This is a genomic window from Bradyrhizobium sp. BR 10289, from assembly GCF_019455385.1.
GTDB lineage: Bacteria > Pseudomonadota > Alphaproteobacteria > Rhizobiales > Xanthobacteraceae > Bradyrhizobium.
Map to the genome: position 1 here is coordinate 230,364 of NZ_JACOFR010000007.1, position 56,516 is coordinate 286,879.

Sequence of the window (56,516 nt, forward strand, 5' to 3'; positions counted from 1 at the left end):
GCACTCCTGCGCAACGCCAGGGCCGATCACCTCGGAGAGGCCATAGATGTCCGTCGCATCCATGTCGAAGGCGTCCTCGATCTCCCCCCGCATCGCGTTGGTCCACGGCTCGGCGCCGAAAATGCCGACCTTGAGCGAGCATTGGCGCGGGTCAAGCTTCTGACGCTTGAACTCGTCGAGGATCGCCAGCATGTAGCTCGGCGTCACCGTGATGATATCGGGCCGAAAATCGTTGATGAGCTGCACCTGTCGTTCGGTCATGCCGCCCGAGATCGGCACCACGGTGCAGCCGAGCTTCTCGGCGCCATAGTGCACGCCGAGCCCGCCGGTGAAGAGACCGTAGCCATAGGCATTGTGGATGATCATGCCGGTGCGGCCGCCGGCGGCACGGATCGAGCGCGCCATCACCTCCGACCAGGTGTCGATGTCGCGCTGGGTGTAACCGACGACGATCGGCTTGCCCGTCGTGCCCGAGGAGGCATGCACGCGCACCAGCTTTTCGCGCGGCACGGCGAACATGTTGAACGGATAATTGTCGCGGAGATCCGTCTTCACCGTGAACGGAAACTTCGCGAGATCGGAGAGCTCGCGAAAGTCCGACGGGTGCACGCCGGCCGTGTCGAACGCCTTGCGATAATGCGCGACATTGTCGTAGGCGTGCTTCAGCGACCAGGCCAGCCGCTGCGTTTGCAGCGCCATGATCTCGTCGCGGGAGGCGCGCTCATGCGCGTCCATCTCGGCGCTATAGGCGTGGCCGCCTTCCTTGAGCCTCGTCAGAGCCATCCTGGTTTCCCCACATTGCTTCGTTCTTTTCTTTATTGGTTTTGTGCGGGCAGCCACGTGCCGGGAATGACACGCGAATGCCCGCGGAATTCCGCGATGACGGTGTCGCCGGCGGTGACGCGCACGTCGTAGATGCCGGAACGGCCCCCGCGCGTGATCTCGCGCGCCCTCGCGATCAGGCGATCGCCGAGCTTGCCCGGCTTGATGAAGGTGATCTGGCCCTGCGCGGCCACCACCCGCTCGTTGTGCGAGTTACAGGCGAACGCAAAGGCTGAATCGGCGAGCGTGAAGATGAAGCCGCCATGGGCGATGCGCTGGCCGTTGACCATATCCGGCCGCACATTCATCGCGAGCGTCGCAAAACCCGGGCCGATCTCGACGATCTCCATGCCAAGGCCTTTGGAGGCATCGTCCTCCGCCCACATGGCGTCGGCGCAGGCGCGGGCAACATCCTCAGGCGACAGGCCGGCTTTGACGTTCACGCGCTTCTCCCCGCTGTTTGCACGCAATGTTCTGCTGGTTGGACAACACTGTCAAACATGGTCGTAATCGACCACGACACGCTCGGAACATGGCTTGGCCTGGCAGGTCAGAACAAAGCCTGCCTTCAGCTCCCAGGGCTCCAGCGAATAGTTGATGTCCATCGGCGCCTCGCCCTCGACCAGTTTTGCCCGGCAGGTCGAGCACATGCCGCCCTTGCAGGCGAAGGGCAGATCGACGCCGGCGCGCAGCGCGGCATCGAGGATCGCTTCGTCCTCGGCGACCGGCACGTCGCGGCGCTTGCCGTCGATGATCAAGGATGCGATCGCCTTCGGCGGCGCATCGGGCGCGACGACCTTTTTCGGCCGCGGCTTGCCGCCGAATTCCGAGACGAAGCGCTCGACATGGATGCGTTCGTCCGCGATGCCGATGTCGCGGCAGGTCGCCTCGATGTCCTCGCTCATGCCCAGGGGGCCGCAGATGAAGACATGATCGACGCTTGACGCCGGCACCAGCGAGCGCAGCAGCACCCTCACCTTGTCGCCATCGAGCCGGCCATGCAGGATCGGGATGTCCTGCTCCTCGCCAGAGATGACGTGGAAGATCGAGAGGCGGTCGATGAAACGGTCCTTCAGCTCCTCGAGCGCTTCGCGGAACATGATGTTGTCGGTGGCGCGGTTGCCGTAGAACAGGAAGAAGCGGCTGTCCGGCTCGCGCGCCAGCACGCCCTTCACGATCGACAGGATCGGCGTAATGCCGGAGCCGGCGGCAAAGCCCACATGGATGCGACCGGCGTCGGCGGGCGCGACCAGTCCGAAGCGGCCGGTCGGCGTCATCACGTCGAGCTCGTCGCCGCGTTTCAGCTCCTCGGCTGCCCAACTTGAGAATGCGCCGCCGTCCACCTTTTTCACGGCGATGCGGATCTCGCCGTCGTCGGGGCCGGAGCAGATCGAATAGGAGCGGCGCACCTCCTCGCCATCGAGCGTCGTGCGCAGCGTGAGGTATTGGCCGGGCGTGAAGGTGTAGTCGCCGGCGAGCTCACCGGGAATGGCGAAGGTCATCGAGACGGCATCCGACGCCTCACGGCGGAGGTCGTTGACGGCCAGGCGATGGAAGCGTGGTGCGGCTGCGGACATGACGAAGACTCTAATGTTGGTTCACCGGCGTCATTGCCGCGTCTGTCAATGACACTTGAAATAGTCGAAAGGTTCGCGGCAGGCCTTGCAGCGCCAGAGCGCCTTGCAGGAGGTCGAGCCGAATTCGGACAGCAGCTCCGTCTTCTCGGAGCCGCAGTGCGGGCATGCGACGGCCTGCGCACCGAACAGCGCGCGGCGCGAGCTTGCGGCCTGCGGCGGTGCGATGCCGTAGCCTCGCAGCTTCTGCCGTCCCTCCTCACTCATCCAGTCGGTGGTCCAGGCCGGAGACAGCACCGTGCGAATCCTCGGACCACGGAAGCCGGCGCGCTCCAGAGCGATCTCGATTTCCAGCGCGATCATGTTCATCGCCGGGCAACCCGAATAGGTCGGAGTGATCGCGACCTCGACATGATCGCCGTCGACGACGACATCGCGCAGCACACCGAGATCGGCGATGGTCAGCACCGGAATTTCCGGATCGACCACGCTCGCAGCGGCGTCCCAGGCACGCCGGCGCAGCTCGCTGTCGCGCTCCAGCACCGTCACCATGTCTGCCCCGGAAATGTGCGCTGCATCGATTGCAGCTCGGACAGGAGATGGCCGAGATGTTCGCTGTGGCGGCCGGCGCGGCCGCCCTGCTGCATCCAGTCGGCCTGCGGCAGGTTCAGCGTTGCTTCACCGACCACATCAGACAGCGTCGTCAGCCAGCGCCCGCGCAAGGCGCCCGGATCGATGGCGATCCCTGCATGGATCAGGGCGCGCTCCCCGTCGTCGACAGCGAACATCTCGCCCGTAAACGCCCAGAGATGGTCAATCGCGGCCTGTGCCCGCTGATGGCTCTCGTCGGTGCCGTCGCCGAGCCTGATGATCCATTCCGAAGAATGCCGCAGATGATAGGCGCTTTCCTTCTCCGACTTCGCGGCAATGGCGGCGAGCGTTGTGTCGCGCGAGGTCACCATCGCGCGCCAATAGAGATCGGCAAAGGCGGAATAGAAGAACTGCCGCACCAAGGTCTGGGCGAAGTCGCCATTGGGCTGCTCGACCAGCAGCAGATTGCGGTACTGCCTGACATCGCGCAAATAGGCGAGCTTGTCTTCGTCGTTACCCCCGCCTTCGACCCTGGCGGCGTAGCTGTAGAGCTCACGCGCCTGACCGATCAGGTCGAGCGCGATGTTGGACAGCGCCATGTCCTCTTCCAGCATCGGCGCGTGTCCGCACCATTCCGACAGCCGGTGGCCGAGGATCAGCGCATCGTCGGCCCGGCGCAGCGCGTAGAGCACCAGCGGCGTTTCGGAGACCTGAATGTTGGCGGTCACCATCACATATGCCCCACTTCCTCGGGCACCTCATAAAACGTTGGATGCCGATAGATCTTCGATTCCGCCGGCTCGAACATCATGCCCTTCTCGGCGGGATCGCTCGCGGTGATCGCGGTCGACGGCACGACCCAAATGGAGAGGCCCTCGCCGCGGCGGGTGTAGATGTCGCGGGCGGCTTGCAAAGCCATCGTCGCATCGCTCGCATGCAGTGATCCCACATGCTTGTGCGCGAGGCCGTTGCGGCTGCGAATGAAGACTTCCCACAGCGGCGTGTTCGGCGTGGCCATATCGATCTCCCTATTCGGCGGCTTGTGCGGTCTGCCGATGCGCGCGCTTGGCGGCATAGGCGGCTGCCGCCTCTCGCACCCACGCGCCCTCCTCGTGCGCCTTGCGGCGCGCGGCCATGCGGTCGCGGTTGCACGGGCCGTTGCCGGCGAGCACCTGCTTGAACTCTCTCCAGTCGATCTCGCTGTAGCGCCAGTGCCCGTCGGCATCCTGGGTCATGCCGGGATCGGGAATGGTGAGGCCGAGATATTCCGCCTGCGGCACGGTAGCATCGACGAATTTCTGACGCAGCTCGTCATTGGAGAAGCGCTTGATCTTCCACTTCGTCGAGGTGTCGCTGTGCTGGCTGGTCGCATCGGGAGGGCCGAACATCATCAGCACCGGCCACCACCAGCGGTTCAGCGCATCCTGCGCCATCGCCTTCTGCTCGTCCGAGCCGCGGCAGAGCGTCAGCATGATCTCGTAGCCTTGCCGCTGATGGAACGACTCCTCCTTGCAGACGCGGATCATCGCGCGGGCATAGGGCCCATAGGAGCAGCGGCACAGCGGGATCTGGTTCATGATCGCCGCGCCGTCGACCAGCCAGCCGATGGTGCCAATGTCGGCCCATGTCAGCGTCGGATAGTTGAAGATCGAGGAGTATTTTGCCTTGCCCGCGAGCATGGCATCGACCAATTCCTCGCGCGAGGTGCCCAGTGTCTCGGCCGCAGCGTAAAGATAAAGCCCGTGGCCGCACTCGTCCTGCACCTTCGCCAGCAACGCGGCCTTGCGGCGCAAGGTCGGCGCGCGCGTGATCCAGTTGCCCTCGGGCAGCATACCGACGATTTCGGAATGGGCGTGCTGAGAGATCTGGCGGATCAGCGTCTTGCGATAGGCCGCCGGCATCCAGTCGTTCGGCTCGATGCGCTCCTCGGCATCGATGCGGGCCTGGAACTGGGCAGCCTTGGCTGCATCCTCAAGACCGCGCTCGTCGGTCTCGGCCGTGTTCAGCGCCTGGGTGTACATGCGCATCCTCCCGTTTTATGGGGAGGGAATATATAACATAAATTACGCCATGCAAGATATTTCTGTAACATAAAAAGGAGCCCAGCGCTTCTTCCCTTCTCCCCTTGTGGGAGAAGGTGCCTTGCCGAAGGCAAGGCGGATGAGGGCTTCTCTCCGCGTACCCCAACTGCTTATCGAACGCGCGGAGAGAAACCCCTCACCCGAGCGAGGCCGCATCTGCCGGCGGAGCTGCCCTCTCCCACAACGGGCGAGGGCGCAGTCATGCGCAGCTCGCGCGGCTTCAGCTGCCAAACCTCCGTTCGAGTAGTTTTTGCGCTGGCGGCAACGCTCCCCTCTCATTGATTCCGTGGCTATCAAGCCACTGTTCAGATGGAGCGAGCAGCGCGCGATAGATTTCGCCGCAGAGCTCGCGGGCCGCCTTGCCCGGCCATTCTGCCGGCAACAGGCTTTCGGGCAGCAATGGATCTCGCAGCACGACTCTGCGGTAGTAGTGGATGAGCAGGATACGCGCGGTGAAGGCGTCGGCCTCCGACAGGTCATTGCCGGGCGCGATCGCGGCGCGGAGCGGCTCGAAGGTCTTCATGAACTTTAGATAGGCATCTGCCGTGCGCTCCAGCGGCCAGCTTGCGCTGAGCAAGCGCCGCCCACTGTCGTCCTCGGCCGAGACCTCCAATCGTATCGCGCCCGCGGCCTCCTCCGGAACCGGCACGCCTGATGGCGCAACCCATACGCCCGGCAGCGGACTGCCGAAGCCGGCATTGCGCAACGCATCGCGCGAAACGTCGCGGTCCTCGCCGTTGCCGATCAGCAGCAGCTCAAAACGGCCGGTCCAATCAGACGGGGGCGGATCGTAGATGTGTCGCGTCGCCGCCTCGAACGTTTCACGGCCCTTCTCGGCAAGCCGGTAGAAACTGTTGCGGCCGACCTTTTCGCGGGTCAGCCAGCCATCGGCAGCGAGCCGAGACATGGCGGTGCGCACGACGCCGCCCTCGATATCGAGACCCCAGAAGAACGCCAGCAGCGTTCCGAGCCACACCGAGCCGCCGCGGGGCAAGATAGCATCGCCGAATATGGTGATGACAATGGAGCCAGTGCGCGACGGCTCACGCTTGAGCTGATCGATGATACGGGAGAGCGGATGCGCCATGCGGCATGGCATAGCGCGTTTGGTGCGGGTGCGACAATGGACGGGAGCGACGGTTTCTCTTCCCCTTCTCCCCGCTTGCGGGGAGAAGGTCGGGATGAGGGGGAGTCTCAGCGCATTCCGTGAGAGTGGGACTCGCGGAGAGTCCCCCTCACCCGGAATTTGCTATTCGCAAATTCCGGCCTCTCCCCGCGCGCGTGGAGAGGCGAAGAGATCACCTATTCGGATCGGGATAGGCGAGGCTGCGCCAGCCGCTGCGATCGAACGGCCGCCATTGGCCTTCCTTCTGCGCGAGGCGGTCGGCGACCGCATAGACGGCGGCGGGATGGTGACCCATGCCGCAATGGCTGCTCTCGATCTCGATGCTCTCGGTCTGCGCGCCCGTCTTCTCCATGCAGCCCTGCCAGGCGCAGACGCCGTCGGTGCGACTGAAGATCGCGGTGGTCGGCACCGGCGGCGGCGCGGCGAGATCGCCGCCGAACTGCGGATCGACCTCGTCGGACTTCCGTCCGCTCGCCCATTCATAGACGCGCCAGGCATTGGTCGAGCGGGGATCGCCGGCGAAGGGGCTGCCGAGCGTGATGACCTGGCGCACGCGCTCAGGTCTCATCTTGGCGAGTTGGCGCGCATAGAGGCCACCAAGGCTCCAGCCGACCAGGCTGATCTTGCGGCTGTGCCTGTCGCTGAGCTCCTCGACCAGATCGACCATTGCGTCCTGCACACCCGGACGGAGACCGTAATTGCGGCCCTGGCGCCAGCCACTCACTGCGTAGCCTTTGCTGGTCAGGAACGTGCGCAGCGCGCGCGTCGACGCGTCGGAGGCCACGAGGCCCGGCAGCACCAGCACCGGATGTCCGTCCCCGCGCGGCGCGAGGCTCAACAGCGGCAGCGCGCCGAGGAATGCGCCGAACTCGTGGATCGCGCGCCCTTCCAGAAACATCAGGGTACGGGACGGCGGGCGCAGCGTCTGGGCGGGTGCGGTCATCAATGCTTTCCTGAAAAGTGCGCGGCGATGCCGGCAATGGACGATGAATTCCAACACGCCGGCTTCGTGAACGTTCCGCAGCGCAACATGAATCAGCTGGGCGGCCGGTTCCCGACATTCAAGCGGGAGAGAGGCAAGGCCACAATAGGCCCGCGCGTTAATGCTAACGCCCGTGACGCAAAAGTCACAACAAGCGAAGCAGGGATTCTACGGAATAGAGCGCAAGTCCCGCGAGGCCGCCGATCAGCGAGCCGTTGAAACGGATGTATTGCAGGTCGCGCCCGATGTTGATTTCGATCAGCGAAATCAGCTGCGCCATGTCCCACGCCTTCACCTGGTCGGAGATGAAGGTCGAGACGCCGCTCTTCTGGTCCGCGACGAAGCTGCGCAGCACCGTCACCAGGCCCTTGTTGATCTCGCCGCGCAATTCGGCATCGGCGGCGAGCGCATCGCCGGCCGAAACGAACATGCCGGCAAGATGATGCTGCAGCACCAGCGTCTCGCCGCTGGCGCTGCGCTCGATGAACGAGCGCGTATTGGCCCAGACGGTGCGGGCGAGATCGGCAAGCTCGGGCCTTGCGAGCAGATCGCGCTTCAAACCGTCGATGCGGTCGATATAGCCCTGGTCGGTGCCGAGCCGGTCGACGAAGCTCAGCACCATGCGGTCGAACTCGCCGCGGAACGGATGCTTGGGATCGCTGCGCACCTCGTTGAAGAACGCGGTGGCGGAGGCCACGATCTTGTTCACCAGAAACTTGTCGGCCCGGTAGAGCTTTAGCAGCGTCGGCAATTCCGCGCGCACCTTCTCGCGGATCATCGCCATGGTCTCCTTCTGATTCAGCGTCTCGTGCATGATGCGCAGGAGATCGTCGAACAGGATCTGGTGCCGCCCCTCCGTGACGAAGCCGCGTAGCGTGCCGGCTGCGAGCGGCGCGAGGTCTATGGCCTGGATTTGCGAGGACATGCGGCGGATGATGAAGGTCATCAAGCCCGAGGTTTCGGTCGCCGAGACGGCCTCTGGCAGCAAACGCAATGCGAAGCGCGCGAGATCATCGCTGCGCTTGCGGTCACGCAGCCAATCGGCGACGAAGGAGCCGAAATCGATCTCGTTCAGCTTGGCCTCGACCGGGCCGGCCTCGAGGAAATGCACCTGGATGAATTCACCGAGCTTGTCGGCGATGCGGGCCTGGTTGCTCTGGATGATCGCGGTGTGCGGGATCGGCAGGCCGAGCGGCCGCTTGAACAATGCGACCACCGCATACCAGTCGGCGAGCCCGCCGATGGTCGCGGCTTCCGCGAAGGCGGCGACGAAGCCGAACACAGGATGCACCGGCAGCAGCCACTTTGCGACGACGAACAGTGCCAGCGTCGAGGCCAGCACCAGCGTCGCCAGCGCCTTGACGCGGCGCAGCTCGGCCGCGCGTTCGGCATCGCCGGGGCTGTCGAAGGAGAAGGTGACCGGTGGAGTCATGGCGGATACTTAGCGCGTCAATCTCCGCGTGTCCCGGACGCGGTGCAGCGTGCAACGATGCACCGCAGAGCCGGGACCCAGCAAGCGGGCAAGATGGGCCCCGGCTCAGCAGTGCACCACGCCGCAAGAGCGGCGCGCTGCACTGCATCCGGGGGAACGCAAGAGAGAACAACAAAAGGCCCGCCGAAGCGGGCCTCAAATTCAGTTTTGTCTCAGAGCACAGGATCAGGCGGTCTTGGTATAGACCTTGGCAAAGTTGTCCTGAGCGGACTTCGCACCGTTGGCGGCGAGCTTGCCGACATAGTCGGCGGTCGCCTTGGCGCGCGAGACGAACACTTCGCCGCGGGCGCGGAGCAGGCTCGACTGGATCTCGACGGCTTCGCTGATCGACTTCGCGGACGCGAGCTGGTCGATACCGGCGAAGAACGCCTGGGCGTCGTCATAGATCGCCTGCTGGATGTTGCGGCTGATCTTGCCGGCCTCGGTGACGGACTCGGTCACCGCGTTCTCGACGGCGGCGGTCACGCGCTCGGAGCCAGCGAACACCTCGGCGGCACGGTCCTTGGCGGTGTTGGCAGTCTTCTTGACGAATTCGCGGGCAGCCTCGGGAACTTCCAGGTTCTGGATGTTCTTGAAAGCGTCTTTGAAGCCCTCGAAAGCGGTGTTGGTTTCGGTGGTCATAGGGTTCTCTCCATCCTCATTGGTCTGAGCTATGGGCTCACCCCGTCCTCAATGGCCCGGGGCACGGTTTATATGGCATAGTCAATTGTGCGATGCAATATTCATATTGCACTGCGATATCACGAAATCGTGAACAGCCTGAATGGCAGGCAATCTGCTGCCTTCCTGGCCCGCGCCTACTGTGCATGGGGTTGAATTCGAGTTTTTAGTGCTGGACCGCGCCGGGTAGCCCATAGGCCTCCATCTGGGCCTGGACCTGCGCGATGTTGTGCCCGAGCACGACGATGTCGTGGGTCCTGCCCTCGACGTCCCTGACGTGGTCGCGGAGCAGCGCCTCGGCCTTGAAGCCGAGGCTCTCGAACAGCGCAATCGCCGCCTGCTGGTCCACCGTCATCTGCACCGAGAGCTTCTCCAGGCCGGCGCCGAGCGCGAGGGCAAAGGTCTCCTGCGACAGCGCCCGCCCGACCCCCTTTCCGCGCACGTCCTGCGACACCACCATCCGGATCTCGCCGACATGGGGCGACCAGGAGTGCGGATCGCGTACCAGCGTGCCGCAGCCGACGACCTTGCCGTCCCTGACCGCGAGCAGGCTCTGGATCGCGCCGCGCTCGATCTCCTTGACCCAGGCCGACAACACCTTCGCCTCGCTGATGTTACGCGGCAGGAACAGCAGGTCGTGAGTCGGTAGGCCCTTGCCGAAGGCCAGCACGGCGGCTTCGTCGGCGGGCGACATCAGGCGGATCTCGATATCGCCGGCGTCGGTCCTGACGTGACGCGGATAGGAACGCTGCTCGCTCATGTCGACCTCTTGCCCAGCCAGGAGTCCAGTTTCGGCCACAGCCGCTTCACCGCGTTGGCGCCGGCGACCAGCGAGACGTGACCGCCTTTCAGCATCACCTCTTCCTTGTCCTCGGAGCCAATCTTGGCGATCAGGTGCTTGGCGGCATCGTAAGGCACGATGTGATCGTGCTCGGCGACGGCATGCAGGATCGGCACCTTGATGTCTTCGAGCTTCGCCGAACGGCCGCCCACCGACATGGTGTCATTGAACAGCTTGTTGTCCCACATCAGGTCCTTGGTGATGGTGCGGAAATATTCGCCGGCGAGCGGCAGCGTATCGGTCGCCCAGCGGTCGAACATCCGGTACGATTTCACGAACTCGTCGTTCCAGATGTTCTCCCAGAGCTGGATCTGGCTCACCGTGCGCGAGGCCGGGCGCAGCATCTCGAACGAGGACAGGATCATCTCCGGCGGCACGTTACCGACGCTGTCGACGAGACGGTCGACGTCGAAATAGCGGCGGTCGGAGAAATTCGAGAACAGCTTCATCTCGCGGAAGTCGATCGGCGTGGTGAAGCAGATCAGGTTCTTCATCGGCCCGTCCTTGTGGATCGAGCCGTAAAGCAGCGACAGCACGCCGCCGAAGCAATAACCGATGACGGAGACGTCCTGCTCGCCGGAATCCTGCTGCACGCGGCGGACGCAATCCGGGATGAAATCGAGGACGTAGTCCTCCATCCGCAGGCTCTTCTCCTCCGGCCGCGGCGCGCTCCAGTCGAGCATGTAGACGTCGTAGCCACGCCTCAGCAGGAATTCGATGAAGCTCTGACCGGGCACGAGATCGAGAATGTAGCCGCGGTTGGTGGTCGCCATCACGATCAGCACCGGCACGCGGTAGATCTCGTCCGACATCGGCCGGTAGTGATAGAGGCTCATCGTGCCGCGCGAATGCAGCACGTCCTTCGGCGTCGAGCCGAGCCTGGGTCCGGAGGTCGAGAAATATTCGACGCCCTTGATGCTGCGCTGGATCGCGCGCTGCACCTCGGTCTGGATCCGCTCCGGAATGGATGCGAAATCAAGTTCCGCCGGTGCGTTCATGCTTGCCCTCCATTCTCGGAAGGCGGGCGCTTGGTCCGCGGCGGTCGCGGCGTTCCGTCAGAACCTTGCGGGATGCCGGAACTCGCCGCGATCTGACTCAGCATCGCCTTCATCTCGCCGATCTGGGCTTCGATCAACTGCAGCCGTTCCGCAAGGCCCGTGACCTGCTCCCGGCTCGGCAGGTTCATCGTGACCAGATATTTCTCCATGAGCTCGCCGAGCTGCTTCTGAGCACCTGCAGCAACTCCTCCCGCGCGGTTCATCGCCTGCGAAAATTCCGGCGACGACATGGCCTGGTTGGCGAAGGAGTTGAACCCCTTCTCCATGTCCCCAACCATCTTCTGCCACATCGCGACGGGATTGTTGATCTTGTCGGCCATCGGCGTCCTCCTGATCTGAGAGCTGCGATGCCCTTCTTTTTCGCCATACCACACCGTTGCAGGGGAGCGGTCAACCAGCAGGCTCGGTGCGGCGCACACGGCTTCTTTGCGGCGTAAAACCGTGCGATACAGCAGAGATCAGCAGGAGGGACCCGTGACCGCTCATCAGCCGCCCCAGACCGTCCGCGCCAACGGCATCGACATCTGCTACGAGATTTTCGGTAACGACAATGCCGAGCCGCTGCTGCTGATCATGGGGCTCGGGGCGCAGATGATCCATTGGGACGATGCGTTCTGCGAGCAGCTCGCCACGCACGGCTTTCGCGTGATCCGCTTCGACAATCGCGACATCGGCAAATCGAGCCATCTCACCGGCGGCAAGCGCCTGACGCCGCTCGAACTGCTGAAGCTGCGCTTCCTCAGGATTCCGGTGGCTGCTCCCTACAGGCTGATCGACATGGCCAAGGACACGATCGGGCTGATGGACGCGCTCGGCATCAAGTCCGCGCATCTGGTCGGCGCCTCCATGGGCGGCATGATCGCGCAGGAGGTGACGCTGTCGTTTCCCGATCGCGTGCGCTCGCTGACCTCGATCATGTCGACGACCGGCAATCCGCGCGTGCCGCCGCCGACCCGCGAGGCGGCTGCGATGCTGATGGCGCCGCCGCCCCGAACCAAGGAGGAGTTCATCGTCCGCTACGGCCAGACCTGGAAAGTGTTGCGCGCGGGGTCGTTCCCGGAAGAGGAGGCGCTCGACCCCGATCGTGCCGAGCGCGTGTTCGCGCGCGGACTCAATCCGGCCGGTGTCGGCCGGCAGCTGCGCGCCGTGCTCGCCTCCGGCAGCCGCAAGGAGCGACTGCATGCGGTCAAGACGCCGACGCTGGTGATCCACGGCACGATCGATCCGCTGGTGCGTCCTGAGGGAGGCAAGGATACCGCAGAGTCCATTCCGGGCGCAAAACTGCTGATGATCGAAGGCATGGGCCATGCGCTGCCGATGCGGTTCTGGCCGGACATCATCCGCGCCATCGACAAGCATGCGCATGGCGCGGCGGCGAAGGCGGCGTAGACGGTCTCCTCGCGGTGACCATGTGAGCTTCCGGTTACTCTCTTAACGCAGGCCGGCGCGAAAGCTATACCGGCCTCGTTCAATCGCAACACAGAGGCCATCGGCCTCTCGGAGCCCTCATGCATCTCATCGTCCGATCCGCCGCAATGATCGCGGCTTTCATTTTCATGCTCTCCTTGGCCAGCGGCGCCGCGATAGCCGGCAGCGCGCAGGAAGAAGCCAACCGCGCCGCCGTGCTCGCCTTCTACGAGAAGGGCCTCAACCAGAAGGACGCCGACGCCGCCCTCGCCTATGTCGGCAACCGCTATGTCCAGCACAATCCGAATGCGCCGGATGGTCCTGACGGCTTCCGGAAGTTCATCGGCTTCCTCCGCGAAAAATTTCCGAACTCGCACAGCGAGATCAAGCGCAGCTTCGTGGATGGCGATTTCGTGATCCTCCACGTTCACGCGGTTCGCGAGCCCGGAACGCGAGGCAATGCGATTGTCGATATCTTCAAGCTGGAGAACGGCAAGATCGTCGAGCATTGGGACGTCGTGCAGCCGATCCCGGACAACCCGGCGAACAACAACACGATGTTCTAGCCCTTCTTCGCGATCCAGATCACATGGCGCGCGCCGCCGCCTCGTCCGGTGGCGCGAACGTTGACCTCATTGACGTCGAAGCCGGCGCGCTTGAGACGCTTGGTGAAGGCCGGGTTGGGTCCCGATGACCAAACGGCGAGCACGCCGCCCGGCCGCAGCGCCGTCTTCGCCGCCTGCAGCCCGCCCGCACTGTAAAGCGCGTCATTGCCCTTCCGGGTCAGCCCTTCCGGCCCATTGTCGACGTCGAGCAGAATGGCATCGAAGGCCGAACCCTTGGCACGAATGACTTCGCCGACGTCGATCTCGCGGATGCTCACCTTGGCATCATCGAGGCTGTCGCCAAAAACCCCCGCCATCGGGCCGCGCGCCCAGCTCACCACTGCCGGCACCAGCTCGGAGACCACGATCTTCGCCTTGGGACCCAGAACCATGAGCGCCGCCCGCAAGGTAAAGCCCATGCCGAGGCCGCCGATGAGGACGACGGGCTTTGCGACCTGCTCAATCTGCTTCGCCGCAAGCGTCGCGAGCGCGGCTTCGGAACCCGACAGGCGGCTGTTCATCAGCTCGTTGGTGCCGAGCTTGATGGAAAACTCCTCGCCCCGCCGCATCAGGCGGAGCTCCTCGTCGGAGCCGGGGATTTTGGCGGTGTCGAGCTTTTCCCAGGGAATCATGGGAGTGCTTTAGCACGATCGGACGAACAATCACCCTCCCGCCCAGACATCCAGCACATAGCGGTTCTTCGTGCCCATCTCCTCGATCCAACGCGCGCTCGCGGCGGCATCGCTGCCGGTGTTCTCACGATGGATCGCAACCAGCGCCGCCTTCACGTCGGGCTCCATCCTGCTGCCGTCGCCGCAGACATAGATGATCGCGCCCTGCTCGATTAGCGGCCAGACCTTGTCCTTCTGCGCGGCGAGCACGTGCTGCACGTAGGTCTTCGGTCCATCCGCCCGCGAGAACGCGGTGAACAGCTCGGTGATGCCGCTCGCCGCCAGCGCCTTCAGCTCCTCCGCATAAAGGAAATCCTGGTCGGGATGGCGACAGCCGAAGAACAGCATGGACGGACCGAGAGTTGCCCCCTTTGCCTTGCGCGCGGCGCGCTCCTGGAGGAAGCCGCGGAACGGCGCTAGGCCCGTGCCGGGGCCGATCATGATGATCGGCACCGATGGATCATCGGGAAGCCGGAAGCCGGCCTTGGTCTCGCGCACAGTGGCGTGGATCGTATCGCCCGGACGGCGATTGGCGAGATAGTTCGAGCAGATGCCCTTGTAGGTACCGCGCCCGGAGGCGGCGGGACCTTCAACCACGCCGACCGTAACGCTGCAGCGCCCAGGATCGACCGACGGCGAGGATGAGATCGAGTAATAACGCGGCGCCAGCAGCGAGAGCATTTCCAGATAGACATGGAACGGCAGCTCGCAGGCGGGATGTTCGAGCAGCAGGTCGAACACCGATTTACGCTTCGCCAGAATCTCGTTGCGATAGCGCTCGAGCGTTTCGGCCTCCTCGCCGACGAATGCCAGCAATTTCGGCTTGGTGACCGGGCAGCGGGTGTACTCGGCCATGATCTGGATCTGCTTGCGCGTCGCGACCTGCTGCAATTCGACGAACTCGCTGAGCAGGCGGCCGACCGACACCACCTCGCCGACCGGCAATTGCGCACGGCGCCCCTCGGCGACCTGAAGCCTGATCTGGTCGGCGGGCAGGAAGCCGAAGCGGCGGGCAACCGAATCCACCAGAGTCGGGTCGTTGCGCGGGACGACGCTTAGATGATCGCCGACCCGGTAGCTGACATTGGCCGGCAGCCGCACCTCGATATGGCGCGTCGATCGCTCCGACGGATTGGCGCTACCCTTGTTCTGGAGCTCGTCGTTGGCCAGTACCTTCATCGCGACCGCGCCGCCCTGGGCGACGATGGTGTTGACAGCGGTCACCGCGACCGGCTCGATCGCATAGAGCGGATCGTCCTCTGCGGTACGCGTGAAATTCCAGTCGATGCCGAATTCCTTGGTCGCGACCTGGGCCGCTGCCGGGAACCACTTCTGGAACTGGCCATCGAGATCGCTGCGCGCATCGCCCTCGCCGCGCGGATAGACCGCGCGGGCGCCGTGCTTCGACAATTGTTCGTCGATGAAGCGCGGCACCGATTGGTAGGTCGCCGCCCAATCGCTGTTGCCACAGCCGAACACGGCATAGCGCACGCCGGCAAAGGCATTATCAGGCAAATCGCTGCCGAGCCATTTGACGAATTGCGACGCGTTGTCCGGCGGAGCGCCATTGTAGGAGGCGCAGATGATCAGCACGCCGCCCTCCTGCGGCAGCTTGCCGACATAATCGTCGAGCGCTCCGAGATGCACGGCAAAGCCGTTGATCTCGGCAAGGTCCGCCATGCGGGTCGCGAGCTCCTCGGCGGTGCCGAGATTGGAGCCGTAGAGCACCAGCATCGGCGTGTTGTGGCCGGGCCGCGTCGTCGGCTGACGCTGTGCCTTCGGCGTCGAGACCGCAGCGGCGATAGGCCCGCCATAGGCGCCGCGCTCGCGATCGGCGCGCGGACGTACCTTGATCTTGAAGCCTTCCGGCTTCATCGTCAGGGTTTCCTTCAGGTGCATCTGGTAACGCTGGTGGTCGATCAGCTTGAAGCGCTGCAGGACCATGCCGAGCGCGAGCGCGGCCTCATGCATGGCAAAGCCGCGCCCGATGCAGGCGCGCTGGCCATTACCGAACGGCTTCCACGCGTTGATCGGCCGTTTCGCTTCAGCCTCCTTGCTGAAATTCTCGGGATCGAAGGCATCCGGGTTCGGTCCCCACACTGAGGGATCGCGATGTAGTGCCGTCACCAGGATGGTGACGAACGTACCCTTCCTGAGCTTGTATTTGCCGCCGCCGATGGTCTCGTCCTGGAGCGGCGAGATGCCGTAGGCCGGTGCCGGCGGCCACAGCCGCAGCGCCTCCTTCAGGATCTGCGTGATATAGGTGAGCCGCGTCACCTGCTGATAGGTCGGCTTGGCGTTGACGTCGGGGCCGAAGACGCGATCGACCTCGTCATAGGCTTTCCTGAGAATTTCGGGGTGCTTCAGCAGCGCATAGATCGTGCATGACAACAGGCCGCTGGTTGTCTCGTGGCCCGCGATCAGGAAGGTGTTGATCTGATAGCGGATGTTGACGTCGTCGAGCTGCTCCCCGGTCGAGCGGTCGACGCCGGTCATCATCGCCGCCAGCATGTCCTTCTTGTCGTCGATCCCCTCCGCGCTCTTGCGGCGCTCGGCAATGATCTCGTCGACCATCTTGTTCATGAAGGCGACGTCTTCGGCCAGCGTCTTGCGGCGCTTCTGCATCCACAGCTGCTCGAACGGCAGGCCGCGCGTCATCATGATGGTTTCGAGCGAGCGCACCAGCGACTCGACGAAGGGATGGTAGTCGCGCCGGTAGAAGGAATTGAAGCGATAGTCGAAGCCGCACAGGCCGATCGTATCCAGCGTCAGCGCCGTCATGTCGTGGACGACGTCGATCTCGTCGTCGGCGTTGAGCCGCTCCCATTTCTGGACCAGCTGCTCGGCGATATCGACCATGCTGGGATGATAGGACTGCATCGCGCGATTGCCGAACGGCTGCAGCAGGATGTTGTGCGCCTTGCTCCAGTTCGGCTCCCTGGTGTCGGCCGTGAACAGGCCGTCGCCGCCGACCGCGCGCACGCGCCGCAGCGCCCCACGCACCGTCTTGTCGAAACGTTTTTCGTCGGAGAGCTCGTCGACGAGATCATGGCCGGAGACGACGACGATCGGCGAGCCCATCATGTCGAGCCAGAAGATCGGACCGAGCTCCTTGGCAAGCCGCGTCAGGTGCTGCACGGGGGCAGCGGAGTCCAGCGACAGCATGTTGCCGACGACCGGCTTGGTCGGCGGTTGCGGGATCGGGTCCAGTCGGTTCTTGCTTGACATTAAAAGTGCTTCCCCCTGCCTCAATATCCACTGTCGTCATTGCGAGGAGCGAAGCGACGAAGCAATCCGGACCGTCTCTGCGGGTACATTCCTGGATTGCTTCGCTTCGCTGGCAATGACGAATTAGCCAAACCGCCGTCTGCGCCATTCGATCAGCTTGGCGCTGACCTCTTCGGGCTTCTCCTGCTGCGTCCAATGGCCGCTGTCCTTCACCAGATATTTCTCGAGGTCAGCGACCAGCTTCTCCATGCCATCCGCCGCCGACGGCGGCAGCACGGCATCGTTCTCCGCCATGATCATCAGCGACGGCACGCCGATATGGTGGTCGAGCCCCTTCGACCGTTCCCAATTGCGGGTAAAGTTGCGATACCAGTTGATGCCGCCGGTGAAGCCGGTTGCGGTGAAGGTGTCAACGAACACTTTCTTCTCGTCGGCCGACAGGATCGGCGTGCGCGGATCGACCTTGGCGTCGTAGGCTGCGATCATCTGCGGGAATGCCAGGTTGGTCTTTGATGAGGCGCCCACGCCCGCGATTGGAGCTTCCTCCGGCTTCGCCGGCGGGCGCGCCAACGGCTTGCGCATGAAGGCGTCAAAAGTCTGCTCGACGCGGCTGCCAAAGATCCGGTCCGGCTCGCGCGCGGGATCCTGGAACTGGACGATGTACATCTGGTCGCCGAAGCGCTGGCGGAATAGCGCAATGGGATCGATCGGCATGCGATCCCAATGCGGAGTGTTGACGCCGACGACGCCGGCGACGCGCGAGGGATGCCGCAGCGGCATCTGCCAGACGACAAAGCCGCCCCAGTCGTGGCCGACGAAGATCGCCTTGTCTATCCTGAGGTGATCGAGCAGCCCGACGAGATCGCCGGTGAGATGCTCCATGTCATAGGCCTCGACCGGCTCGGGCCGGTCCGTTGCGCCATAGCCGCGCTGGTCCGGCGCGATCACGCGGATGCCCGCTTCGCTCAGCGCCTTGATCTGGTGACGCCAGGAGAAGGCCAGCTCTGGCCAGCCATGACAGAGCACCATGGGTGGAGCGTCGGTAATTGGACCCGCCTCGTAATAGCCCATGCGGATTCCGTTCGTCTGCGCGAACTTGAGCGGTGGCATTTCGATCATGATAAAATCCTACTCAGCGGCGCCCTTGATGTCCGCTGCTGGCGGCGCATAAGCCGCCTCCAGCGCGGCGAACTCCTCCGGCAGCATGTCGCACATCACCTGCACATGCGGGATGATGTTGGCGCCGACGATGAAGCCGAAATCGAGCTGGTCGCGATAGCTCTGCACGGTGATGTTGAGCGCCTGCCCATGGGTCGAGATCGACACCGGGAAGATGTGCAGCAGCTCGGCGCCGGCCGCATAGAGCGTCTGCCGCGGCCCCGGCACGTTGGACACCGTGATGTTGGCGGCCGGCGGCAGCACGTCCGACAAATTGGAGCGGCTGTAGAGCAGCGCCAGGATCTGCACCATGATCGGCGCGCCCAGCATCGAGATGTTGGAGACTTGCGGCATCAAGGCGCGCAGCGGATGCGACATCTCCTTGGACTTGGTCGATTGCGCGATGATGGCCTCCAGCCGCGCCTTGGGATCGTCGATATTGGTCGCGATCGCGCAGATCATGCCGAACACCTGGTTGTTGGCCTCGGTGTTGCCTTCCTCACGCAGCGAGATCGGTACCGCAGCGGTCAATGATTTCGCCGGCAGCGTGCCATATTGCTGGAGATAGCGGCGAACCACGCCGGAGGCGAGCGCCAGTACCACGTCGTTGAGCTTGCCGCCGGCAAGCTTGGCCAGCGCCTTCGCTCGCGACAGCGAGATCGAGACGCCGGCAAAGCTGCGCTCCGAAGAGATCGTCTTGTTCAGCATGGTCGGCGGCGACACCATGCTCGCAAGGCTCTCGCGCGATTTGGGATCGGAGACCTTGCCGAGCACCTCGGAGACGCTCTTGACCATGGTCGGAATGTTGCCGGCGAAGCGCACCGCGCTCTCGATCTGATACATCGCATTGTCGAACAGGATCGAGCCGATGTCGCTCTTACCGGTGCGCGGCAGTTGCAGGTTCTGGACGGCCTTGCCGGCATCGAGCGGCTGGCTGAACAGTTGCTGATACGAATCGAGCAGGTTCGCCGCGATGTCGCGCGGCTCCTGCCCGGGCTTGCTCCCTCCCGTCGGCGGATCGACCTGCCGGGGCACAGGCGAGATGTCGTAGATCATGTTGGTCAGTGCCGCGCCGGCGCCGCCGTCGATGGCCGCATGGTGCATCTTGGAATAGAGCCCGACCTCGTTGTCCTTCATGCCCTCGAACACGTAGAACTCCCAGAGCGGGCGGGCACGGTTCAACAGCTTGGCGTGCATCCAGCCGACGATGCGTTCGAGCGTGGCGCGGTCGCGCGGCGCCGGCAGGCTGGCGCGGAAGATGTGGCGGTCGATGTCGAACTGGTCGTCCTCGACCCAGGAGGGATGATCGATGTCGAGCGGCGCCTTCTCGAGGCGTGCTTTCAGGATCGGCGCGATGTGCAAGCGCGAGACGATCATCGCCTTGAAGTCTTCGAAGAAATCACCCTTGTAATCGTCGGGCAGGCGGAAGATCGCCATGCTGCCGACGTGCATCGGCATCTCAGGCGTCTCCAGATACAAAAACGATGCGTCCAGCGACGACAGCTTCTTACCGTCAGCCATAATTCCCTCCCGGATCGTAGGACGGGCGCCTTCAGGCGCTTCTCGTCAGGCCGATACTGCCCGCTCCGGCGGGGCATATGCAATGGCAAACGGGCCGGCCCGGTCAAATGGCCAGAACTCCCCTTCCGGTTGCGCCAGCCGGTCCGCCACGGCCCACAGCGCGGCGGGGTTGACGCCGAGCCCGATATGGCTCGCCAGGCGCACCTCGATATTCTCGGCGCGGTCGGAGGGACGAAGCAGACAGGTCCGCCAGTTCACCACGCCGTCGGCGCGTGAATAGATCGACGTCGTCGGCACCGGCAGATCGCCGGCGATCGCCTCGCGTGCTTCCGCAAAATCCTCGACCCGCTCGCCAGACAGCGCCTCGTAGAGCCGCGTGGCATTGGTCGCCCGAATGTCGTTGGCAAAAGGGCTGCCAAGCGTGACCACATACCGGACCATCTCGGGCGCCTGAAGCGCGAGATCGCGCGCATAGACGCCGCCGAGGCTCCAGCCAACCAGGCTGACCTTTCGTCCACTCGCGGCGTGGATCTCGGCGAGGCGAGCATGCAAGGCCTCCCGCATCCGCCCCAGACCGCCGAGATTGCGACCCATCCGCCAGGCCTGCGCCTCATAGCCAAGCTCGTTGAGATAGCGCCGCATCGGGGCCATCGAGAGATCACTGGCGAGAAAGCCCGGCAGCGCCAGCACCGGATGGCCGTCGCCCCTGGGCGCGCGCATCAGGAGCGGCGACAGCATCACGCTGGCGTTGAATTCCAGAAGTCCACGGGCTTCGGCGAGCAGCAAACCAAGGCCCGGCGGGCGCAGCCGGCCTGTCTCCTGCGGCCCGTCCGGCCCGGAGGGCATTATTTCTTCTTGTCGCTGCTGCGTGTTCCGCCGAGACCGGCCATGGTGACGAACATGTCTTGAAACCGCTCGGCGAGCTTCGGATCGAAGGTGAACCAGCTCTGGATCAGCGATTCCGGCGAGACCTTGTCGATATTGCTCAAGACCTGCTGCTGTAGCTTGTCCATGACGGCAATCTGCATCGGCGAGACATCCGGCAATCCGAAGAATTGGCGGGCCTCGAGGGGGGTACAGTCGATTTCGATATTAACTTTCATGTCCCCTCCAGATGAGATTCGAGCGGCATCACCCAGTATCGCCGCGACATGGTGCGCGACGCAAGCGACCTGAGATGGGAGCCGGACGCCGGCTTCCGCAATCGGCGGATATGGTCAATTGAATCGGCCTTTCGGCTTTTATTCCCCTGGCCGGTCGAAAGTCGAATATCGCCCGCTGACCTTTCGCCCCCAAATTGTCGGTCAGCATTGCTGCACAGCGGTGCAACTTGGCGCGTTCCTTGCTGGAATGGCGCTTGCACGGGTCGAGAACTCTGGGCAACATGGATCGATCGGCCCCACCGAACAATCAAAAATGACGGTGCGGGCGAGTGGAGAGGGTCAAGAATGTCAGTCGGACGAAGTCTGTTTGCGGCGACGCTCGCCGGTATGCTTGCGTTGGCGGTCTCGCCGGCGTCGAGCCAGACGCTGCGCTATGCCAACCAGGGTGAGCTGAAATCGCTCGACCCCTACACATTGAACGAGTCCACCACCAGTGCGCATCTCGGCCATGTCTATGAAGGCCTGGTCGCCCGCGACAAGGACCTGAAGATCATCCCGGCGCTCGCCGAAAGCTGGGAGACGCCGGAGCCGACGCGCTGGCGCTTTCACCTGCGCAAGGGCGTGAAATTCCACAACGGGGACCCCTTCACCGCCGATGACGTGGTGTTCTCGGCCGAGCGCGTGCGCGCCAAGGGTTCGAATTTCCAGAGTCGCGTTCCCGCCGATGCCAAGGTCATCAAGGTCGACGATTACACCGTCGATTTCGTCCTGACCTCGCCCAATCCCATCCTGACGGCGCTGTGGGCGACCTGGTACATCATGGACAAAAAATGGGCAGAGGCGAACGATGCGGTGGCACCGACGCCGGCCGCCGCCACGACCCCGAGCTACGCCTCGCTCCATGAAAACGGCACCGGAGCCTTCACCATCGAGAGCCACCAGCCGGGCGTGAAGACCGTCTACAAGCCCAATCCGAACTGGTGGCGCAAGCCGGAACATAATCTGAAGGAGATCATCTTCACGCCGATTGCAAACCCGGCCACGCGCGTCGCGGCACTGCTGTCGGGCGAGGTCGACGTGATCGAGCCGGTTCCGGTCCAGGACATCGAACGCGTCAAAGCGAGCCCCAACGCCACTGTGCTGACGGGACCCGAGCTGCGCACCCTCTTCGTCGGCATGGACCAGGCGCGCGACGAGCTCCTTTACTCCAACATCAAGGGCAAGAACCCCTTCAAGGACGTGCGCGTCCGCGAGGCCGTCTACCGGGCGATCGACGTCGATCTGATCAAGAATCGCGTCATGCGCGGGCTCTCCACGCCGTCCACGTTGATGGTCGCACCAGAGATCTTTTCCGCGAAGGACTTGACCCGGCCGAAGTTCGACCCCGACGCCGCCAAGAAGCTTCTGGCCGACGCCGGCTATGCGGAAGGTTTCGAGGTGACGATGGACTGCCCGAACGATCGCTACGTCAATGACGCCGCGATCTGCCAGGCGATCGTCGGCATGCTCGCCCGCATCAACATCAAGGTCGACCTGCTGGCGCAGCCCAAGGCCCAGTATTTCGCCAAGGTGCTCAAGCCTGGCGGCTACAAGACCTCGCTGTACATGCTGGGCTGGACCCCGGATACGCTCGACTCCCAGAACGTGCTGCACGACATCATGGGCTGCCGGGACGATCCCAAGGATCCCAACCGGGGCGAGGCCAATCTCGCCGGCTATTGCAACAAGCAGTTCGACGAGCTCGCCGACAAGGTTCTGGTGGAATCGGATGCGGCCAAGCGCGATCAGCTGATCAAGCAGGCTTTCGAGCTTTCGATGAAGGATTGGGCCTACATTCCGCTGCACCAGCAGGCGATCGCCTGGGGCGTGTCGAAGAAGGTGAAGCTGACCCAGCGTGCCGACAACATGGTCATGCTCTACTGGGCGACCAAGCAGGAAGAGTAGGTGTCGACAAGTTGTGAAGTCCCGGAAGCTCTGGCTTCCGGGACTTGCTGTTTCGGGCTAACGCGATGATGCGTGCTGCTGAAGAGATGTGAAAGGAACAGATGCTCGCTTTCACACTGCGCCGGGCCATTCAGGCCATCGGCGTCATGATTGCCGTCGGAATCATCGCGTTCTCGATGTTCCGCTTTGCCGGCGATCCCGTGAACCAGATGGTGGGAATGGATACGTCGGGCGCCGAGCGCGCCGCGATCCGCAAGTCGCTCGGCCTCGACGATCCCGTGATCGTGCAGTTCGGCCGCTATATCGGCAACGCCGCGCAATTTAAGTTCGGCGTGTCCTATCAGTTCCGCCTGCCGGTCACCAACCTCCTGATTGAGCGGATGCCGGCGACGCTGGAGCTTGCGATCTGCGCCACCATCTTCGCCATGGTCAGCGGCATCCTGATGGGGGTCTATTCGGCGCTGCGTCGTGACAGCTGGCTCGCGCATGTCTTCCAGGCCGTCTCGCTGATCGGCATCTCGCTGCCGACCTTCCTGATCGGCGTTCTCATGATCTACCTGTTCTCGGTGACGCTCGGCTGGCTGCCCTCGTTCGGCCGAGGCGATGTCGTGCATATCGGCTGGTGGACGACGGGTCTCCTGACGCTGACGGGCCTAAAGGCGCTGATCATGCCCTCGATCACGCTCGGACTGTTCCAGATGACGCTGATCATGCGGCTGGTGCGCGCCGAGATGCTGGAGGTCATGCGCACCGACTATATCCGCTTCGCCCGCGCCCGCGGGCTGACCACGCGGGCGATCCATTTCGGTCACGCGCTGCGCAACACGCTGGTTCCCGTGATCACCGTCGCGGGCCTGCAATTTGGCTCGGTCATTGCATTCGCGATCATCACCGAGACCGTGTTCCAGTGGCCGGGCATGGGGCTCCTGTTCGTGCAGGCCGTTCAGAACGTCGATATCCCGATCATGGCGGCCTACCTGATGATGGTCTCCCTGATCTTCGTCACCATCAATCTCGTGGTTGATATCCTCTACACCATCGTCGATCCGCGGCTGCGCTCGACGGTCAGCCAGGCGCATTGAGATGAGCGAGGCCGTCGTTCCCCATCCGACCGAGAAGCGCCCTGCGGCGGCGCCTGGCTGGTTCAGGCGCGCACTGGACAGCGATTTGTTCTATTCGTTCCGCCGCTCGAAGATCACCATGATCGCGGCGGGGGTGACGCTGCTGTTCTTCCTGGTCGCGATTTTCGCCTCGGCGCTGTCGGTGCAAAATCCGTTCGATCCCGCACAGCTCCAGCTGATGAACTCCCGCATCTCGCCGCTCTGGACCGCCGACGGACAGAGCCCGTTCCTGCTCGGTACTGACGAGCAGGGCCGCGACGTGCTGTCCGCGATCCTCTACGGCCTGCGCATCTCGCTGCTCGTCGGCGTGCTTGGCGTGGTGTTGTCCGGCGCGATCGGCATCCTGCTCGGGCTGACGGCCGGTTATTTCGGCGGCGCCGTCGACGGGCTGATCATGCGTATCGCCGACGTGCAGCTTTCGTTTCCGGCCATCCTGATTGCGCTCCTGATCAACGGCATCGCCAAGTCGGTCTTCGGCAACAAGCTCGACGAGATGAGCATGCTGGCGGTCCTGGTGTTCGCGATCGGCCTGAGCTTCTGGGTGCAATACGCGCGCACGGTGCGCGGCTCGGTGCTGGTCGAGAAAAACAAGGACTATGTCGCAGCCGCGCAATTGATCGGTCTGCCGGCTCCCGTGATCATGCTGCGGCACGTGCTGCCGAACACCACGGGGCCGGTCCTCGTGATCGCCACCATCAACCTCGCGCTCGCCATCATCACCGAGGCCACGCTGTCGTTTCTCGGCTCGGGGATGCCCGAGACCATGCCGTCGCTGGGCACGCTGATCCGCATCGGCAACGGCTACCTCTTCGCCGGCGAATGGTGGATCGTCGCCTTCCCCGGCCTCGCGCTCGCCGCGCTGATCTTGTCGATCAACCTGCTCGGCGACTGGCTGCGCGACGCGCTCAACCCGAAACTCCGATGAGTGTGCGTCGCCCATGACCGAACCCGTTCTCTCCGTGCGCAACCTTCAGGTGGAGTTCGCCGCCCGCCGCGGCACGTTGCGCGCCATCGACGGCGTCTCCTTCGACATCGCCAAGGGCGAAGTGCTGGGCGTGGTCGGCGAATCCGGTGCTGGCAAATCCGTCACGGGCCTTGCGGTGATCGGACTTATTGATCCGCCAGGTCGTATTGCCGGCGGCGAGATCCGTCTCGCCGGCCTGCGGATCGACAATCTGCCGCCGGAGGAGATGCGCCGCGTCCGCGGCAAACGCATCGGCATGATTTTTCAGGATCCCCTCACCTCGCTCAATCCGCTGTACAAGGTCGGCGACCAGATCGTGGAGACGATCCGGACTCACCTGAACCTGTCCGAGAGCGCCGCCCGCCGCCGGGCCATCGACCTGCTCGCCGAGGTCGGCATTCCCGCGCCTGAGAAGCGCATCGACGGCTATCCGCATGAATTCTCCGGCGGCATGCGCCAGCGCGTGGTGATTGCGCTCGCGATCTGCGCCGAGCCGGAACTGATCATCGCGGACGAGCCGACCACCGCGCTCGACGTCTCCGTGCAGGCGCAGATCATCTCGCTGATCAAGCGCCTCGGCCGCGATCACGGCACCGCCGTGATGCTGGTGACCCACGACATGGGCGTGATCGCCGAGACCTCGGACCGCGTTGCGGTGATGTATGCCGGCCGTGTCGCCGAGATCGGCCCGGTCCAGGATGTCGTCAAGAACCCGCTGCATCCCTACGCCAAGGGCCTGATGGGCGCGATCCCGACGCTGGCCGGCGAGGACAAGCGCCTGGTGCAGATCCCCGGCTCCATGCCGCGGCTGTCGGCGATCCCGCGCGGCTGCTCGTTCAATCCGCGCTGCGCCTCCGCCTTCGATCGCTGCCGGGTCGACCGGCCCGAGCCGCTGTCGCGCGGCACGCAGTCCGTGGCCTGTCATCTCTATGACACCGCGCCCGCGGAAACCGCGGCATGAGCACGCCCTTCGTCCAAGCCACAAATCTGCGCCGCGTCTTCGACGTCTCAAAGCCCTGGCTCAACCGCGTGCTCGAGGGCGGGCAGCTCGAATTTCTCAAGGCCGTCGACGGCGTCACTTTCGACATCAAGAAGGGTGAGACCTTTGCGCTGGTCGGCGAGTCCGGATCGGGCAAGACCACGGTGGCGCGGATGGTGGTCGGCCTGCTGCCGCCGAGCTCCGGCGACGTGCTGATCGACGGAATCCCGATGGCCGATCCGCGGCAGGCGCTGGCGCGTCGAAAGTTGCGCCGTCGCATCCAGATGATCTTCCAGGATCCCTATGCGAGCCTCAATCCGCGCTTCCGGGTCGATGCCATCATCTCCGAGCCGATCCGCGCGTTCGACCTGATCCAGGGTGAACGCGACATCCAGGCGCGCGTCGGCGAGTTGCTCAGCCTCGTCGGCCTGCATCCCGACGACCGGCTGAAATTTCCGCACGAATTCTCCGGCGGCCAGCGCCAGCGCATTGCGATCGCCCGGGCGCTCGCCTCCGATGCCGAGTTCATCGTCTGCGACGAGCCGACCTCGGCGCTGGACGTCTCCGTGCAGGCCCAGATCCTGAACCTGATGCGCGACCTCCAGGACAAGTTCGGCCTGACCTACATGTTCATCAGCCACAACCTCGCCGTGGTCCGTCACATGGCGAGCCGTGTTGGCGTGATGTATCTCGGCCGCATCGTCGAGATCGCGGAAGGCAAGGAACTGTTCGCCCGCCCGCGCATGCCCTACACCAAGATGCTGCTCGGCGCTGTGCCGGATCTCGCCATGAGCGGCCGCCAGCGCATCCCGGTGAAGGGCGAGATCCCGAACCCGATCAACCCGCCCTCCGGCTGCGCCTTCAATCCGCGCTGTCCGCTGGCGTTCGATCTGTGCCGCAAGGAAACCCCGGAACTGATCGACGGGGTGGCCTGCCATGCGGTGAACACCGCGCCGGTCCCGGCCTAACGCGCGCGTGCCATGCGGTCTGTGCATTTGGCATCCCAGCGCCTGATGTGATCAATTGCGCGCGCCGGAAATAAGGTAGCGAACTCCAATGGCCAGCAACGTCAATCCCGATCCCTTCACCACGCGCCCCGAAATCGAGGGCACGTTCGGCGTCGTCACCTCGACGCACTGGATCGCGACTGCGGTCGGCATGGCCATTCTCGAAAAGGGCGGCAACGCCTTCGATGCCGGCGTCGCCACCGCCTTCACGCTTCAGGTCGTCGAACCGCATCTGAACGGCCCCGGCGGCGACGTGCCCATCATCGTCCATGACGTCAAACGCGGCCGCACCGAAGTGATCTGCGGCCAGGGCCCGGCCCCGGCCCGCGCCACCATTGCGCATTACAAAAGCGAAGGCCTCGACATGGTGCCCGGCACCGGCCTGCTCGCGGCGTGCGTCCCCGGCACCTTCGAATCCTGGATGATGCTGCTGCGTGACTACGGCACGATGCGCGTGCGCGATGTGCTGGAGCCCGCGATCTCCTACGCTCGCGACGGGTATCCACTGGTCGAGCGTGCCTGTGCGACGATCCAGACCGTCGAGCAATTGTTCCGCAAGCACTGGCCGACCTCGGCCGCGGTGTACTTGCCGAACGGCGAGGTGCCGAAGCCCGGCACGATCTTCACCAACAAGACGCTGGCCGCAACCTACACCCGCATTCTCAACGAGGCCGAGGGCGGCGGCGGTGGCCGCGACGCCGAGATCGGGCGTGCGCGCAAGGCATGGTCACAAGGCTTCGTCGCGGAAGCGATCGACAAGTTCTGCCGGACGCAGGAGGTGATGGACGTCAGCGGTTCGCCCCATCGCGGCGTGCTCTCGGCCGACGACATGGCGCGCTGGCAGCCGACCGTCGAAGCGCCGCTCACCTACGACTATGGCCGCTACACCGTCTGCAAGGCCGGCGTCTGGAGCCAGGGCCCGGTGACGCTGCAACAGCTCGCGCTGCTGAAGGGCTTTGCGCTCGACGGGCTCGACCCGACCGGACCTGAATTCATCCATCTCCAGATCGAATGCGCAAAGCTCGCCTTCGCCGACCGCGAAAAGTTCTACGGCGATCCGAAATTCAGCGAGATCCCGATCGGAACGCTGCTGTCGGATGCCTATAACGACGAGCGCCGCAAGCTCGTTACCGACAAGGCCTCGCTCGATCTCCGGCCCGGCACGGTCGAGGGTCTTGGCGGTGTGGTCAAGCTGCGCCGCGCCGAGGGACAGCGCGAGGCGGTTGGCGCGCTCGGCGCCGGTGAGCCCACCGTGGGGCGCTTCGGCGAGGTGCGTGGCGACACCGTGCATTTCGACATCATCGACAAGGCCGGCAACATGGTGTCCTCGACACCATCAGGCGGCTGGCTGCAATCTTCGCCGATCATTCCAGAGCTCGGTTTCTGTCTCGGCAGCCGCGCCCAGATGTTCGATCTGGAGGCGAACCAGCCGAGTTCGCTCGCGCCGGGCAAGCGGCCGCGCACGACGTTGTCGCCGAGCATGGCACTGCGCGACGGCGAACCCTACCTCGCCTGGGGCTCGCCCGGCGGCGACCAGCAGGACCAGTGGATCACCCAATTCTTCCTGCGCCACGTTCATTGCAATCTCAACCTCCAGGAATCGATCGACGCGCCGGCCTGGCATTCCGAGCATTTCCCGATCTCGTTCTGGCCCCGCACGGCACGCCCCGGCGTGCTCGTGGTCGAAAACCGCGTGCCGAAAGCAACGATCGAGAACCTGCGCGAGCGCGGCCACATCGTCGAGGTCGGCCCCGACTGGTCCGAAGGCCGCCTCACCGCGGCCTCGCGCGTCGGCGTGCGTCGGCGCGCCGCCGCCAATCCGCGCGGCATGCAGGGCTACGCCGCGGGACGCTAAAGGCAGCACATGACCTGGTCGATCATCGCGAAAGACCCCGCCACCGGCCAGTTCGGCATCGCGGTCGCGACCCGATTCTTCGCCGTCGGCGCGCGCGTGCCCTACATTGCGGCCGGCGTCGGCGCGATCGCCACCCAGGCCTTCGTCAATCCCTATTACGGCATCGACGGCGTCAAGCTTCTGCGTGAGGGCCTGAACGTCCACGACGTCCTCGCCACCCTGCTCGCGACCGACGACGGCCGCGAGAGCCGCCAGATCCACATCATGGACGCCAGCGGCGCGATCGCCGCGCATACCGGCCGCGATTGTGTCGACTGGTGCGGGCACGTTGCCGGCAGCGGCTTCTCGATCGCCGGCAATATGCTGGCTGGCCCTGACGTGCTCAACGAAACGGCGAAGACCTACATCGCCAATGACAGCCTGCCCTTCCCGCGCCGGCTGCTTGCCGCGATGCGCGCGGGCGAAGCCGCCGGTGGCGACAAGCGCGGCAAGCAGTCGGCCGCGCTGCTGATTCACGGCGAGGAGGAATGGCCCGCGCTGGACATTCGCGCCGACGACCATCCCGATCCGCTCGGCGAGCTCGAACGGCTTGAGCGCGTCAGCCAGGAGCTCTGGGTCCACTTCCGCCCGTCCATGCCGACGCGGCAGAACCCGGCCGGCAACACCGACCGCAGCGTCATCGAAGCGACCATCAAAGCTGCGCAGGCGAGGCAGGCATGAGCGCAAGTCCTCTCATCGAGATCAAGGACCTGCGCATCCGCTTTCACGGCGACGACGGCCGTATCACCCACGCGGTCGACAGCGTCGATCTTAGCGTCGCCCATGGCGCCACCCTCGGCCTCGTCGGCGAATCCGGCTGCGGCAAGAGCGTGACGTCGCTGGCGATCATGGGCCTGCTGCCGAAGCAGAGCGCGGAGATCACAGGCGCGATCCGCTTCGACGGTTTCGACCTGCTGCATACGCCCGACCAGACGCTGCGCGACCTCCGCGGCAACCGGCTGGCGATGATCTTTCAAGAGCCGATGACCTCGCTCAATCCGAGCTTCACCATCGGCGACCAGATCATCGAGACGATCCTGCGCCACCGTGGCGGCTCGCGTAAGAGCGCGCGTCAGCGGGCGATCGAGCTCTTGCGCCGCGTCCACATCCCCTCGCCCGAGCGGCGCATCGATGAATATCCTCACAAGCTCTCCGGCGGCCAGCGCCAGCGCGTCATGATCGCGATGGCGCTCGCCTGCGACCCCCGCCTGCTCATCGCCGACGAGCCGACCACTGCGCTCGACGTCACCCTGCAGGCGCAGATTTTGGAGCTGATGCGCGAGCTGAAGGCCGCAAGCGGCGCCGCCATCATCCTGATCACCCACGATCTCGGCGTCGTCGCCGAAGTCTGCGACGAGGTCGCGGTGATGTATGCCGGCGAGATCGTCGAGCGCGCGCCGGTCGACGAATTGTTCGCAAGCCCCCAGCATCCCTACACCGTCGGCCTGCTCGGCTCGATCCCGCGCCTCGATCATCGCGCCGAGCAGCTCGCGACCATCGAAGGCATGGTGCCGAACATGGCGCAGCCGCCCGCCGGCTGCCGCTTCGCCGCGCGCTGCCCCTTCGTGCTGGAGACCTGCACCAAGGCGCCGCCGCCACTGATCGAGATCAGCCCCGGCCACCTCTCGCGCTGCCTCCGCGCGCCGCTCGAACTGCTGGTGTCGTGATGGCACTCCTCGAAGTCAAAGGCCTGGTCAAGCACTTCGTCGCCGAGCGATCGCTGTTCGGCCGGGCGCTCGCGCATGTCAAAGCGGTCGACGGCGTGTCGTTCTCGCTCGATGCCGGCAAGACGCTGGCCCTCGTCGGCGAGTCCGGCTGCGGCAAATCCACCGTCAGCCGACTCGTGCTGCGGCTGATCGAACCGGACGCAGGTACTGTCCGTTTCGAGGGCCGCGACCTGCTCTCGCTCGATACCGAGGCGCTGCGAAAATTTCGACGCGAGGCGCAGATCATCTTTCAGGATCCTTACGCCTCGCTCAATCCGCGCATGACGGTCGGCCAGATCCTGACCGAGCCGCTGGCGCTGCACGATCTCGTCCCGCCGGCGGAGCGGCGCGAACGCGTCGCGGAGATCCTGCGGCTGGTCGGATTGGAGCCGCGGCTGGAGCGGCGCTATCCGCACGAATTCTCCGGGGGCCAGCGCCAGCGCATCGCCATTGCCCGCGCGCTCGCGGTCGAGCCGAAGCTGATCATCTGCGACGAGCCGGTGTCGGCGCTCGACGTCTCGATCCGCTCGCAGATCCTCAACCTGCTGCGCGAGCTGCAGGATCGGCTTGGCCTCGCCTACATCTTCGTCTCGCACGACCTCGCGGTGGTCAAGCACATCGCCGACCATGTCGCGGTGATGAATCTCGGCCAGATCGTCGAGGCGGCCGAAGCGGATGCGCTATTTGCAGCCCCGCGCCATCCCTATAGCCGCGCGCTGCTGTCCGCGATCCCCGTGCCTAAACCGCGGGCAAAGCGCAGCCGGATTGTGCTGCAGGGCGAGATCCCCAGCGCACTCAATCCGCCTGCAGGATGCCGCTTCCACACCCGCTGCCCCTACGTGATCGACCGCTGCCGCAGCGAAATGCCACAGCTGGTCGCCGATGGCATCGGACATGCAACGGCCTGCCACCGAACGTCGGAACTGCCGTCCTCCGCGGCGATCGTCCCGTCCGACGGCGGCTTCTCGCCGGTCCTTGAAAAATTGGTCGCAGCCTTCAGCGGCGGCCCGGAAGCAGTCCGCGCTGGCGGGGTTAGTTCATTGGGAACGGACCCGGCCTAGCCGCAAAACAGAGGTTGAGAGCGATGAGTTTCATGCGTTTGACAATCCTGGCGTCGGCCCTGCTGACGTCGCTCGCGGGCATGGCCCCAACCCAAGTCCAGGCTCAGACGACGCTGCGCATCGGCATCGCCGAAGACCCCGATATCCTCGATCCCAGCATTGGCCGCACCTATGTCGGCCGCATCGTGTTCTCCGCCTTCTGCGATAAGCTGTTCGACATCGACGAGAAGCTCAACATCGTGCCGCAGCTCGCACTGTCCTACGAGACGGCGCCCGACGGCAAGGCGATGACGATCAAGCTCCGCCCCAACGTCAAATTCCACGACGGCGAGCCGCTGGATGCGGAAGCCGCCAAGTTCTCGATCGAACGTCACATGACGCTGCCGACCTCGTTCCGGAAATCGGAACTCGCCAGCGTCGACCATGTCGAAGTCGTCGATCCCCTCACCATCAAGCTGGTGCTGAAGACACCCTATTCGCCGCTGATCGCCCAGCTCACCGACCGCTCCGGCATGATGGTGTCGCCGAAGGCGGCCAAGGAAGCCGGCGACAAGTTCGGGCTGCATCCGGTCTGCGCCGGCCCGTACAAATTCGTCGAGCGCGTCCAGCAGGACCGCATGGTGTTCGAGAAGTTTGCCGACTACTGGAACAAGGACAACGTCCATATCGACCGCGTCATATTCCAGCCGATCATCGACTCGACCGTGCGGCTCGCAAACCTGAAGTCCGGTGCACTCGACCTGATCGAGCGCGTGCTCGCCACCGACATCAAGGACGTCCGCTCCGATCCCAAGCTGGTGCTCTCGACCGCCCCCGAGCTCGGCTATCAGGGTCTGACCATCAACATCGCCAACGACAAGGCCAAGGGCCCGCTGAGCCAGTCGGCCAAGGTGCGCAAGGCGCTCGATCTGTCGATCGACCGCGAGGCCATCAACCAGGTCGTGTTCAACGGCGAGTTCACGCCCGGCAATCAATGGGTCAGCCCGACGCACCCCTATTACCAGAAGTCTTTCCCGGTTCAGGGCCGCGACATCGCCAAGGCCAAGGCGCTGCTCAAGGAGGCCGGCGTCACCCTGCCCGTGACCGTCGACTACATGGTGCCCAAGGGCACCGAGTACGAGGCCGTCGCCCAGGTCATCCAGTCCATGGCCGCAGAGGCCGGTTTCGACATCAAGATTCGCGCCGTCGAATTCGCGACCACCTTCAAGCAGGCGCAGGCCGGCGAATTCCAGGTGTTCCAGATCAACTGGAGCGGCCGCATCGACCCCGACGGCAATTCCTACGTCTTCATGCGCTCGAAGGCGCCGCAGAACGATGGCGGCTATTCGAATCCGGAAGCCGACAGGCTGATGGAGGAGGCCCGGTCGATCTCCGGCTTTGACGAGCGCAAGGCGACCTACGAGAAGCTGACGAAAATCCTGCTCGACGACCTGCCGATCATCTACATCTATCACCGCACGCTGCTGATCGCGCACACCAAGAAGCTCGATGGCTACCGCCAGATGCCTGACGGCCTCGTGCGCGTGGTCGGGCTGAAGTTCAAGTGAGCGCGGCAGCACCCGCAAAGCGATCGGCACCATGCTGAACTTCCTCGCCCGCCGCATCGCGCAGATCGTGCCGACACTGTTCTTCGTGTCGCTGCTGATCTTCTCGCTGCAGCAATTGCTGCCGGGCGATCCCGCGCTGGTGATGGCCGGCGAGGAGCGCGACCCCGCCGTGATCGAGCAGATCCGTCAGCAATACAAGCTCGACCAGCCGATCCCGGTGCAATATGCCTATTGGCTCAAGGGCGTGCTGACGGGCAATTTCGGCGAATCGCTGCGTAACAAGATGCCGGTGCGCGAGCTGATCGCGCAGAAGCTGCCGGTGACGCTCCAGCTCGGCTCGATGGCGATCCTGATCGCGTTCTTCATCGGCATCCCTGCGGGCATCGTCTCGGCGGTTAAGAAGGGCACGGTCTGGGATTATGGCGCCAATTTGTTCGCGCTGTGGGGCATCTCGACGCCGAACTTCTGGCTGGGAATTCTCTTGATCTTTCTGTTCTCGATTCACCTGGGCTGGCTGCCCGCCTCCGGTTATGTCCCGCTCAGCGAGAACTGGCGCGCGAGCCTGGCTGCCACCATCATGCCGGCCTTCGTGCTCGGCAACGCGATTTCCGCCATCCTGATGCGGCACACCCGCAGCGCGATGCTCCAGGTGTTGGAGAGCGACTACGTCCGCACTGCGCGCGCGAAGGGACTGTCGGAACGCTCGGTGATCCTCAAGCACGCGATGCGCAACGCGCTGACGCCGATCATCACGCTCGGCGCGCTCGAGCTTGGCACGCTGCTGTCGGGCGCGGTGCTGACGGAGCAGATCTTCTCCATTCCCGGCTTCGGCAAGCTGATCGTGGACGCCGTGTTCAACCGCGATTATGCCGTGGTGCAAGGCGTGGTGCTGGTGACGGCCACCGTCTACATCACGCTGAACCTCGTGGCCGACGTCGCCTACATCCTCGTCAATCCGCGGCTGAGGGGCTGAGCGATGACCGACGCTGCACTGCCGATCAGCCCCGCCGCCCAGGCCTACGAGTTGGATAGCCCGGCCCGTCGCGCCCGGCGGCGGCTGTTCAAGCGCAAGGCCGCCGTGTTCGGGCTGGTCGTGATCACGGCGTTCATCCTGCTGGCGGCGCTGGCCCCGCTTGTCGTGCCCTACGATCCCATCGCCACGAGCTGGAGCCTGGTGCGCAAGCCGCCGACTGCGGCGCACTGGTTCGGCACCGACGAGCTCGGCCGCGACATCCTGAGCCGCGTCGTCTATGGCGCGCGGGCCTCGCTGATGGCGGGCCTGATCTCGGTCGCGATCGCGCTCGGCATCGGCGTGCCCCTTGGTCTCCTCGCCGGCTATCGCGGCGGTTTCGTCGACGCACTGATCAGCCGGATCACGGATGCAATGCTGGCCTGCCCGTTCCTGATCCTGGCGATTGCGCTGGCCGCCTTCCTCGGTCCGAGCCTCGGCAATGCCATGATCGCGATCGGCATCTCGGCGACCCCGATCTTCATCCGCCTGACCCGCGGCCAGGTGCTGGTCGTCAAGGCCGAGGATTATGTCGAAGCCGCGCGCGCGCTCGGCAATCCGCCGTGGCGGATCGCGTTCTCGCACATCTTGCCGAACATCCTGCCGGCGCTGCTGGTGCAGGCGACGCTGTCGATCGCGGCGGCGATCATCGCCGAAGCCGCCCTCTCCTTCCTCGGCCTCGGCCAGCAGCCGCCGGCGCCGTCCTGGGGCAGCATGCTCAATGCGGCGCAACGCTTCCTGACCCAGGCGCCGTGGATGGCGATCTGGCCGGGTCTTGCGATCTTCCTCGTGGTGCTGTCGCTGAACCTGCTCGGCGACGGCCTGCGCGACGCGCTCGACCCAAGGCAGCGCTAGGTCAGACCGGGACGGCGGTCCCCACCTCTCCCCGACGGGGGGAGGTGAGGACCAACCACCAGCGCTAGCTAGATCACCGCTTCCCGCAGCACCCTCCGGCAATCCATCTCGTATTCGAGATCGACCACCGGCGGCCGGGCGAAATGCCAGGTCAGGCCGGAGCGCAGCGCGCCGCGGCGGACCAGTTCGTCCACCAGCGCGTGGTGGAAATCGTGCACGGAATAGGCCTGCACGCCGGTCGTGTCCTTCCAGCCGAAGCCGAACGCCGCCATCCGGTTCTCCATCTGCGAGGTCGTGGTGAAGCGCACCTTCTCGCGCAGGCCTTCCGGGCTGAGGTCGCGGTAGCGCACGGTGCGCTCGACATAGGTGCCGCTGCCCTCACGCGCTTCCGCGCCACCGGCGATGACGAAGGACGGCGCCTTCGACGTCGTCGGGCGCGTGAACGAGAACGCATAGAACGACGGCTCCGACGGCGGATCGATCTCGGGGCAGACATTGCTGCGCGCGACGGGATTGGTGGTGCCGTCAAAGATGCCCCATTCCGACAATGTCTTCACATAATGCAGATTGAACGCACGAAAGCCCTCTTCGCTGAAGGCCCCCGGTGAGCGCAGCTCGCAGGCACAGAACGCGGTCAGCGGCCGCCCTGCCTGCTGGATGTACTTTGCCGCCAGCGCAAATCCTTCCGCCAGTGGCACCAGCCGGTCGAAGCGGACGCGCTCGATCTCGTAGCCATCATCGGCAGCCGCGCCGGCCGAATACTGGAACACGGACGGAATGAAACGGTAATTGCCGGCAGAGAAGTCACTGACCATCCTGAACTCCTAATCCAGTTGGATACGAATACCCTTGGCGCCATTGAGCAGTCGCTTCAGGTGAAAGCCGGCGAGGGAATCGTCGGCGTGCATGCCGACCAGCGCGGCAAAGGCCGGCATGGCGGCGGCATCGCCCGCCTCCATCTTGGCGAACGCCTCGAAATAGAGCGCCGTCTCCGGCGCGTCGAATCTGGCCTGCGGCAGCGGCTCAAACGCGCGCAACGGCTCGCTGCGGCCGCGCAGCATCAGCTCGCCCAGTGGACGTCCCCTAAAATTCTCGGCCGCCTTGGCGACGCTGGCGCTGACGCAGATGCGCGTTCCGAGCTGCTTGTTGGCGGCCTCCAGCCGCGCCGCGATATTGATGGAGTCGCCATAGGCAGTGTAGTCGAAGAAGCGGTTGCCGCCGAAATTGCCGACCAGCGCGGGACCGGCGTGAATGCCGATGCGGGTGGCGCCGAAATTCACGCCGTTGGCACTTTGCCGTGCGCAAAAATCCTGCGCCCAGGCGTCGAGATCATGGGCGCAGGCGACCGCGCGCGTCGCATAGTCGGGCTGATCGCCGGGCGCGTTGAACAACACCTGGATCGCATCGCCGATGATCTTGGCGACCGTCCCCTCATGCGCGAAAACCACCTCGGTCATTCCGCCGACATATTCGTTGAGGAGCGCGCCCAGCGTCTCGGGCGGCGCGGTTTCGACCAGCGAGGTGAAGCCGGTGATGTCGGTGAAGATGGTGGCGACATCGCGCCACTGCACCTGGATCCCTTCCCCCTCGCCGCTGGCCGCCAGACGCTTGGCAAGCTCCGGCGAGAAATGACGCGACAGCGCCGCATGGGCGCGCTCTGCCTCCGCCTGACGGCGCCGCACCTCGCGCAGCATCTCGATGTGGCGCATGGTCTTCGAGATCGTGGCTTCGAGGTCGACGAAGTCGATCGGCTTGGTCAGGAAGTCGAACGCGCCGCGGTTCATGGCGGTGCGGATGTTGCTCATGTCGCCATAGGCGGAGACGATGATGGTCGACTTCTTGTCTTCGGCTTCCTGGAGCTTCGCGAGCAGCGACAGTCCGTCCATCCTGGGCATGTTGATGTCGGACACCACCATGTCGACATGCGGATTGTGCTCGAGCGATTGCAGCGCCTCGAGGCCGTCGCGCGCGAACATGATGTCGACGATGCCGTCGCGGATCTGCCTGCGGAACTTCTGCAGGACCAGCGCCTCGAGGTCCGGCTCGTCGTCGACGAAGAGGATGGTCGCAGTCATGCGGCTTGCTCGAGCCTCGTGTCGATCTCCTGCCGCAGCAGCGCAAAATCGATCGGCTTGGTGAGGAGCCCGATGGCACCGCGCTCGATCGCCTTGCGGCGCGTCTCGGCATCGCCATAGGCCGTGATCATGATCACAGGAACATTCGGATGCTCGGCGCGCACCTTCGGCAGCATGTCGAGTCCGCTCATGCCGGGCATGTTGATGTCCGACAGGATCAGGATCAGCGAGGGATCGCGTACCTCGGCGGCGCGCTTCAGCGCATCGGGCGCGGACGCGGCAAACTCCATCTGGAAGCGGCCGGCGCGCAGGTCGCGGCGAAACTGCTGCCGGAACAGCGCCTCGACATCGGGCTCGTCATCGACGACCAGGATATAAACGTTCACGTCTTGCCTCCGGAAGTGCCGCCTGCCGCCATGACGCGCGGCAGGGTTATGATGAACTCGGTGAATGCACCGGGTTCGGTGTTGACGTCGATCGTGCCGCCGTGCTGCTTCACCACGATATCGTGGCTCATGGACAGGCCGAGGCCAGTGCCCTCGCCGGCCGGCTTGGTGGTGAAGAAGGGATTGAACATCTTCTCCTTCACCTCGGGTGGGATTCCGGTGCCATTGTCGCGGATCCGGATCTCGACGCTGCCGCCAAGGTCTTTCGTCGTGGCGCGCAGGGTCGGCTCGAAGGCGCCCGCGGCGTTTTCCTTGCGCTTGGCGGCAGCGTAGAAGCCGTTCGAGATCAAGTTGAGGAAGACACGCGCGATCTCCTGCGGATAGATGTCGACCATGCCGGCTGCGGGATCGAAGTCGCGCTCGAGCGTGACGTTGAAAGCGGGGCGTTCGGCACGGGCGCCGTGATAGGCGAGATTGAGGCTCTCCTCCACCACCGCGTTGATATCGCTGGGGCGGTGCTCGCCGGACCCTTCGCGCGAATGCAGCAGCATGTTCCTGACGATGGAATCGGCGCGCTTGCCGTGCTGTACGACCTTCTCGAGATTGCTCCTGAGCATGCCGGTCAGCTCGTCGACCTCCTCTTTGGTCTTGCCATCGAGCGAGGCCGTTTGCAGAGCCTCGTTGAGCTCGTCGATCAACTCGGTCGAAACCGAGGAGAAATTGTTGACGAAATTGAGCGGGTTCTTGATCTCGTGGGCGATGCCCGCGGTGAGCTGGCCGAGCGAGGCGAGCTTCTCGGTCTGGATCAGGCGGTCCTGGGCGGCGTGCAAATCATTCAGGGATTGCCGCAACTCCGCCGTCCGCTGCTCGACCTTGTTCTCGAGGTCGGCGTAGGATTCCTGCAGGCGCCCGCCCATGTGGTTGAACTGGTCGGCAAGCTCCTCGAGCTCGTCGCCGGTCTTGATCGAGATGCGCTGGGCGAAATCGCCGCCGCCGATCCGCTCGGCGCCGGTGCGCAGCGCCTGGATCGGCCCGACCATGCGGCGCGCAAGAAAGATCCCTGCGAGCACGGCAAAGATCGACGCCGCGAGCAGCACGAGTGCCAGCCGTTCCAGCGCGGCATAGAGCGCCGCATAGGCCTCCTCGACCGGCAGCTCGACGAACATGGTCCAATGCAGCGGAGCGATCGGGGCTGATGCCGTCAGCACCTTCTGCCCCTGGAGATTGCGTGCTTCCGGAAGCGTGTCGGGCATGGTGCCGCCATCGGCCAGCGCGGCGCGCACCTGCACCAGACCAGACATGTCGGTGTTGCGAAGGACCAGGCTAATATCGGGATGCGCGATCAGGCGTCCTTCCGGACCGACGACGTAAGCATGTCCGTTCTTGCCGACCTTGATCTGGGACACGACGTCCCAGATCAGCTTGAGATTGACTTCGGCAATGCTGACGCCGGCGTCCTTGCGCGGCCCCGCCTGCGCCAGCGTCATGTAGGGTTCGGACTCCCTGCGAAAATAGACCGGTCCGTAAAACACCTTGCGCGCGACCGCTTCGGTGAACTTGGGATCGTGGGACAGGTCCACCCCGCTATCGATCGAGTCCATCGCCAGCCGCGAGACGCGGAGGCGCTCCCGCCCGGTGGCATCGACCTCGGCAAGCTCGGTGATCGCGGGCACCTGACGCAGCAGCCGCAGCGCGTCGAACCGGCGCTGCTCGATCGAGCCCGCCGACCAGGGCAGCTGGGTGGTCCAGCCGAGCTGGCTCTCGATTTCCTTGACGAACTGGCCGATCTTGGCGGCGGCCGCCTCGGCCTGCTCATGCTGGACGCGGATCAGCGCGGCCTTGTGCTCGCGATAATAGAAGAAGACTTCGAACAGGCCGTTGGCCAACAGCGCGATCGCCACCACGGCCACGAACAGCGCGACATATTTGGTGAACAGCCGGGTCCTGATCCCCCGCCGCGCGGCCTCGCCCAAGACGGCCCCATCGGGGGCCGCGCGCGGCAACGTCCTGGCTCGCCGGGTGTCGGGATTGAGGGAAAGGCTCATGCCCGGGAAACTAGCAAGAAGACCTGGCCTTGTCTCTTGCCGGCTATTCGATGACCTCATCCGCCAGCGCCAGCAAGGTGGGCGGAATTTCAAGTCCGGTCGCCTTCGCCGTCTTGAGATTGAGCACCAGGGGATAGCGGGTCGGCTGCTCGAACGGGAGATCACCGGGGTTGGCCCCGTTGAAGATGCGAGCGACCAATGCGGCCGCCCGCTCGAAGGATTCCGACGAATCCGCCCCGTAGGACATCAAGCCGCCGTCGCGCGCGAAATCGTCGAATTCGTAGATGGCGGGCAGCTTCCGGACGGCCGCAAACTCGAACACCCGCTCGCGGTTGAGGATGGTGAGCGCGTCCGCCACCATCAGGATGCCGTCAGGCAAATCGTCATTCATCGCCGAAAACGGCTTCGTTGAAATCATCGGGTTCGCGAACGCCCAAGGCCTGCACGGTCAGTCCCAGCGCCTGGGCCGCCTTTGCGGATGCCTGGTAGCGCGTGGTCATCCCGAGGTCGTCCTTGTTCCAGAGCATGGCGACCTTGGTCAGCTTCGGCGACATCTCCTTGAGCAGCGACAGGCGCTTGGCGCTGAGGGTTGCCGCGACGTCGGAAATCCCGGTGATCTTGCCGCCCGGATGCGCCAGGCTCTCGATCAGCCTGGTTTCGACGGGATCTCCGATGCCGCTGGCCGCGACTGTGGGGATGCCGGCCGCCTTGGCGGCTGTTGCCGTCGGGTAGCCGACGATCACGATGGCATCGACATTCTTGGCCTTCAGCTCCGCGGCCAGCATGGGGAGCATCGCGACGTCACCCAGCGCGCTGCGTGCCTCAAAACTCAGGTTCTGGCCGAGCTTGAAACCACGCGCCTCCAGCGCCTTGATCAGGATCTGCCCCTTCTGGCTTGCTGCGGTCACCGGCGTGGTCGGAGTCAGGGTGCCGAGACGGTAAACACGACCTTCCGTCCCGGCCGATGCCTTGCCCGGCCATGCAAGGGCGGCTCCGCCAAGAACTGCCAGAAAGTCCCGCCGTTTCATCCAGACAAACTCGCCACAGGCGCGCATGCGCGGCGCACCGCGATCACAATACCGGATATCGCACGGCAAAAAAAAGCGGCAACAGCCAAGGCTGTTGCCGCTTCGCACGTAAATCCGCGCCGACTCAGGTCGGCCTCAGCGCCTTGGCATGGAGGTCGAGATCGTTGACCTGCTTGTTCCGCTCGGAATCGGCCGCCGCGCGATGGTCGGTCGCCAGCACCACATAGACCGCCGGCAGCACGAACAGCGTGAACAGCGTGCCGATCGACATGCCGGCGACGACGACGAGACCGATCGAGAAACGGCTGGCCGCGCCGGCTCCGGAGGCCGTCAGCAGCGGGATCAGGCCGGTTACCATCGCAGCCGTCGTCATCAGGATCGGACGGAGGCGGATACGCGCCGACATCTCGATGGCCGAGCGGCGATCGAGCCGTTCCTTGACCTGGAGCTCGTTGGCGAACTCCACCATCAGGATGCCGTGCTTGGTGATCAGGCCGACCAGGGTGAGCAGACCGACCTGGGTATAGATGTTCATGGTCGCAACGCCGAAGAACAGCGGGATCAGCGCGCCGACGATCGCCATCGGCACCGAGATCATGATCACGAACGGGTCACGCAAGCTCTCGAACTGCGCCGCCAGTACCAGGAAGATGATGATCAGCGCGAAACCAAAGGTGATCGCGAGCTGATTGCCTTCCTGGACGTATTGCCTGCTGTCCGCGAGATAATCGTGGCTGAAGCCGGCCGGCAACTTCTTGGCCTCGCCTTCGAGGAAGTCCACCGCCGCACCGACGGTCACGCCGGGCATGGGCACCGCCGAGAAGGTCGCCGAGTTCAGCTGATTGTAATGCGTCAGCGAATTCGCGTCGGTCCTGGTCTTGATCGAGACCACGGTCGACAGCGGGAGCTGCTGGCCGGTGTTGGTCATCACGTAGTAACCGCCGAGCGACTCCGGCGACAGCCTGTTGGCGCGCGGCACCTGCGGGATCACCTGGTAGGACCGGCCTTCGAGATTGAAACGGTTGATGTAGTTGCCGCCGAGCAGAACCGCGAGCGTCGAGCCGAGGTTCTGCATGTTGATGCCGAGATCCTGCGCCTTGCTGCGGTCGACCGTGACCTGAACGCTCGGCTGGTTGAAGGCAAGGTCGCTGTCGGAGACGATGAACATGCCGCTCTTGCGCGCAGCGTCCTTCAGCTTCTCCATCTGCTCGAAGACGGTCTGGTAGCCCGCGGTCGAGTTGATGACCATCTGTATCGGCAGACCGCCCGGGCCGCCCGGCAGCGGCGGCAGGTTGAACGCAAAGGCCTGCACGCCCTCGATCTTGGAAAGCTCGGCCTGCACCAGCGGCTTCAGCTGGATCGACGAGCGCTTGCGCTCCTCCCAGGGCTTCAGCAGCATGCCGGCGATGCCGCCTTGCGGACCGTTGATGCCGTTCAGCACGAAGCGGAGATCGGTCTCGGGGAATTTCTGGAATTCCTTGTCGAGCTTGTCGCCATAGAAATCGACATAGTCGATGTTGGCGTATTTCGGCGCCTTGGTCACCGCGAATACGATGCCCTGGTCTTCTTCGGGCGCCAGCTCCTTCGAGGTGTGCATATAGAGGAAGCCGACCAGACCGAGGATCGTCACGGCGAACAGGCCGGTGATCGCCTTGTAATCGAGCGAGCGATCGAGCCTGCGGCCGTACCAGCGCGTCATCGCACCGAACACCCGGTTCACGAGCTTGGCGAAACGGCCCTCCTCCGTGTTCTTCAGCAGCACCGAGCACATCATCGGCGACAGCGTCAGCGCGATCACGCCCGACACGATCACAGAGCCTGCGAGAGTGAAGGCAAATTCGCGGAACAGCGAGCCGGTGAGGCCTCCGAGGAAGCCGATCGGCGCGTACACCGCGGCGAGCGTGATCGTCATCGAGATCACGGGCCCGACGATCTCGCGCGCGCCCTCCATCGCCGCCTGGACCGGCGTCTTTCCTTCTTCCAGATGGCGATGGATGTTCTCCACCACCACGATGGCGTCGTCGACCACGAGGCCGATCGCGAGCACCATCGCGAGCAGTGTCAAAAGGTTGAAGCTGAAGCCCAGCGCCAGCATCAAGGTGCAGACGCCGATCATCGACAGCGGAATGGTGACGACGGGGATGATGACCGAGCGGAGCGAGGCCAGGAACAGGAAGATCACCACGATCACGATGATCACGGCTTCGCCCAGCGTCTTCTCCACCTCGTCGATCGAGGATTGGATGAATTTGGTCGAGTCGTAGGCGACCTTCATCTTCATCGAGGGAGGAAGGTTGCGCTCGAGCTCCGGGAACAGCGCGCGCACGCCCTTGACCAGCGTCAGCGGATTGCCTTGCGGCGTCGCGTTCACGCCGATGAAGATCGCATGCTCGCCGTTGAAGGCGACGCTGGCGTCGGTGCTCTGCGCGGCAAGCTCGACTGTTGCGATGTCCTCCATCCGCACGAAGCCGCCGTCCTTGGCCTTGACGATCATCTTCCTGAACTGGTTGACGTCGGTGAGGCTGGTGTTGGTCGAGATATTGGAAACGATCAGATAGCCCTTGGTCTGGCCCGCCGCGGACTGGAAGTTGTTGGCCTGGATAGCGGCCGCGACATCGGCCGACGACACGTTGCGGCCGGCCATCTTCATGGGGTCAAGCCACAGCCGCATCGCAAAGGTCTGGCCGCCGAGAATGTCGGCGGAGGCGACGCCGTCGACGGTCGACAGCACCGGCTGCACCACGCGCGTCAGGTAGTCCGAGATCGCCGAGCCCGACAGCTCCTCGGAGGAGAAGCCGAGATACATCACGGCCGTGGTCTGGCCCGTGGTCTTGGTGACGATCGGATCGTTCGATTCCTTCGGGATCAAATATTTGACCGAGTTCGTCTTCGCCAGCACCTCGGTGAGCGCCTGGTTCGGATCGAAGTTCAGCTTGATGTAGACCTGGATCGTCGAGGTGCCGAGCACCGAGGACGAGGTCATGTAGTCGACGCCTTCGGCGGAGGCGACGGCCTGCTCGATCGGCGTGGTGATGAAGCCCTGGATCAGGTCCGCGGACGCGCCGGGATAGACGGTCGTGATGTTGATGACCGTGTTCGACAGCTTCGGATATTGCCGGATCGGCAGCACCATCGCGGCGCGGAGGCCGATCAGCAGGATCAGCAGGCTGACGACGACCGACAGAACCGGGCGTTTGATGAAAATGTCGGTAAAGCGCATCGCGGCGATCTCGATTTCTTTGTCTTTTGAGAAGTGATCCGGCCCGGGCCGGATCACTTGTATCTATTGGATCAGTAGCGCGGCGGCTGCGCCGGGATCTGCGGCGCCGGGTCGGTCGAGATCGACACCGCCGCACCCGATTGCAGCTTGAGCTGGCCGACGGCCACGACCTTGTCGCCCGCCTTCACGCCCTTGACGATCTCGACGCGGCCGTCGACGCGGCTGCCGGTCTGCACGAAGGTGCGCACCGCGGAGAGACTGGTCTTGCCGTCAGCGTCCTTCTTCTCGGTGATCACGAACACGGAGTCGCCGTACAGCGTGTAGTCGACCGCGGTCTCCGGCACGGTGATCACCGCCGGCTTGTCCGGCAGCACCACCGTGGTGGTCACGAACATGCCGGGTTTCAGGATCTTGTCGGGATTGGCGATGGTTGCCTGCACGCGGATGTTGCGGGTGTCGGCGGCGATCTGCGGCTCGATCGTGGTGATCTTGCCGTCGAAGGTGCGGCCCGGATAGGCGTCGACCTTGAGCCGGACCGGCTGGCCGACCTTCAGGTTGCCGGAATCCTTCTCCGTCACGGTGAAATTGGCCCACAGTTCCGACAGATCGGTCAGCGAGACGATCGCCGTGCCGGCGGTCAGGTACTGGCCGACCTCGACCTTGCGGACACCGAGATCGCCCGCGAACGGCGCGCGCACCAGCTTCTGCGAGATCAAGGCCTCGGTCTTGGCGATGCCGGCCTGGGCCTGGTCATAGGCGGCCTGCGCCGTGTCGACGGTCGCCTGCGGACCGAACTGACGCGAGGCCAGCTGCTTGGCGCGGTCGAGCGAGAGCTGAGCGACGGTGGCCTGCGCCTTGTAATTGGCGAGGTCGCCCTGCTCCGGCATGTCGAACAGCTGCACGAGCGGTGTGCCGGCTTCGACATGCGTGCCCGGCTCGAACTTGATCTCGGTGACGCGGCCGTTGACGTCGGCGCTGACGTCGACCTGGTGCACGGCGGCAAGGCCGCCGACCGCGGTGAGCAGGTTCGGCACGACTTCCGACTTCGCCTCGGCCGCGCTCACGGCGGTCGGCGGCGGCTTGTTGTTAGCGAAGAACTGCTTGATCATCTGGCCGCGGAAATAATTGAACCAGACGAGACCACCGACGAGCGCTGCCAGCAGCGCGCCGACGATGATGAACCAGAGCACCGGCCGAACCGGACGCTTGGGAGCCTTGTTGTCGATCGGTTGGCCCGAAATCTTGTGTTCGGCTACGATGTTCATGTCATGCACTCTCTGCAATCGCCGTCTTGCCCGCACCCACGGCCTGATCGTGGCTCAAATGCGAAGCAATTGCGGCGTCGTTAAGTCCGATACCCCTCAGGAGAAACTCACACAGCTGCCGCTCGAGGTCGCCAGCCTTGCCGTAAGCGAGGCAGGGCGTAGCCGGCAGCCTGGCCAGCGCAGCCGTCATCAACGTGTGATGCGCAAACCAGAACAGGTTGAGCGGATCGCCGCTGAATGGCCGCGCGTCACCGCTGGCAACCGCACGATCGAGCGAAGCGACGAACACCGCCCCGATCAGCTTCTCGATCTTGGCATATAGCAGACGGGCGAATTCGCCATCATCCAAATGACTCGTGGCCATCAGTCGCAGGCGCTGCGCTTCTTCCTGATCGGGACCATCGGCGATGTGGAGGAAGTGCTGGACCATGCCGCGGATCAGCTCGACCAGCGCCGCCGTCGATGGCTCCCGTTCGAGCAACTCCATGAAGGCCGGGTCCGCCTCGCACTCGTCGCTGAGAATTTCGGCGTAAAGCGCCGCCTTGGACGGGAAATGCTTGAACAGCAGCGCCTCGGAAATGGCAGCAGCGGCCGCCACGCTCTTCGTCGTGGTGCCGGTATAGCCGTGTCGGGCAAAGCAGCGTTTCGCGGCTCCGAGGATCAATTGACGCCTCAGGTCGCTCGTCATACGCAATGAGCTCATGCTAGTGAGTAAGCACTCACCCACGCAAAAGTCAAGCAGAATGCTGCGCCGCAACCTAAGTGGGTACAGACTCGTTGGAAATTAGCAACACCGTACCGTCCTCGGGGCCGGGGGTGACGGGTTCGGGCGTGAGCACGGAGAGGCTAGATCGGCTGGAAGCCGAGGTCGCCGCGGATCCGGTTGACGATATAGGTGCCGTCCCTGGTCGGCAGGATCCGCTCCAGGCTGGCGCTGTCGATCTTCACGTTGGCGAAGCGCGGCCCGGCCGAGACATCGTGGACGGCTTGGGCGAAGGCTTCCACCTCGGCCATGGTCGAGATCGACTGGCTGTGCTTGATGCCGCAGGCCGTGGCGATGCCGACGAGGTCGGCGGCGGCGGAGGTGTGGCTGGTCTGGCCGCCGGTCTCGCCATAGGCCTCGTTGTCGAGCACGACGATGGAGAGGTTCGGCGGCTTCTGCAGGCCGATGGTGGCGAGGCTGCCCAAGCCCATCAGCATCTCGCCATCGCCGGTGATGACCAGCACCGGCAGTTTTGGCTGCGCCAGCGCGAGACCAAGCCCGATCATCGCCGCGCCGCCCATCCCGCCCCAGAGATAGAAATTGCGGGCGTGGTCACCGGCGGCGCACATGTCGTTGGTGGAGGCACCTAAGCCGCCGATCGCAACGACGTCCTTGCGGTTCGCCAGCAACGTGGAGACGACCTGGCGGCGGTCGAGGAGATTGGCCTTGCTCATTTGGTGAAAACCTTGGCGCCGATCAGGCGCTGAGACAGAAGGACGGCAGTAGGCGTCAGCGCGTTGTAGGCCTGGGCTGCCGCAGCCTCGAGCACGGCCGGCACCTCGGCTGCATTCGAGGCGCGCAACACCTGCACGCCCGACAGCTCGAACACGCCTTGTGTGGTCGACCCCATCGGCACCTGCCACGGATTGAACTCGCCCCACTCGCCACGCATGGTCACGAGCGTCAGGAACGGAAAGCGCAGGATCGGGATCAGCGACAGCATGTTGATGCAATTGCCGACGCCGCTCGACTGCATCAGCAGCACGCCGCGCTGGCCGCCGGCCCAGGCACCGGCGAGCAGTGCCACGCCCTCCTCTTCCGTCGTCAGCGCAATGCCGCGCATCGTGGATGAAGCCAGCACGCGCTGGATCAGCCTCGAATGGCCGGCGTCAGGCACGTAAGGCACCTGCCGGACGTCGAAGCGTTGCAGGGTCGCGAAAATATCATCCGGCCAGGTCGGGGCCGTGTCGGCAGCGTCAGCGCGTGCGTGCATTTTCCTGTCCGGTCGGCTAGCAAGGTGCGAGAACTGTAGACGCATGCATGCGCCGAACAGAACAACAAAAACGGCATAACGGCTTTAACCGGCGAGTATAACGGGATGAACGCAGATGCGAAGGAGTTGGCGGCAAGCTTCGATCTCGAGAAGCTGACGCCCGAGTTCTACGACGACCCCTATCCGACCTATCGTGCACTGCGGGAGAACGAGCCGGTCAAGCGCCTGCCGAATGGCACCGTGTTCCTGACCCGCTATGACGACCTCGTCTCCACCTACAAGAACACGACATCATTCAGCTCGGACAAGAAGCGCGAGTTCGCGCCGAAATACGGCGACACCCCGCTCTACGACCACCACACCGCCAGCCTCGTCTTCAACGACCCGCCTGCGCACACCCGCGTGCGCCGCCTGATCATGGGCGCGCTGTCACCGCGCGCGATCGCCGGGATGGAGGGCGACCTCGTCAAGCTGGTGGACGGCCTGCTCGATGCGATTGCCGCCAAGGGCGCTTGCGAGCTGATCGAGGACTTTGCTGCGTCCATCCCGATCGAAGTCATCGGCAACCTGCTCGACGTGCCCCACGAGGAGCGCGGGCCGCTGCGTGACTGGTCGCTGGCAATCCTCGGCGCGCTCGAACCGGTGGTCTCGCCGGAGGTCGCCGTGCGCGGCAACAAGGCGGTGACGGATTTTCTCGCCTATCTCCAGACACTGGTTGCGCGCCGACGGGAGAAGCCCGGCAATCCCGAACGCGACGTGCTGACGCGGCTGATCCAGGGAGAAGGTAACGGCGAGGAGAACGGCGAGCGGCTGACGGAGAAGGAGCTGCTGCACAATTGCATCTTCCTGCTCAATGCCGGCCACGAGACCACCACCAATCTGATCGGCAACGGTCTCGTCGCGCTCGACCGCCATCCGGATCAGAAGCGGCGGCTGATCGACAATCCCGATATGATCAAGACGGCCGTCGAGGAGATGCTGCGCTACGAGAGCTCGAACCAGCTCGGCAATCGCATGACCACCGAGAAGGTCGAGCTCGGCGGCGTCATGCTCGAGGCCGGCACGTCGGTGACGCTGTGCATCGGCGCTGCCAATCGCGACCCCGCGCAGTTTCCGGACCCCGAACGCTTCGACATCGCGCGGACGCCGAACCGGCATCTGGCTTTTGCCACCGGCGCACATCAATGCGCGGGGATGGCGCTGGCGCGGCTGGAGGGGGCGATTGCGATCTCGCGCTTCCTGGCGCGCTTCCCGAACTATGCCGTCAGCGGCGAGCCGGTACGGGGCGGACGGGTGCGGTTCCGCGGGTTCTTGAGCGTGCCCTGCGCGATCGGGTGAGGTCTCGCCAAGAAAATTTTGAAAACAACCCCATGCACAGTAGACGGCTGCCGCCGCGACCTGCGGCAGCGGATCCGCGCAAGGCTTTGACACCGCAGGTGATCCGCTGTGTTGCGCGCAACGGACGCCGAATGCCTACACCACCGTCCTGTGGCGCGCGATGCAGGTCTTCAGGACCTCGTCCATTGGCTTGCTCCACCAGTCATTCGAGAAGATCTCGATCTCGGAATAGCCGGCAAAGCCCTGCGCTTCGACCGCGGCTCGGACCGATTTGATGTCGATGACCCCGTCCCCCATCATGCCGCGGTCGTTGAGGATGTCCTTGGTCGGGACCAGCCAGTCGCAGACATGGAAGGCGAGCAGGCGATCCTTGCCGGCGCGGGCGATCTGGCCCATCAGCTCTGGATCCCACCAGATGTGATAGACGTCGAGCGCGACGCCGAGCATGCCGCTGCGGTCTGGGTCGAGCCGGTCGCAGATGTCGAGCGCCTGTTTTGTCGTGTTTACGCAGGCGCGGTCGGCGGCATAAGCCGGATGCAACGGTTCGATCGCGAGCGGCAGCTTTGCCTGCCTCGCATAGTCGAGCATCTCCGCAAGCGCTTCCTCGACCTGCCCGCGCGCGCCGACAATGTCCTTCGACGCCGCGCTGCCCGGCCGTGAATATTGCGGCAGGCCGCCGACGACGAGCACGACGCAGGGCGCGCCCAGCGCCTTGGCTTCGTCCACGCAGCGCCTGTTATCGTCGCGCACCTCGCGCGGGCGCGCGATATCCGAGGTGAACATGCCGCCACGGCAATAGCCGGAGAGATCGAGGCCGGCCTCGCGCACCGCACGGGCGGCACGGTCGAGACCGACCGCCGCGACCTGATCGCGCCAGGGATCGATGGCGCGAATGCCGTGCCTGGCGCAGGCGTCTATGATCTCCAGGAGATCACCCTGCTTGCGGACGGTCGCCGTGTTCAGCGACAGCCAGCGGTGGTCGGACGTGAAATCGCGCATCAGGATTCGATACCGTGGGTGGCGAGCACGGACTTCATCCGCTGCGTCGCGAGTTCAGGATTGGCGAGCAGGCCGGCCTTGTCGGCGAGCCGGAACAGTTCGGCCAGATGCAGCATGGAGCGCGTGCTCTCCTGCCCCCCGACCATGGTGAAATGATCCTGGTGACCGTTGAGATACGCCATGAACACGACGCCGGTCTTGTAGAACCGCGTCGGCGCCTTGAAGATGTGGCGCGACAGCGGCACGGTCGGACCGAGCACATCGTGAAAGCCGGCCTCGTCCCCGGCAGCGAGCCGCGACAGCGCGTAAGACGCAGCCGGCGCGATCGCGTCGAAAATGCCGAGCAGCGCATGCGAAAAGCCCTGCTCGTCGCCGGCAATCAGCTCGGCATAATTGAAATCGTCGCCGGTATACATCTTGATGCGCTTGTCGAGGCGCCGGCGCATGTCGATCTCGCGCTGCTTGTCGAGCAGCGAAACCTTGACGCCATCGACCTTTGCGGCGTTGTTGTTGATGATGGCGACCGCGATATCCATCGCCTTGTTGAGGTCGTTGGTGCCCCAATAGCCCGTCAGCGCCGGATCGAACATGTCGCCGAGCCAGTGGATGATCACGGGCTCGCGAACCTGCGACAGCACGCGGTTGTAGACTTTTGCGTAGTCGTCGGCGCTGCGGCCGAGCTTGGCCAGCGCGCGCGACGCCATCAGGATGATGCGGCCGCCGACCTTCTCGACCGCCGCGAGCTGTTCCTCGTAAGCGCGGATGACGTCATCGAGGGTCCTGGCATCCTCGACCGCGAGATGATCGGTGCCGGCACCCGAGAATACCAGCGCGTTGCGGCACTTGGCGGCACCGACCGAGCGCGTGATCAGCTCCAGCGAGGTCGGCCAGTCCAGCCCCATGCCGCGCTGCGCGGTATCCATGGCTTCGGCAACGCCAAGGCCAAGGTCCCAGACGTGCTCGCGGAAAGCGATGGTCTTGTCCCAGTCGACGGCGACCGATAGCCAGGGATCGTTGTCCGCGAAGGGATCGGCGACGGTATGCACGGCGGAGAAGGCGATGCGGTTCAAGGGCCCTTCGAGCTTGGCGGGAAACGTGCGCGAGGCCGCGAGCCGATAGGTCTCGATCGAGCGATCGGCCTTCGGCAGCTTGAGCGACAGGGATGACATCGGCTGGACAGGCTTGTTCATTCGTCCCTCCTCACACCTTGATCGGGGCGACGTGGATCCAGCGGCGCTCCTTCCAGCTCTTCAGCGCGCATTCGGCGAGCTGCACGCCCTTGGCGCCTTCGAGCAGGGTGAACTTGTAGGGCGCATCCTCGTAGACGTGGCGGATAAACATCTCCCACTGTTCCTTGAAACCGTTGTCGTAGGTGACGTTGTCCGGCAGCTTCTGCCAGTCGCCGTAGAAATCATGCAGACGCTTTTCGTCGGGATTCCACACCGGCCTCGGGGTCGCCTGCCGCGCCTGGATCATGCAATCGGTGAGGCCCGCGACGGCCGAGCCGTGCGTGCCGTCGACCTGGAAGGTGACGAGGTCGTCGCGATAGACGCGCGTCACCCAGGACATGTTGATGTGGGCGATGACGCCGCCTTCGAGCTGGAACGTCGCGTAGGCGGAATCGTCCGCGGTCGCCTTGTACTTCTTGCCTTGCTCGTCAAAGCGCTCGGGGATGTCGGTGTTGCCGATGCAGACCACGCTCTGGACATTGCCGAACAGATTGTCGAGCACGTAGCGCCAGTGGCAGACCATGTCCAGAATGATGCCGCCGCCGTCCTCGCTGCGGTAGTTCCAGGACGGCCGCTGCGCCTCCTGCCAGCCGCCCTCGAACACCCAATAGCCGAACTCGCCGCGCACCGAGAGGATGCGGCCGAAGAAGCCGCTGTCGCGCAGGAAGGCGATCTTCTTCAGGCCGGGCAGGAACAGCTTGTCCTGCACCGTGCCGTGCTTGACGCCCTTGGCATTGGCGAGCTTGACGACTTCCAGCGCCTCCTCGAAATTCGTCGCGATCGGCTTCTCGCAATAGACGTGCTTGCCGGCGTTGATCGCCTGGGTCAGCAGGCCCGGGCGCGCCTGCGTCGTCGCGGCGTCAAAAAACATCGTGTCGTTCTTGTCGGCGAGCGCCGCATCGAGATCGGTGGTCCAGCGCGTGATGTTATAACGCTTGGCGAGCGCCTCGACCTTCTCGGCGCTGCGGCCGACCAGGATCGGATCGGGCATGACGCGATCGCCGTTCTTGAGGCGGACGCCGCCCTGGTCGCGGATCGCGACGATCGAGCGGATCAGATGCTGATTGAGCCCCATGCGGCCGGTGACGCCGTTCATGATGAGGCCGAGGCGTTGAGTGGTCATGACAACTGCTCCTGAAGTGATTTTGGCTGTTCGAGCGGGCGGAGCGCCGACCAGTCCGGATGGACCGACGTCGCGAAACCCACTGTGTTGAGCGATCCCGTCAGGAGATCGCCGTTGTGAATGTTGAGCCGGATGCCCTGCCCGGCATCGGCATAGAGATCGGGATGTGCGGCGGCGAAGGCCTGCACCTCAGCTGTCGGCGTTTCACCGAAGCCGTCGACATAGTGATGGCCGTTGCGTTCGGCATGGGTGACACCGATGAAGGCGCCGAGCGCGAGGTCCTGCTGCACCGCAAGGCCGGCCTGGCAGGTCAGGTCCTCGCCGGTGACGAAGAACCTCTCCCCGCCGGCGGTCCATTTGGCGGCGCGTGTTGCGTTGACGATGGACTTGTAGAGGCCCTTGCAGGACTTCGAGGAAATGCCGTGATAGCCGAGTGCCCGCGCCGCGGGAAAGGCATCGTAGGAATCGTCGGCCTCATCGATGATGAAGCCGCGCGCCGCGAGCGGGCCGAGCGGTGTTTGCCGGGTGATGTCGCGCGGCATCGGCTGCTCGACATAAAGCAGGCGCGCCGAGATTGGGCGCAGCGCAGAGTCTCGGTCAAGCCGATCCATCAGCGCCTGTAGCGCGGCGAGATCGGCGTACTGCTCGTTGGCGTCGAGCGTCACTTTGGTGTCGCGCCCGAGCGTATCCAGCTCCTTGCCGATCCGCGCCAGCCGCGCCGCATCGGCTGCGGGATCGCCAGACAGCTTCAGCTTGAAGTAATTCGCGCCGGCGTTCTCATGCGCATCGGCAACACCGCCCTCGCCTTCGACGGTATCGTCGAGGCCGACGGTATGCCTGATCGCAACGCGCGGCAGTGGCTTGCGACCGGCGAGAAACGCCGTGATATCCGCGTCCTTCAGGTCGGATGAAAGCCGTGCATCGATGCCCGCGATATTGCCGGCCATCCCGTCGAAGAAACTGGCCTTCGATGCACGGAGCAACGCGTCGAGGATCGCCTTGTCGATCTCCGCGGGGCCATAGGCCGCGGCGAGCGCGGGGATGTTCTTCTTCGCACAGGTCGCGATCTGCGCACCGATGCAGGACGCGTGCAAATCGAACGCGGTCAGGTAGCCGGTGCGTGCCAGATAAAGTCCGCGCGCGATCTGCAGCGAGCGGCGCAAGCCTTCGACCGTCTGCGCCGGCGACAGTTCAGGCCGCTTGTCGAACCACTTTGGCACCAGCAGCTCGGCGCTCGCGCCGACGGCGGTTCCTCTGCCCTCGACCTCAATCTCCACCCGCACGAACAGCTGCGGAGTTGCATTGATCGTGACCGCGCCAAAGCGGAACGGCCGCGCGAACTGCACGGGACGTTCGAAGAAGGCGATGTCTCGCAGCTTCAGACGAGGGGACATGCTAATGGGTCCCAGGTGTCTTGCAGAGAGGACGGTCACCTCTCCCGCTTGCGGGAGAGGTCGGCACGAAGTGCCGGGTGAGGGCTTCCTCCTCTAGGGGGCTTTCCCACTGTGGAGACACCCTCTCCCCAGCCCTCCCCCGCAGGCGGGGGAGGGAGCGCAGCGTGCGTGCGGCTCCTCCAGGGAATCCCATCGCCCTAATCCAATGCACCTTGCGAGAAGAAATGCTTGCGGATGCGTTGCACGAGCTCGGTGAAGACGGGATCAGCCATCACGTCGAGCGAGCGCGGGCGCGGCAGCGGCACGTCGTAGACCGCGGCGACCGCACCGGGGCGCTCGGTCATGACCAGCACGCGGTCGGCCAGGAACACGGCCTCCGGAATCGAATGCGTGATCAGCAGCACCGTCTTCCTGGTCTCGCGCTGGATCCGCATCAGTTCGACATTCATGCGCTCGCGCGTCAGCGCATCGAGCGCGCCGAACGGCTCGTCCATCAGCATGATCCTGGGATCGTGCACGAGTGCACGGCAGATCGAGGCGCGCTGCTGCATGCCGCCGGAGAGCTGCCACGGCAGCTTCTTCTCGAACCCTTCGAGCCCGACCAGCTTCAACAGCTGCTTGGCGCGGTCGAGATATTGCTGCCGCGGCAGCCGCTTCATGTCGATCGGCAGCATCACGTTGTTGAGGATGTTGCGCCAGGGCAGCAGCAGCGCGTTCTGGAAAACGATGCCGACATTGCCGTGCGGCGTCGTGACCTTCTCGCCTTCGACCAGGATCTCGCCCGTGGTCGGCGGCAGCAGTCCCGAAATCAGCTTGAGCAGCGTGGACTTGCCGCAGCCGGAGGGGCCAACCACGACGAAGAACTCGCCGTCATTGATGTGGAAATCGAGCGGCCGCAGCGACGGCACATCGCCGTCGCGCGTCCGGTAGGTCTTCGACACGCCCGACAGCTTGATGCCCGCCGCATCGCCGGCCCGGTCGCTCACCAGTCTCAGATGGGCGGCCGGCTGCACGGTCTCGCTGGTCACAGTCGCTGCTTTCACGAGCCACTCTTCGGCAGATAGTCGTTGGTGTAGAAGGCCTTCGGGTTCTCCTTGGCCTTGGGGTCGAGCCCGCCATATTCGACCAGCAGATTGACGGTCTCGGTCATATTCTGGTCGGTGACCTGGAACGGCCGCTTGTCCTTGGTCTCGGGCGTCCGGTAGAGAGGAATGGTCAGCTCAAAACCCTGCGTCAGCGTGTCGATCTTGCCGCCCTTGGGGTTGGCGTCGAGGATCGACTGTGCGGCGGCCTTCGGCTCCTTCTCCGCGGCTTCGACCGCCTTGGTCGTCGCCGACATGAAGCGGCGGACGATGTCGGCATTGGCCTTCACATAGTCGGAGTTGGCGATGATGCCCGACGAAACCATGTTGATGCCGTAATCGGCGAACTTGATCGGGTAGACGTCCTTGCCCGTCGCGTCCTTGATCTTCATCGACTGGTCCATGACGTAACCGAGCAGGAGATCAGCCTGGCCGTTGATGACGGCATTGAGCTTGGTCTGGCCGTCGCCGGCCACGGTCTGGAAGTCGCTCTCTTTGAGGCCGGTCTTCTTCAGGAACAGCGGCCAGATCTGGGTCATGGAATCGGCCGGCGTGATCGCGACCGTCTTGCCCTTGATGTCTTCGGGCTTTTTGATGTTCTTGTCGACGAAGCCCATGGCGGACATCGGCGAGGTCTGCAGCAGCACGCCGGTCGCAAGCACTGGCGCGCCCTTGATCGCGGCGCGCATCATGGTGGGAATGTCGACATAGCCGAAATCCGCGGTCTTGGCGGCAACGGCCTGCGTGGTCGCAGCCGAGCCGCGGCCTTCCTGGATCTCGAGGTCGATGCCCTCGGCGGCATAGATGCCCTTGGCCTTGCCGTAATAGAACGGCGCATGCTCGCCATAGACGTACCAGTTCAGCATCAGCACGACCTTGTCGGCCGCCTTCGCCGGCACCGCGGCAAACACCATCAGCGCAGCCGAGACAGCTCCTATCCACCGCTTCATCGTCACTCTCCCTTTGACGTTATGTTTCGGCCATTGATGGCCGTTGCTTGAAGATTACGAGGCGAAAATCACGTCCTCACGCTGGCTGACATGCCAGGGAATGATCAGCTTCTCGATCCGGTCGACGATCCAGAACAGGATGACGCCGAGCAGCGCGAGAATGACGAGGGCCGCGAACATCGTCGGCAGGTCGAACGTGCCGATCGAGCGCTGCATGACGTAGCCGATGCCGGAATTGGAGCCGACGAACTCGCCGACGACGGCGCCGACCACGGCGAGCGTCACCGAGACCTTGAGGCCGGAGAAGATCGCGGGCAACGCATGCGGCAGGTTCACAGCACGGAACACCTGGAAGCGACTGCCCTGCATGGCGCGGGCGAGATCGACCATGTCGGGGTCGACGGATTTGAAGCCCTGCACGGCGGAGACCACCACCGGGAAGAAGCCGAGCAGGAACGCCGAGATCACCTTCGGAACGATGCCGAAGCCGAACCACACCACGAACAGCGGCGCGATCGCGATCTTCGGCACGGACTGCGAGAACACCAGCAGCGGATAGACGTAGCTCTCCACCGTCTTGGAGCCGGCAATCAGCATCGCGACGGGGATGCCGAACAGCGCCGACAGCAGGAAGCCGCAGACGGTCGCGTAAGTGGTCGGCCAGGACTGGCGCAGCAGTTCCGGCCATTCGGTGCGCAGCACGGCGAGGACATCCCCAGGCGACGGGATCTGGTAGGCGGGAATCCTGAACAGGCGGATCGCGAGATCCCAGGCGACGACGATGAAGACCAGGAACAAAAACGGCCGAACCCAGGCCGCATTCAGCATCTTGGAGACCGCGTTCTGCGGCTTCGGTTCGGCCACGTCTCAACTCCCGGCATTCTTCTTCGTTGTGGGGAGAAATTAACCCGTTGGATAAATACTGTCCAGAGGATTTGCTGTGGCGTTTGTGCGGGTTCTCGGATCGGGTTGGGGAATGCGGAGCCGACGGTCTCGTGTCCCGGACGCGCTGCAGCGTGCAACGCTGCAGCGCAGAGCCGGGACCCAGAGGCCCACACGTTCCGCGGAAGCATGGGCCCCGGCTCTGCAGCGCACCGCCAAGGGACGCTGCGCTGCGTCCGGGGCACGAGACCTTTAGACCGTCTGCACCACCGCGGTCCGCGCCCTCGGCGTCTTCGCGATCTCGAACAGTTCCGCCGACCGCCCCGTCAGCGCGGCGAGCACCAGGCCGGACATGTGCGCGAGGCGCTCGTCCTTGGCTTTCTGGTCCAGCAGATCGCGGCCGAAGATGACGCTGAGCGTCGCCGAATTCGAGAGATAGAAGAAGCTGAGCGCGGCGATCGAAATGTAGAGCTGCACCGGGTCGACGGCGACCTGGAAGTCGCCGCTCTCGACGCCG

54 protein-coding genes (2 of these 54 cut by a window edge) are annotated in these 56,516 nt (G+C 64.5%); 15 read left to right on the plus strand and 39 right to left on the minus strand.

All coding sequences use genetic code 11. The annotated features are described in order from the left end of the window. The 14 genes from paaK to HYH08_RS15165 all read right to left on the minus strand — a co-directional run. Positions 1–783, minus strand: partial view of a phenylacetate--CoA ligase PaaK gene (gene paaK, locus HYH08_RS15100; protein ID WP_220010600.1) — the 5' portion only. 549 nt of this gene lie to the left of the window's left edge; 783 of the gene's 1,332 nt are visible here — the first part of the coding sequence; it begins with the start codon at positions 781–783; its stop codon lies beyond the left edge, outside the window. 32 nt (positions 784–815) lie between these two features. Then, positions 816–1,265: a hydroxyphenylacetyl-CoA thioesterase PaaI gene (gene paaI, locus HYH08_RS15105; protein ID WP_220010601.1), complete on the minus strand. Its 450-nt coding sequence runs from the start codon at positions 1,263–1,265 to the stop codon at positions 816–818. A 51-nt stretch (positions 1,266–1,316) separates the two neighbouring features. After that, on the minus strand, positions 1,317–2,399 hold the full coding sequence (gene paaE / locus HYH08_RS15110) for a 1,2-phenylacetyl-CoA epoxidase subunit PaaE (RefSeq protein ID WP_220010602.1): 1,083 nt from the start codon (positions 2,397–2,399) through the stop codon (positions 1,317–1,319). Positions 2,400–2,444: 45 nt separating this feature from the next. Next, positions 2,445–2,948: a 1,2-phenylacetyl-CoA epoxidase subunit PaaD gene (gene paaD, locus HYH08_RS15115; protein WP_220010603.1), complete on the minus strand. Its 504-nt coding sequence runs from the start codon at positions 2,946–2,948 to the stop codon at positions 2,445–2,447. Then, positions 2,942–3,718, minus strand: coding sequence for a 1,2-phenylacetyl-CoA epoxidase subunit PaaC (paaC, locus tag HYH08_RS15120; protein WP_220010604.1), 777 nt, complete (start codon positions 3,716–3,718; stop codon positions 2,942–2,944). The genes paaD and paaC overlap by 7 nt, the downstream gene beginning before the upstream one ends. Continuing rightward, on the minus strand, positions 3,718–4,005 hold the full coding sequence (paaB, locus tag HYH08_RS15125; protein ID WP_008136594.1) for a 1,2-phenylacetyl-CoA epoxidase subunit PaaB: 288 nt from the start codon (positions 4,003–4,005) through the stop codon (positions 3,718–3,720). The genes paaC and paaB overlap by 1 nt, the downstream gene beginning before the upstream one ends. Before the next feature lie 10 nt (positions 4,006–4,015). Further along, positions 4,016–5,008 carry a 1,2-phenylacetyl-CoA epoxidase subunit PaaA gene (gene paaA, locus HYH08_RS15130; RefSeq protein WP_220010605.1) on the minus strand — a complete coding sequence of 331 codons (993 nt, stop codon included), beginning with the start codon at positions 5,006–5,008 and terminating at the stop codon, positions 4,016–4,018. A 280-nt stretch (positions 5,009–5,288) separates the two neighbouring features. Next, on the minus strand, positions 5,289–6,155 hold the full coding sequence (paaX, locus tag HYH08_RS15135) for a phenylacetic acid degradation operon negative regulatory protein PaaX (RefSeq protein ID WP_220010606.1): 867 nt from the start codon (positions 6,153–6,155) through the stop codon (positions 5,289–5,291). A gap of 211 nt (positions 6,156–6,366) precedes the next feature. After that, entirely contained in the window at positions 6,367–7,137 is a 771-nt protein-coding gene (locus HYH08_RS15140) for an esterase/lipase family protein (RefSeq protein ID WP_220010607.1), read from the minus strand. Between the two features lie 184 nt (positions 7,138–7,321). Beyond that, on the minus strand, positions 7,322–8,608 hold the full coding sequence (locus HYH08_RS15145; RefSeq protein WP_220010608.1) for a DUF445 domain-containing protein: 1,287 nt from the start codon (positions 8,606–8,608) through the stop codon (positions 7,322–7,324). Between the two features lie 225 nt (positions 8,609–8,833). Continuing rightward, positions 8,834–9,289, minus strand: a complete 456-nt coding sequence (locus HYH08_RS15150; RefSeq protein ID WP_220010609.1) for a phasin — start codon at positions 9,287–9,289, stop codon at positions 8,834–8,836. Positions 9,290–9,494: 205 nt separating this feature from the next. Then, positions 9,495–10,088, minus strand: a complete 594-nt coding sequence (locus HYH08_RS15155; protein ID WP_220010610.1) for a GNAT family N-acetyltransferase — start codon at positions 10,086–10,088, stop codon at positions 9,495–9,497. Then, the gene (locus HYH08_RS15160) at positions 10,085–11,167 is read right to left on the minus strand and encodes a PHA/PHB synthase family protein (protein ID WP_220010611.1); all 1,083 of its coding nucleotides are present in this window, start codon (positions 11,165–11,167) and stop codon (positions 10,085–10,087) included. The genes HYH08_RS15155 and HYH08_RS15160 overlap by 4 nt, the downstream gene beginning before the upstream one ends. Further along, positions 11,164–11,547: a homeobox domain-containing protein gene (locus tag HYH08_RS15165; protein ID WP_220010612.1), complete on the minus strand. Its 384-nt coding sequence runs from the start codon at positions 11,545–11,547 to the stop codon at positions 11,164–11,166. The genes HYH08_RS15160 and HYH08_RS15165 overlap by 4 nt, the downstream gene beginning before the upstream one ends. A 154-nt stretch (positions 11,548–11,701) precedes the next feature. Here HYH08_RS15165 and HYH08_RS15170 point away from each other — a divergent pair, with 154 nt between their 5' ends. Both HYH08_RS15170 and HYH08_RS15175 read left to right on the plus strand, forming a co-directional pair. After that, the gene (locus HYH08_RS15170) at positions 11,702–12,616 is read left to right on the plus strand and encodes an alpha/beta fold hydrolase (protein WP_220010613.1); all 915 of its coding nucleotides are present in this window, start codon (positions 11,702–11,704) and stop codon (positions 12,614–12,616) included. A gap of 119 nt (positions 12,617–12,735) precedes the next feature. Continuing rightward, on the plus strand, positions 12,736–13,200 hold the full coding sequence (locus tag HYH08_RS15175) for a nuclear transport factor 2 family protein (RefSeq protein WP_220010614.1): 465 nt from the start codon (positions 12,736–12,738) through the stop codon (positions 13,198–13,200). Here the strand turns inward: HYH08_RS15175 and HYH08_RS15180 are convergent. From HYH08_RS15180 to HYH08_RS15205, 6 genes are all read right to left on the minus strand, one after another. Next, the gene (locus HYH08_RS15180; RefSeq protein ID WP_220010615.1) at positions 13,197–13,871 is read right to left on the minus strand and encodes a spermidine synthase; all 675 of its coding nucleotides are present in this window, start codon (positions 13,869–13,871) and stop codon (positions 13,197–13,199) included. The two genes, HYH08_RS15175 and HYH08_RS15180, sit on opposite strands and share 4 nt — an antisense overlap. Positions 13,872–13,901: 30 nt before the next feature. After that, positions 13,902–17,138, minus strand: a complete 3,237-nt coding sequence (locus HYH08_RS15185) for a bifunctional cytochrome P450/NADPH--P450 reductase (RefSeq protein WP_220010616.1) — start codon at positions 17,136–17,138, stop codon at positions 13,902–13,904. A 123-nt stretch (positions 17,139–17,261) separates the two neighbouring features. Next, positions 17,262–18,257, minus strand: coding sequence for an alpha/beta fold hydrolase (locus tag HYH08_RS15190; RefSeq protein WP_220010617.1), 996 nt, complete (start codon positions 18,255–18,257; stop codon positions 17,262–17,264). Positions 18,258–18,266: 9 nt separating this feature from the next. Then, positions 18,267–19,817 (minus strand): WS/DGAT/MGAT family O-acyltransferase, encoded by a 1,551-nt coding sequence (locus HYH08_RS15195; protein WP_220010618.1) that lies wholly within the window; start codon positions 19,815–19,817, stop codon positions 18,267–18,269. Between the two features lie 45 nt (positions 19,818–19,862). Further along, positions 19,863–20,663, minus strand: a complete 801-nt coding sequence (locus HYH08_RS15200; protein ID WP_220010619.1) for an esterase/lipase family protein — start codon at positions 20,661–20,663, stop codon at positions 19,863–19,865. Beyond that, a complete protein-coding gene (locus HYH08_RS15205) occupies positions 20,663–20,920 on the minus strand; it encodes a DUF6489 family protein (protein ID WP_011085662.1) in 258 nt (85 codons plus the stop codon). Before HYH08_RS15205 ends, HYH08_RS15200 begins: the two co-directional genes overlap by 1 nt. A gap of 345 nt (positions 20,921–21,265) precedes the next feature. Here HYH08_RS15205 and HYH08_RS15210 point away from each other — a divergent pair, with 345 nt between their 5' ends. From HYH08_RS15210 to HYH08_RS15265, 12 genes are all read left to right on the plus strand, one after another. After that, complete coding sequence (locus HYH08_RS15210; RefSeq protein ID WP_220010620.1) at positions 21,266–22,864, plus strand: ABC transporter substrate-binding protein; 1,599 nt, start codon at positions 21,266–21,268, stop codon at positions 22,862–22,864. A 101-nt stretch (positions 22,865–22,965) separates the two neighbouring features. Further along, positions 22,966–23,946 carry an ABC transporter permease gene (locus HYH08_RS15215; RefSeq protein ID WP_220010621.1) on the plus strand — a complete coding sequence of 327 codons (981 nt, stop codon included), beginning with the start codon at positions 22,966–22,968 and terminating at the stop codon, positions 23,944–23,946. A gap of 1 nt (position 23,947) precedes the next feature. Further along, a complete protein-coding gene (locus tag HYH08_RS15220; RefSeq protein ID WP_220010622.1) occupies positions 23,948–24,910 on the plus strand; it encodes an ABC transporter permease in 963 nt (320 codons plus the stop codon). A 13-nt stretch (positions 24,911–24,923) separates the two neighbouring features. Continuing rightward, the gene (locus HYH08_RS15225) at positions 24,924–25,910 is read left to right on the plus strand and encodes an ABC transporter ATP-binding protein (RefSeq protein WP_220010623.1); all 987 of its coding nucleotides are present in this window, start codon (positions 24,924–24,926) and stop codon (positions 25,908–25,910) included. Next, positions 25,907–26,896 carry an ABC transporter ATP-binding protein gene (locus HYH08_RS15230; protein WP_220010624.1) on the plus strand — a complete coding sequence of 330 codons (990 nt, stop codon included), beginning with the start codon at positions 25,907–25,909 and terminating at the stop codon, positions 26,894–26,896. Before HYH08_RS15225 ends, HYH08_RS15230 begins: the two co-directional genes overlap by 4 nt. Positions 26,897–26,984: 88 nt before the next feature. Next, on the plus strand, positions 26,985–28,790 hold the full coding sequence (locus tag HYH08_RS15235; RefSeq protein WP_220010625.1) for a gamma-glutamyltransferase family protein: 1,806 nt from the start codon (positions 26,985–26,987) through the stop codon (positions 28,788–28,790). Between the two features lie 9 nt (positions 28,791–28,799). Beyond that, complete coding sequence (locus tag HYH08_RS15240) at positions 28,800–29,510, plus strand: DUF1028 domain-containing protein (RefSeq protein WP_220010626.1); 711 nt, start codon at positions 28,800–28,802, stop codon at positions 29,508–29,510. Continuing rightward, the gene (locus HYH08_RS15245; protein WP_220010627.1) at positions 29,507–30,496 is read left to right on the plus strand and encodes an ABC transporter ATP-binding protein; all 990 of its coding nucleotides are present in this window, start codon (positions 29,507–29,509) and stop codon (positions 30,494–30,496) included. Before HYH08_RS15240 ends, HYH08_RS15245 begins: the two co-directional genes overlap by 4 nt. Next, positions 30,496–31,596, plus strand: a complete 1,101-nt coding sequence (locus tag HYH08_RS15250) for an ABC transporter ATP-binding protein (protein ID WP_220010628.1) — start codon at positions 30,496–30,498, stop codon at positions 31,594–31,596. Before HYH08_RS15245 ends, HYH08_RS15250 begins: the two co-directional genes overlap by 1 nt. A gap of 23 nt (positions 31,597–31,619) precedes the next feature. Continuing rightward, positions 31,620–33,143, plus strand: coding sequence for an ABC transporter substrate-binding protein (locus HYH08_RS15255; RefSeq protein WP_220010629.1), 1,524 nt, complete (start codon positions 31,620–31,622; stop codon positions 33,141–33,143). Positions 33,144–33,174: 31 nt separating this feature from the next. Then, the gene (locus HYH08_RS15260) at positions 33,175–34,116 is read left to right on the plus strand and encodes an ABC transporter permease (protein WP_220010630.1); all 942 of its coding nucleotides are present in this window, start codon (positions 33,175–33,177) and stop codon (positions 34,114–34,116) included. 3 nt (positions 34,117–34,119) lie between these two features. Beyond that, positions 34,120–35,007 carry an ABC transporter permease gene (locus HYH08_RS15265; RefSeq protein ID WP_220010631.1) on the plus strand — a complete coding sequence of 296 codons (888 nt, stop codon included), beginning with the start codon at positions 34,120–34,122 and terminating at the stop codon, positions 35,005–35,007. Between the two features lie 68 nt (positions 35,008–35,075). On the opposite strand, the gene cnbZ is transcribed toward HYH08_RS15265, so the two are convergent. The 11 genes from cnbZ to HYH08_RS15320 all read right to left on the minus strand — a co-directional run bounded on the left by cnbZ (position 35,076) and on the right by HYH08_RS15320 (position 47,002). Beyond that, entirely contained in the window at positions 35,076–35,822 is a 747-nt protein-coding gene (gene cnbZ, locus HYH08_RS15270; protein WP_220010632.1) for a 2-amino-5-chloromuconate deaminase CnbZ, read from the minus strand. 9 nt (positions 35,823–35,831) lie between these two features. Continuing rightward, complete coding sequence (locus HYH08_RS15275; protein WP_220010633.1) at positions 35,832–37,082, minus strand: adenylate/guanylate cyclase domain-containing protein; 1,251 nt, start codon at positions 37,080–37,082, stop codon at positions 35,832–35,834. Beyond that, positions 37,079–37,468, minus strand: a complete 390-nt coding sequence (locus HYH08_RS15280; RefSeq protein ID WP_220010634.1) for a response regulator — start codon at positions 37,466–37,468, stop codon at positions 37,079–37,081. The genes HYH08_RS15275 and HYH08_RS15280 overlap by 4 nt, the downstream gene beginning before the upstream one ends. After that, positions 37,465–39,513 (minus strand): sensor histidine kinase, encoded by a 2,049-nt coding sequence (locus HYH08_RS15285; protein WP_220010635.1) that lies wholly within the window; start codon positions 39,511–39,513, stop codon positions 37,465–37,467. The genes HYH08_RS15280 and HYH08_RS15285 overlap by 4 nt, the downstream gene beginning before the upstream one ends. A gap of 43 nt (positions 39,514–39,556) precedes the next feature. Beyond that, positions 39,557–39,904, minus strand: coding sequence for an ABC transporter substrate binding protein (locus HYH08_RS37690; RefSeq protein ID WP_220010636.1), 348 nt, complete (start codon positions 39,902–39,904; stop codon positions 39,557–39,559). Continuing rightward, the gene (locus tag HYH08_RS37465; protein WP_220010637.1) at positions 39,897–40,649 is read right to left on the minus strand and encodes an ABC transporter substrate binding protein; all 753 of its coding nucleotides are present in this window, start codon (positions 40,647–40,649) and stop codon (positions 39,897–39,899) included. Before HYH08_RS37465 ends, HYH08_RS37690 begins: the two co-directional genes overlap by 8 nt. A 16-nt stretch (positions 40,650–40,665) precedes the next feature. Then, positions 40,666–43,761: a MexW/MexI family multidrug efflux RND transporter permease subunit gene (locus tag HYH08_RS15300; protein ID WP_220010638.1), complete on the minus strand. Its 3,096-nt coding sequence runs from the start codon at positions 43,759–43,761 to the stop codon at positions 40,666–40,668. Between the two features lie 71 nt (positions 43,762–43,832). Then, positions 43,833–45,026 (minus strand): efflux RND transporter periplasmic adaptor subunit, encoded by a 1,194-nt coding sequence (locus HYH08_RS15305; protein WP_220010639.1) that lies wholly within the window; start codon positions 45,024–45,026, stop codon positions 43,833–43,835. A gap of 1 nt (position 45,027) precedes the next feature. After that, positions 45,028–45,729, minus strand: a complete 702-nt coding sequence (locus tag HYH08_RS15310; protein ID WP_220010640.1) for a TetR/AcrR family transcriptional regulator — start codon at positions 45,727–45,729, stop codon at positions 45,028–45,030. Positions 45,730–45,872: 143 nt separating this feature from the next. Continuing rightward, positions 45,873–46,463: a thiamine pyrophosphate-dependent enzyme gene (locus tag HYH08_RS15315; RefSeq protein WP_220010641.1), complete on the minus strand. Its 591-nt coding sequence runs from the start codon at positions 46,461–46,463 to the stop codon at positions 45,873–45,875. Then, positions 46,460–47,002: a phosphonopyruvate decarboxylase gene (locus HYH08_RS15320; RefSeq protein WP_220010642.1), complete on the minus strand. Its 543-nt coding sequence runs from the start codon at positions 47,000–47,002 to the stop codon at positions 46,460–46,462. The genes HYH08_RS15315 and HYH08_RS15320 overlap by 4 nt, the downstream gene beginning before the upstream one ends. 105 nt (positions 47,003–47,107) lie before the next feature. On the opposite strand from HYH08_RS15320, the gene HYH08_RS15325 reads away from it, so the two are divergent. Next, entirely contained in the window at positions 47,108–48,340 is a 1,233-nt protein-coding gene (locus tag HYH08_RS15325; RefSeq protein WP_220010643.1) for a cytochrome P450, read from the plus strand. Positions 48,341–48,475: 135 nt separating this feature from the next. Here HYH08_RS15325 and HYH08_RS15330 read toward each other — a convergent pair whose 3' ends face one another. The 8 genes from HYH08_RS15330 to HYH08_RS15365 all read right to left on the minus strand — a co-directional run. Beyond that, positions 48,476–49,339, minus strand: coding sequence for a sugar phosphate isomerase/epimerase family protein (locus tag HYH08_RS15330; protein ID WP_220010644.1), 864 nt, complete (start codon positions 49,337–49,339; stop codon positions 48,476–48,478). Next, positions 49,339–50,529 (minus strand): dihydrodipicolinate synthase family protein, encoded by a 1,191-nt coding sequence (locus tag HYH08_RS15335; protein ID WP_220010645.1) that lies wholly within the window; start codon positions 50,527–50,529, stop codon positions 49,339–49,341. Before HYH08_RS15335 ends, HYH08_RS15330 begins: the two co-directional genes overlap by 1 nt. A 10-nt stretch (positions 50,530–50,539) precedes the next feature. Continuing rightward, positions 50,540–51,691: a Gfo/Idh/MocA family protein gene (locus tag HYH08_RS15340; RefSeq protein WP_220010646.1), complete on the minus strand. Its 1,152-nt coding sequence runs from the start codon at positions 51,689–51,691 to the stop codon at positions 50,540–50,542. Continuing rightward, a complete protein-coding gene (locus HYH08_RS15345; protein WP_220010647.1) occupies positions 51,688–53,085 on the minus strand; it encodes an enolase-like domain-containing protein in 1,398 nt (465 codons plus the stop codon). Before HYH08_RS15345 ends, HYH08_RS15340 begins: the two co-directional genes overlap by 4 nt. A gap of 197 nt (positions 53,086–53,282) precedes the next feature. Beyond that, the gene (locus HYH08_RS15350; RefSeq protein WP_220010648.1) at positions 53,283–54,128 is read right to left on the minus strand and encodes an ABC transporter ATP-binding protein; all 846 of its coding nucleotides are present in this window, start codon (positions 54,126–54,128) and stop codon (positions 53,283–53,285) included. Continuing rightward, entirely contained in the window at positions 54,125–55,117 is a 993-nt protein-coding gene (locus tag HYH08_RS15355) for an ABC transporter substrate-binding protein (protein WP_220010649.1), read from the minus strand. The genes HYH08_RS15350 and HYH08_RS15355 overlap by 4 nt, the downstream gene beginning before the upstream one ends. A 54-nt stretch (positions 55,118–55,171) precedes the next feature. After that, positions 55,172–55,981 (minus strand): ABC transporter permease, encoded by an 810-nt coding sequence (locus tag HYH08_RS15360; RefSeq protein ID WP_220010650.1) that lies wholly within the window; start codon positions 55,979–55,981, stop codon positions 55,172–55,174. Between the two features lie 270 nt (positions 55,982–56,251). Next, positions 56,252–56,516, minus strand: the 3' end of a protein-coding gene (locus tag HYH08_RS15365) for a TetR/AcrR family transcriptional regulator (protein WP_220010661.1). Its footprint extends 395 nt past the window's final position; 265 of the gene's 660 nt are visible here — the last part of the coding sequence; its start codon lies beyond the right edge, outside the window; it ends in the stop codon at positions 56,252–56,254.

What these genes read in the sequence shown, in the direction of transcription:
- paaE (WP_220010602.1), bottom strand. Translation starts at nt 2,399, where the DNA reads ATGTCCGCAGCCGCACCACGCTTCCATCGCCTGGCCGTCAACGACCTC.
- paaD (WP_220010603.1), bottom strand. Translation starts at nt 2,948, where the DNA reads ATGGTGACGGTGCTGGAGCGCGACAGCGAGCTGCGCCGGCGTGCCTGG.
- paaC (WP_220010604.1), bottom strand. Translation starts at nt 3,718, where the DNA reads ATGGTGACCGCCAACATTCAGGTCTCCGAAACGCCGCTGGTGCTCTAC.
- paaB (WP_008136594.1), bottom strand. Translation starts at nt 4,005, where the DNA reads ATGGCCACGCCGAACACGCCGCTGTGGGAAGTCTTCATTCGCAGCCGC.
- paaA (WP_220010605.1), bottom strand. Translation starts at nt 5,008, where the DNA reads ATGTACACCCAGGCGCTGAACACGGCCGAGACCGACGAGCGCGGTCTT.
- paaX (WP_220010606.1), bottom strand. Translation starts at nt 6,155, where the DNA reads ATGGCGCATCCGCTCTCCCGTATCATCGATCAGCTCAAGCGTGAGCCG.
- HYH08_RS15140 (WP_220010607.1), bottom strand. Translation starts at nt 7,137, where the DNA reads ATGACCGCACCCGCCCAGACGCTGCGCCCGCCGTCCCGTACCCTGATG.
- HYH08_RS15145 (WP_220010608.1), bottom strand. Translation starts at nt 8,608, where the DNA reads ATGACTCCACCGGTCACCTTCTCCTTCGACAGCCCCGGCGATGCCGAA.
- HYH08_RS15150 (WP_220010609.1), bottom strand. Translation starts at nt 9,289, where the DNA reads ATGACCACCGAAACCAACACCGCTTTCGAGGGCTTCAAAGACGCTTTC.
- HYH08_RS15155 (WP_220010610.1), bottom strand. Translation starts at nt 10,088, where the DNA reads ATGAGCGAGCAGCGTTCCTATCCGCGTCACGTCAGGACCGACGCCGGC.
- HYH08_RS15160 (WP_220010611.1), bottom strand. Translation starts at nt 11,167, where the DNA reads ATGAACGCACCGGCGGAACTTGATTTCGCATCCATTCCGGAGCGGATC.
- HYH08_RS15165 (WP_220010612.1), bottom strand. Translation starts at nt 11,547, where the DNA reads ATGGCCGACAAGATCAACAATCCCGTCGCGATGTGGCAGAAGATGGTT.
- HYH08_RS15175 (WP_220010614.1), top strand. Translation starts at nt 12,736, where the DNA reads ATGCATCTCATCGTCCGATCCGCCGCAATGATCGCGGCTTTCATTTTC.
- HYH08_RS15180 (WP_220010615.1), bottom strand. Translation starts at nt 13,871, where the DNA reads ATGATTCCCTGGGAAAAGCTCGACACCGCCAAAATCCCCGGCTCCGAC.
- HYH08_RS15185 (WP_220010616.1), bottom strand. Translation starts at nt 17,138, where the DNA reads ATGTCAAGCAAGAACCGACTGGACCCGATCCCGCAACCGCCGACCAAG.
- HYH08_RS15190 (WP_220010617.1), bottom strand. Translation starts at nt 18,257, where the DNA reads ATGATCGAAATGCCACCGCTCAAGTTCGCGCAGACGAACGGAATCCGC.
- HYH08_RS15195 (WP_220010618.1), bottom strand. Translation starts at nt 19,817, where the DNA reads ATGGCTGACGGTAAGAAGCTGTCGTCGCTGGACGCATCGTTTTTGTAT.
- HYH08_RS15200 (WP_220010619.1), bottom strand. Translation starts at nt 20,663, where the DNA reads ATGCCCTCCGGGCCGGACGGGCCGCAGGAGACAGGCCGGCTGCGCCCG.
- HYH08_RS15205 (WP_011085662.1), bottom strand. Translation starts at nt 20,920, where the DNA reads ATGAAAGTTAATATCGAAATCGACTGTACCCCCCTCGAGGCCCGCCAA.
- HYH08_RS15210 (WP_220010620.1), top strand. Translation starts at nt 21,266, where the DNA reads ATGTCAGTCGGACGAAGTCTGTTTGCGGCGACGCTCGCCGGTATGCTT.
- HYH08_RS15215 (WP_220010621.1), top strand. Translation starts at nt 22,966, where the DNA reads ATGCTCGCTTTCACACTGCGCCGGGCCATTCAGGCCATCGGCGTCATG.
- HYH08_RS15220 (WP_220010622.1), top strand. Translation starts at nt 23,948, where the DNA reads ATGAGCGAGGCCGTCGTTCCCCATCCGACCGAGAAGCGCCCTGCGGCG.
- HYH08_RS15225 (WP_220010623.1), top strand. Translation starts at nt 24,924, where the DNA reads ATGACCGAACCCGTTCTCTCCGTGCGCAACCTTCAGGTGGAGTTCGCC.
- HYH08_RS15230 (WP_220010624.1), top strand. Translation starts at nt 25,907, where the DNA reads ATGAGCACGCCCTTCGTCCAAGCCACAAATCTGCGCCGCGTCTTCGAC.
- HYH08_RS15235 (WP_220010625.1), top strand. Translation starts at nt 26,985, where the DNA reads ATGGCCAGCAACGTCAATCCCGATCCCTTCACCACGCGCCCCGAAATC.
- HYH08_RS15240 (WP_220010626.1), top strand. Translation starts at nt 28,800, where the DNA reads ATGACCTGGTCGATCATCGCGAAAGACCCCGCCACCGGCCAGTTCGGC.
- HYH08_RS15245 (WP_220010627.1), top strand. Translation starts at nt 29,507, where the DNA reads ATGAGCGCAAGTCCTCTCATCGAGATCAAGGACCTGCGCATCCGCTTT.
- HYH08_RS15250 (WP_220010628.1), top strand. Translation starts at nt 30,496, where the DNA reads ATGGCACTCCTCGAAGTCAAAGGCCTGGTCAAGCACTTCGTCGCCGAG.
- HYH08_RS15255 (WP_220010629.1), top strand. Translation starts at nt 31,620, where the DNA reads ATGAGTTTCATGCGTTTGACAATCCTGGCGTCGGCCCTGCTGACGTCG.
- HYH08_RS15260 (WP_220010630.1), top strand. Translation starts at nt 33,175, where the DNA reads ATGCTGAACTTCCTCGCCCGCCGCATCGCGCAGATCGTGCCGACACTG.
- HYH08_RS15265 (WP_220010631.1), top strand. Translation starts at nt 34,120, where the DNA reads ATGACCGACGCTGCACTGCCGATCAGCCCCGCCGCCCAGGCCTACGAG.
- cnbZ (WP_220010632.1), bottom strand. Translation starts at nt 35,822, where the DNA reads ATGGTCAGTGACTTCTCTGCCGGCAATTACCGTTTCATTCCGTCCGTG.
- HYH08_RS15275 (WP_220010633.1), bottom strand. Translation starts at nt 37,082, where the DNA reads ATGACTGCGACCATCCTCTTCGTCGACGACGAGCCGGACCTCGAGGCG.
- HYH08_RS15285 (WP_220010635.1), bottom strand. Translation starts at nt 39,513, where the DNA reads ATGAGCCTTTCCCTCAATCCCGACACCCGGCGAGCCAGGACGTTGCCG.
- HYH08_RS37690 (WP_220010636.1), bottom strand. Translation starts at nt 39,904, where the DNA reads ATGAATGACGATTTGCCTGACGGCATCCTGATGGTGGCGGACGCGCTC.
- HYH08_RS15300 (WP_220010638.1), bottom strand. Translation starts at nt 43,761, where the DNA reads ATGCGCTTTACCGACATTTTCATCAAACGCCCGGTTCTGTCGGTCGTC.
- HYH08_RS15305 (WP_220010639.1), bottom strand. Translation starts at nt 45,026, where the DNA reads ATGAACATCGTAGCCGAACACAAGATTTCGGGCCAACCGATCGACAAC.
- HYH08_RS15310 (WP_220010640.1), bottom strand. Translation starts at nt 45,729, where the DNA reads ATGAGCTCATTGCGTATGACGAGCGACCTGAGGCGTCAATTGATCCTC.
- HYH08_RS15315 (WP_220010641.1), bottom strand. Translation starts at nt 46,463, where the DNA reads ATGAGCAAGGCCAATCTCCTCGACCGCCGCCAGGTCGTCTCCACGTTG.
- HYH08_RS15320 (WP_220010642.1), bottom strand. Translation starts at nt 47,002, where the DNA reads ATGCACGCACGCGCTGACGCTGCCGACACGGCCCCGACCTGGCCGGAT.
- HYH08_RS15325 (WP_220010643.1), top strand. Translation starts at nt 47,108, where the DNA reads ATGAACGCAGATGCGAAGGAGTTGGCGGCAAGCTTCGATCTCGAGAAG.
- HYH08_RS15330 (WP_220010644.1), bottom strand. Translation starts at nt 49,339, where the DNA reads ATGCGCGATTTCACGTCCGACCACCGCTGGCTGTCGCTGAACACGGCG.
- HYH08_RS15335 (WP_220010645.1), bottom strand. Translation starts at nt 50,529, where the DNA reads ATGAACAAGCCTGTCCAGCCGATGTCATCCCTGTCGCTCAAGCTGCCG.
- HYH08_RS15340 (WP_220010646.1), bottom strand. Translation starts at nt 51,691, where the DNA reads ATGACCACTCAACGCCTCGGCCTCATCATGAACGGCGTCACCGGCCGC.
- HYH08_RS15345 (WP_220010647.1), bottom strand. Translation starts at nt 53,085, where the DNA reads ATGTCCCCTCGTCTGAAGCTGCGAGACATCGCCTTCTTCGAACGTCCC.
- HYH08_RS15355 (WP_220010649.1), bottom strand. Translation starts at nt 55,117, where the DNA reads ATGAAGCGGTGGATAGGAGCTGTCTCGGCTGCGCTGATGGTGTTTGCC.